53 protein-coding genes and 1 tRNA gene (2 of these 54 only partly in view) are annotated in these 55,512 nt (G+C 71.8%); 25 read left to right on the top strand and 29 right to left on the bottom strand.

Translation table 11 applies throughout. The annotated features are described in order from the left end of the window. The 5 genes from IG99_RS05780 to IG99_RS05760 all read right to left on the bottom strand — a co-directional run. Positions 1-129, bottom strand: the 5' portion of a protein-coding gene (locus IG99_RS05780) for an SMP-30/gluconolactonase/LRE family protein (protein ID WP_037670501.1). 846 nt of this gene lie to the left of the window's left edge; the window shows 129 of its 975 coding nt (coding positions 1-129); its start codon is at positions 127-129; its stop codon lies off the left edge, out of view. 169 nt (positions 130-298) lie between these two features. After that, entirely contained in the window at positions 299-1,528 is a 1,230-nt protein-coding gene (gene mshC, locus IG99_RS05775; RefSeq protein ID WP_037670499.1) for a cysteine--1-D-myo-inosityl 2-amino-2-deoxy-alpha-D-glucopyranoside ligase, read from the bottom strand. A gap of 109 nt (positions 1,529-1,637) precedes the next feature. After that, a complete protein-coding gene (locus IG99_RS05770; protein WP_051864950.1) occupies positions 1,638-2,468 on the bottom strand; it encodes an SCO1664 family protein in 831 nt (276 codons plus the stop codon). Then, positions 2,432-3,022, bottom strand: a complete 591-nt coding sequence (locus IG99_RS05765; protein ID WP_037670494.1) for a DUF3090 domain-containing protein — start codon at positions 3,020-3,022, stop codon at positions 2,432-2,434. The genes IG99_RS05770 and IG99_RS05765 overlap by 37 nt, the downstream gene beginning before the upstream one ends. Positions 3,023-3,134: 112 nt before the next feature. Next, positions 3,135-3,821: a histidine phosphatase family protein gene (locus IG99_RS05760; RefSeq protein WP_037670492.1), complete on the bottom strand. Its 687-nt coding sequence runs from the start codon at positions 3,819-3,821 to the stop codon at positions 3,135-3,137. A 62-nt stretch (positions 3,822-3,883) separates the two neighbouring features. On the opposite strand from IG99_RS05760, the gene corA reads away from it, so the two are divergent. After that, the gene (gene corA / locus IG99_RS05755) at positions 3,884-4,879 is read left to right on the top strand and encodes a magnesium/cobalt transporter CorA (protein ID WP_037670490.1); all 996 of its coding nucleotides are present in this window, start codon (positions 3,884-3,886) and stop codon (positions 4,877-4,879) included. Between the two features lie 2 nt (positions 4,880-4,881). Here the strand turns inward: corA and IG99_RS05750 are convergent, their stop codons facing one another. Both IG99_RS05750 and IG99_RS05745 read right to left on the bottom strand, forming a co-directional pair. Then, complete coding sequence (locus IG99_RS05750) at positions 4,882-5,670, bottom strand: hypothetical protein (protein ID WP_037670489.1); 789 nt, start codon at positions 5,668-5,670, stop codon at positions 4,882-4,884. Positions 5,671-5,885: 215 nt separating this feature from the next. Beyond that, entirely contained in the window at positions 5,886-6,941 is a 1,056-nt protein-coding gene (locus IG99_RS05745) for an LLM class F420-dependent oxidoreductase (RefSeq protein ID WP_037670487.1), read from the bottom strand. Positions 6,942-7,161: 220 nt separating this feature from the next. Between IG99_RS05745 and IG99_RS05740 the strand changes: the two genes are divergently transcribed. Together IG99_RS05740 and IG99_RS05735 are read left to right on the top strand one after the other, a co-directional pair. After that, positions 7,162-8,145: an aldo/keto reductase gene (locus IG99_RS05740; RefSeq protein WP_037670485.1), complete on the top strand. Its 984-nt coding sequence runs from the start codon at positions 7,162-7,164 to the stop codon at positions 8,143-8,145. Continuing rightward, positions 8,142-10,421, top strand: a complete 2,280-nt coding sequence (locus IG99_RS05735; protein ID WP_037670484.1) for a helix-hairpin-helix domain-containing protein — start codon at positions 8,142-8,144, stop codon at positions 10,419-10,421. Before IG99_RS05740 ends, IG99_RS05735 begins: the two co-directional genes overlap by 4 nt. 150 nt (positions 10,422-10,571) lie before the next feature. Here IG99_RS05735 and IG99_RS05730 read toward each other — a convergent pair whose 3' ends face one another. Next, positions 10,572-11,267, bottom strand: coding sequence for a hypothetical protein (locus IG99_RS05730; protein ID WP_037670482.1), 696 nt, complete (start codon positions 11,265-11,267; stop codon positions 10,572-10,574). A gap of 47 nt (positions 11,268-11,314) precedes the next feature. Between IG99_RS05730 and IG99_RS05725 the strand changes: the two genes are divergently transcribed. Then, on the top strand, positions 11,315-11,503 hold the full coding sequence (locus IG99_RS05725; protein ID WP_037670480.1) for a DUF5703 family protein: 189 nt from the start codon (positions 11,315-11,317) through the stop codon (positions 11,501-11,503). A gap of 83 nt (positions 11,504-11,586) precedes the next feature. Here IG99_RS05725 and IG99_RS51610 read toward each other — a convergent pair whose 3' ends face one another. The 3 genes from IG99_RS51610 to IG99_RS05710 all read right to left on the bottom strand — a co-directional run bounded on the left by IG99_RS51610 (position 11,587) and on the right by IG99_RS05710 (position 14,530). After that, a complete protein-coding gene (locus IG99_RS51610; protein ID WP_037670477.1) occupies positions 11,587-12,630 on the bottom strand; it encodes a chaplin in 1,044 nt (347 codons plus the stop codon). A 160-nt stretch (positions 12,631-12,790) separates the two neighbouring features. Next, complete coding sequence (chpH, locus tag IG99_RS05715) at positions 12,791-13,024, bottom strand: chaplin ChpH (RefSeq protein ID WP_037670475.1); 234 nt, start codon at positions 13,022-13,024, stop codon at positions 12,791-12,793. 180 nt (positions 13,025-13,204) lie between these two features. Continuing rightward, positions 13,205-14,530, bottom strand: a complete 1,326-nt coding sequence (locus tag IG99_RS05710) for a M20/M25/M40 family metallo-hydrolase (protein WP_037670473.1) — start codon at positions 14,528-14,530, stop codon at positions 13,205-13,207. Between the two features lie 228 nt (positions 14,531-14,758). Between IG99_RS05710 and IG99_RS05705 the strand changes: the two genes are divergently transcribed. From IG99_RS05705 to IG99_RS05690, 4 genes are all read left to right on the top strand, one after another. After that, positions 14,759-14,843, top strand: a tRNA-Leu gene (locus IG99_RS05705). 273 nt (positions 14,844-15,116) lie between these two features. Beyond that, positions 15,117-18,971, top strand: coding sequence for a Pls/PosA family non-ribosomal peptide synthetase (locus tag IG99_RS05700; RefSeq protein WP_037670472.1), 3,855 nt, complete (start codon positions 15,117-15,119; stop codon positions 18,969-18,971). Between the two features lie 74 nt (positions 18,972-19,045). Continuing rightward, positions 19,046-20,371, top strand: coding sequence for a M1 family metallopeptidase (locus IG99_RS05695; protein WP_037670471.1), 1,326 nt, complete (start codon positions 19,046-19,048; stop codon positions 20,369-20,371). Between the two features lie 99 nt (positions 20,372-20,470). After that, a complete protein-coding gene (locus IG99_RS05690) occupies positions 20,471-20,848 on the top strand; it encodes a YchJ family protein (RefSeq protein ID WP_037670469.1) in 378 nt (125 codons plus the stop codon). A 4-nt stretch (positions 20,849-20,852) separates the two neighbouring features. On the opposite strand, the gene IG99_RS05685 is transcribed toward IG99_RS05690, so the two are convergent. Then, positions 20,853-21,554: a FadR/GntR family transcriptional regulator gene (locus tag IG99_RS05685; protein ID WP_037670468.1), complete on the bottom strand. Its 702-nt coding sequence runs from the start codon at positions 21,552-21,554 to the stop codon at positions 20,853-20,855. A gap of 172 nt (positions 21,555-21,726) precedes the next feature. Here IG99_RS05685 and IG99_RS05680 point away from each other — a divergent pair, with 172 nt between their 5' ends. Then, a complete protein-coding gene (locus tag IG99_RS05680) occupies positions 21,727-22,245 on the top strand; it encodes a gluconokinase (RefSeq protein WP_037670467.1) in 519 nt (172 codons plus the stop codon). A gap of 62 nt (positions 22,246-22,307) precedes the next feature. Beyond that, positions 22,308-23,705, top strand: coding sequence for a GntT/GntP/DsdX family permease (locus IG99_RS05675; RefSeq protein ID WP_037670466.1), 1,398 nt, complete (start codon positions 22,308-22,310; stop codon positions 23,703-23,705). Between the two features lie 10 nt (positions 23,706-23,715). Here the strand turns inward: IG99_RS05675 and IG99_RS05670 are convergent, their stop codons facing one another. The 4 genes from IG99_RS05670 to IG99_RS05655 all read right to left on the bottom strand — a co-directional run bounded on the left by IG99_RS05670 (position 23,716) and on the right by IG99_RS05655 (position 27,724). Beyond that, positions 23,716-24,339 carry a cytochrome b/b6 domain-containing protein gene (locus IG99_RS05670; RefSeq protein ID WP_037670465.1) on the bottom strand — a complete coding sequence of 208 codons (624 nt, stop codon included), beginning with the start codon at positions 24,337-24,339 and terminating at the stop codon, positions 23,716-23,718. Further along, entirely contained in the window at positions 24,323-25,048 is a 726-nt protein-coding gene (locus IG99_RS05665; protein WP_037670463.1) for a molybdopterin-dependent oxidoreductase, read from the bottom strand. Before IG99_RS05665 ends, IG99_RS05670 begins: the two co-directional genes overlap by 17 nt. Before the next feature lie 141 nt (positions 25,049-25,189). After that, positions 25,190-26,728, bottom strand: a complete 1,539-nt coding sequence (locus IG99_RS05660; RefSeq protein WP_037670461.1) for an APC family permease — start codon at positions 26,726-26,728, stop codon at positions 25,190-25,192. Positions 26,729-26,773: 45 nt separating this feature from the next. Continuing rightward, positions 26,774-27,724 carry a hypothetical protein gene (locus tag IG99_RS05655; RefSeq protein WP_037670459.1) on the bottom strand — a complete coding sequence of 317 codons (951 nt, stop codon included), beginning with the start codon at positions 27,722-27,724 and terminating at the stop codon, positions 26,774-26,776. A gap of 448 nt (positions 27,725-28,172) precedes the next feature. On the opposite strand from IG99_RS05655, the gene IG99_RS05650 reads away from it, so the two are divergent. The 4 genes from IG99_RS05650 to IG99_RS05635 all read left to right on the top strand — a co-directional run bounded on the left by IG99_RS05650 (position 28,173) and on the right by IG99_RS05635 (position 30,771). Then, the gene (locus IG99_RS05650) at positions 28,173-29,066 is read left to right on the top strand and encodes a DMT family transporter (protein WP_037670457.1); all 894 of its coding nucleotides are present in this window, start codon (positions 28,173-28,175) and stop codon (positions 29,064-29,066) included. Positions 29,067-29,476: 410 nt separating this feature from the next. Then, positions 29,477-29,992, top strand: a complete 516-nt coding sequence (locus IG99_RS05645; RefSeq protein ID WP_037670455.1) for an NUDIX hydrolase — start codon at positions 29,477-29,479, stop codon at positions 29,990-29,992. A 39-nt stretch (positions 29,993-30,031) separates the two neighbouring features. Next, a complete protein-coding gene (locus tag IG99_RS05640) occupies positions 30,032-30,424 on the top strand; it encodes a YidH family protein (RefSeq protein ID WP_037670454.1) in 393 nt (130 codons plus the stop codon). Next, a complete protein-coding gene (locus IG99_RS05635; protein ID WP_051864949.1) occupies positions 30,421-30,771 on the top strand; it encodes a DUF202 domain-containing protein in 351 nt (116 codons plus the stop codon). The genes IG99_RS05640 and IG99_RS05635 overlap by 4 nt, the downstream gene beginning before the upstream one ends. Before the next feature lie 75 nt (positions 30,772-30,846). On the opposite strand, the gene IG99_RS05630 is transcribed toward IG99_RS05635, so the two are convergent. Further along, positions 30,847-31,800, bottom strand: a complete 954-nt coding sequence (locus tag IG99_RS05630; RefSeq protein WP_037670451.1) for an NADP-dependent oxidoreductase — start codon at positions 31,798-31,800, stop codon at positions 30,847-30,849. 189 nt (positions 31,801-31,989) lie between these two features. Here IG99_RS05630 and IG99_RS05625 point away from each other — a divergent pair, with 189 nt between their 5' ends. Both IG99_RS05625 and IG99_RS05620 read left to right on the top strand, forming a co-directional pair. Then, on the top strand, positions 31,990-33,012 hold the full coding sequence (locus IG99_RS05625) for a phosphotransferase family protein (protein ID WP_037670448.1): 1,023 nt from the start codon (positions 31,990-31,992) through the stop codon (positions 33,010-33,012). A gap of 6 nt (positions 33,013-33,018) precedes the next feature. After that, positions 33,019-34,233: an acyl-CoA dehydrogenase gene (locus IG99_RS05620; RefSeq protein WP_037670446.1), complete on the top strand. Its 1,215-nt coding sequence runs from the start codon at positions 33,019-33,021 to the stop codon at positions 34,231-34,233. A gap of 65 nt (positions 34,234-34,298) precedes the next feature. Here IG99_RS05620 and IG99_RS05615 read toward each other — a convergent pair whose 3' ends face one another. Genes IG99_RS05615 through IG99_RS05605 form a run of 3 tightly spaced genes read right to left on the bottom strand, consistent with a single transcriptional unit; the run spans position 34,299 to position 37,365 of the window. Further along, positions 34,299-34,892 carry a TetR/AcrR family transcriptional regulator gene (locus IG99_RS05615; RefSeq protein WP_037670962.1) on the bottom strand — a complete coding sequence of 198 codons (594 nt, stop codon included), beginning with the start codon at positions 34,890-34,892 and terminating at the stop codon, positions 34,299-34,301. Between the two features lie 26 nt (positions 34,893-34,918). Further along, positions 34,919-36,652, bottom strand: coding sequence for a class I adenylate-forming enzyme family protein (locus IG99_RS05610; protein WP_078947547.1), 1,734 nt, complete (start codon positions 36,650-36,652; stop codon positions 34,919-34,921). Further along, positions 36,601-37,365 (bottom strand): SDR family oxidoreductase, encoded by a 765-nt coding sequence (locus IG99_RS05605; RefSeq protein WP_037670443.1) that lies wholly within the window; start codon positions 37,363-37,365, stop codon positions 36,601-36,603. Before IG99_RS05605 ends, IG99_RS05610 begins: the two co-directional genes overlap by 52 nt. Positions 37,366-37,536: 171 nt before the next feature. Between IG99_RS05605 and IG99_RS05600 the strand changes: the two genes are divergently transcribed. Both IG99_RS05600 and IG99_RS05595 read left to right on the top strand, forming a co-directional pair. Next, entirely contained in the window at positions 37,537-38,772 is a 1,236-nt protein-coding gene (locus tag IG99_RS05600; RefSeq protein WP_037670442.1) for an exo-beta-N-acetylmuramidase NamZ family protein, read from the top strand. 84 nt (positions 38,773-38,856) lie between these two features. Continuing rightward, a complete protein-coding gene (locus IG99_RS05595) occupies positions 38,857-40,176 on the top strand; it encodes a hypothetical protein (RefSeq protein WP_037670441.1) in 1,320 nt (439 codons plus the stop codon). 46 nt (positions 40,177-40,222) lie between these two features. Here the strand turns inward: IG99_RS05595 and IG99_RS05590 are convergent, their stop codons facing one another. Beyond that, positions 40,223-43,024: a penicillin acylase family protein gene (locus IG99_RS05590; RefSeq protein WP_078947546.1), complete on the bottom strand. Its 2,802-nt coding sequence runs from the start codon at positions 43,022-43,024 to the stop codon at positions 40,223-40,225. A 293-nt stretch (positions 43,025-43,317) separates the two neighbouring features. Between IG99_RS05590 and IG99_RS05585 the strand changes: the two genes are divergently transcribed. Together IG99_RS05585 and IG99_RS05580 are read left to right on the top strand one after the other, a co-directional pair. Then, entirely contained in the window at positions 43,318-43,920 is a 603-nt protein-coding gene (locus IG99_RS05585) for a hypothetical protein (RefSeq protein WP_037670437.1), read from the top strand. Positions 43,921-43,985: 65 nt separating this feature from the next. After that, positions 43,986-44,714: a 3-keto-5-aminohexanoate cleavage protein gene (locus IG99_RS05580; RefSeq protein WP_037670435.1), complete on the top strand. Its 729-nt coding sequence runs from the start codon at positions 43,986-43,988 to the stop codon at positions 44,712-44,714. On the opposite strand, the gene IG99_RS05575 is transcribed toward IG99_RS05580, so the two are convergent. Next, entirely contained in the window at positions 44,660-45,394 is a 735-nt protein-coding gene (locus tag IG99_RS05575) for a hypothetical protein (RefSeq protein WP_037670433.1), read from the bottom strand. The two genes, IG99_RS05580 and IG99_RS05575, sit on opposite strands and share 55 nt — an antisense overlap. Before the next feature lie 146 nt (positions 45,395-45,540). Here IG99_RS05575 and IG99_RS05570 point away from each other — a divergent pair, with 146 nt between their 5' ends. Beyond that, complete coding sequence (locus IG99_RS05570; RefSeq protein ID WP_037670431.1) at positions 45,541-46,608, top strand: RNA ligase (ATP); 1,068 nt, start codon at positions 45,541-45,543, stop codon at positions 46,606-46,608. Between the two features lie 28 nt (positions 46,609-46,636). Here IG99_RS05570 and soxR read toward each other — a convergent pair whose 3' ends face one another. Beyond that, positions 46,637-47,170, bottom strand: coding sequence for a redox-sensitive transcriptional activator SoxR (gene soxR, locus IG99_RS05565; protein ID WP_037670430.1), 534 nt, complete (start codon positions 47,168-47,170; stop codon positions 46,637-46,639). 134 nt (positions 47,171-47,304) lie between these two features. Here soxR and IG99_RS05560 point away from each other — a divergent pair, with 134 nt between their 5' ends. Next, positions 47,305-47,766, top strand: a complete 462-nt coding sequence (locus tag IG99_RS05560; RefSeq protein WP_037670429.1) for a MaoC family dehydratase — start codon at positions 47,305-47,307, stop codon at positions 47,764-47,766. A gap of 13 nt (positions 47,767-47,779) precedes the next feature. Here the strand turns inward: IG99_RS05560 and IG99_RS05555 are convergent, their stop codons facing one another. The 3 genes from IG99_RS05555 to IG99_RS05545 form a co-directional block, all read right to left on the bottom strand. Beyond that, complete coding sequence (locus IG99_RS05555; protein ID WP_037670428.1) at positions 47,780-48,403, bottom strand: TetR/AcrR family transcriptional regulator; 624 nt, start codon at positions 48,401-48,403, stop codon at positions 47,780-47,782. Positions 48,404-48,463: 60 nt separating this feature from the next. Next, positions 48,464-48,691 (bottom strand): YiaA/YiaB family inner membrane protein, encoded by a 228-nt coding sequence (locus IG99_RS05550; protein WP_037670961.1) that lies wholly within the window; start codon positions 48,689-48,691, stop codon positions 48,464-48,466. A 70-nt stretch (positions 48,692-48,761) separates the two neighbouring features. Then, entirely contained in the window at positions 48,762-49,913 is a 1,152-nt protein-coding gene (locus tag IG99_RS05545; RefSeq protein ID WP_037670426.1) for an acyl-CoA dehydrogenase family protein, read from the bottom strand. Between the two features lie 89 nt (positions 49,914-50,002). On the opposite strand from IG99_RS05545, the gene IG99_RS05540 reads away from it, so the two are divergent. From IG99_RS05540 to IG99_RS05530, 3 genes are all read left to right on the top strand, one after another. Continuing rightward, entirely contained in the window at positions 50,003-50,662 is a 660-nt protein-coding gene (locus tag IG99_RS05540; protein WP_037670425.1) for a TetR/AcrR family transcriptional regulator, read from the top strand. A 68-nt stretch (positions 50,663-50,730) separates the two neighbouring features. Beyond that, positions 50,731-51,441 carry an ArsR/SmtB family transcription factor gene (locus IG99_RS05535; protein ID WP_037670423.1) on the top strand — a complete coding sequence of 237 codons (711 nt, stop codon included), beginning with the start codon at positions 50,731-50,733 and terminating at the stop codon, positions 51,439-51,441. 68 nt (positions 51,442-51,509) lie between these two features. Continuing rightward, positions 51,510-52,469, top strand: coding sequence for a DMT family transporter (locus tag IG99_RS05530; protein WP_037670421.1), 960 nt, complete (start codon positions 51,510-51,512; stop codon positions 52,467-52,469). On the opposite strand, the gene IG99_RS05525 is transcribed toward IG99_RS05530, so the two are convergent. From IG99_RS05525 to IG99_RS05515, 3 genes are all read right to left on the bottom strand, one after another. Continuing rightward, positions 52,461-53,783, bottom strand: coding sequence for an MFS transporter (locus tag IG99_RS05525; protein ID WP_037670419.1), 1,323 nt, complete (start codon positions 53,781-53,783; stop codon positions 52,461-52,463). The genes IG99_RS05530 and IG99_RS05525 overlap by 9 nt on opposite strands. 126 nt (positions 53,784-53,909) lie before the next feature. Then, the gene (locus IG99_RS05520; RefSeq protein ID WP_037670959.1) at positions 53,910-54,998 is read right to left on the bottom strand and encodes a Zn-dependent alcohol dehydrogenase; all 1,089 of its coding nucleotides are present in this window, start codon (positions 54,996-54,998) and stop codon (positions 53,910-53,912) included. A 10-nt stretch (positions 54,999-55,008) separates the two neighbouring features. Next, positions 55,009-55,512, bottom strand: partial view of an aldehyde dehydrogenase family protein gene (locus tag IG99_RS05515; RefSeq protein ID WP_037670418.1) — the 3' end only. It continues 885 nt past the right edge of the window; the window shows 504 of its 1,389 coding nt (coding positions 886-1,389); the start codon falls outside the window, past its right edge; its stop codon occupies positions 55,009-55,011.

Below are 55,512 nucleotides of genomic sequence, written 5' to 3'. Positions count from 1 at the left end.
CTTCTCGGCCGCGTGTGCGGTACCGCCGAGGAGGGCCGCTCCCGAGAGGGCGGCGGTCGCCGTCAGGAGTCTTCGGCGTGCGAGGGGGTGGGCGGAGGATGGTGCGAAGGAACGGTGCGCGGGTGTCACTGTGCGTCCTTCCGCGAGGGGTCGGCACGGGCCGACCGAGGCGTCGACTGACGCCCCACCCCATCACGGGGCCGCCCTCTCCACAGGATCACTTCCGGGCGGATCGCCCGCGTGACCGAGGGGCGGTCCCCGTAAAGGGAACCGCCCCTCGCGTGCGAGCCGGCCGTGCCTACAGGGCCACGCCCAGCAGGGCGTCCACCGCCCGCGAGACGACGCCGGGGGCGCCGGTGTCGTCGCCGCCCTGATCGTCCTGGAGGGCGACCCAGCGGTCCACGGCGGCCAGGGCGCCGGGAGCGTCGAGATCGTCGGCGAGGGCGCCGCGGATCTCCTCGACGAGGGCCTCGGCGGGCGGCCCGTCGGGCCGGGAGACGGCCGCCCGCCACCGTCCGAGCCGGGCCACCGCGTCCTGGAGCACCTGGTCGGTCCACTCCCAGTCGGAGCGGTAGTGGTGGGCGAGGAGGGCGAGCCGGACAGCGGCGGGGTCGACGCCCTCGCGCCGCAGCTGGGACACGAAGACGAGGTTGCCCTTGGACTTGGACATCTTCTCGCCGTCGAGGGCGACCATGCCGGCGTGGACGTACGCCTTGGCCATGGGGAACTCGCCGGTCAGGGCCTGCGCGTGGGAGGCGCCCATCTCGTGGTGCGGGAAGGCGAGGTCGGAGCCGCCGCCCTGGATGTCGAAGCCCATGCCGAGGTGGTCGAGGGCGATGGCGACGCACTCGATGTGCCAGCCGGGGCGGCCGCGGCCGAGCGAGCCGCCGTCCCAGCTGGGCTCGCCCTCACGGGCGGCCATCCAGAGCATGGGGTCGAGCGGGTTCTTCTTGCCGGGGCGGTCGGGGTCGCCGCCGCGTTCGGCGGACAGCAGCCGCATGGCGGCGGCGTCCAGGTTCGAGACCTTGCCGAAGTGCGGGTCGGACTCCACGGAGAAGTAGACATCGCCCTCGAGGTCGTAGGCGGCACCGGCGTCCCGCAGGCGCTCGACGAGCGGGACGATGCCCGGTATCGCCTCGACGGCGCCGATGTAGTGCTGCGGCGGGAGCATCCGCAGGGCGATCATGTCCTCGCGGAAGAGAGCCGTCTCCTTCTCGGCGAGGGCGACCCAGTCGACGCCGTCGCGCTGCGCCCGCTCCAGCAGCGGATCGTCGACGTCGGTGACGTTCTGGACGTAGTGGACCTGCCGCTTGGTGTCGAGCCACACGCGCTGCACCAGGTCGAACGCGTTGTACGTCGCCGCGTGTCCGATGTGGGTGGCGTCGTACGGGGTGATGCCGCAGACGTAGAGTCGGGCGACGGGACCGGGGTCGAGAGTCACCGAACCGCCGGTCGCGGTGTCGTGGATCCTCAGGTCGCGGCCCTGACCAGGCAGGGCGGGGACCTCGGAAGCGGGCCAGGCATGCATGCCTTGAGCCTAACCGGAGAGAACTTCCGCATACGAACCGGAGCAGGCCGTATGGCCAATTAGGCGCTCTTGCGCGAACGTCCGGAATGTGCGTCCCCCCGTGAGCCTGTCACACCGGCGGCCACGGGATCGCCGGCCACTCACCGCTCGGCTCCGGATGCCGGCCGGACTCCAGCAGGGCGTCGACCCGCGCGCGGGTGGCGTCGAGTTCCGCCGGGGTGATGAGGCCGGCCAGGCGGGTCGCCAGTGCCGCGCCGTCCTCCAGGGCCGTCTTCAGCCCCTTGAGGGTCTCCACCGCCTCCCCCGTCAGAGGCTCCCCCGCCCAGCCCCACAGCAGCGTCCGCAGCTTGTTCTCGGCGTTGAAGGTGACACCGTGATCGATGCCGTAGAGGTGGCCCTGCGGGGTGGGGAGCAGATGGCCGCCCTTGCGATCGGCGTTGTTGATCACCGCGTCGAGGACGGCGAGGCGGCGCAGCCGGTCGTCGTCGGCGTGCACGAGCAGGGCGGTTCCGCCCTCGCCGACCTCCGCGAAGCCGATCGCCTTCCAGCCGGGCTCGGGCTGCTCCGTGTCCACCAGGGCGAGCAGCTCGGCCTCGGTCGTCGCCTCGATCCACAGCTGGCACATGCCCTCGCCGTACGGGCCGTCGCGCAGCACGGTCGGCGGCACGAGTCCCCAGCCGGTAGCCTCGGAGACCTCGTACGCGGCGACCTCCCGCTGGGCGAGCGTCCCGTCGGGGAAGTCCCACAGCGGCCGCTCCCCGGCGACCGGCTTGTAGACGCAGGTCGCCTCCCGGCCCTCATGGCTCACCGTGCAGTACAGCGCGGCGTTGGAGGCGTCACGAATGCGGCCGCGCACGGTCAGCTCGCCCCGCGCGAGCAGCTCGGCGGGCCGGCCGTCCGCCGTCACGCTCCGCGGCGGTATCCGTTCTGGCGCGGACATACGTGTCCCTCCGGGTCGAGCGGCAGACTGCACAGCGGGCAGGGCGGCCGGCCGGCGTTGACGACGTCCAGGGCGCGCTTGGCGAAGGCCCGGGCCTGGGATCCGGTGAGCCGGACCCGCAGCATCGGAGGCCCGTTCTCCTCGTCCTGCAGGAGCCGCTCCTCGGCCTCGGCGAGGTCCTCCTCGGAGTCGGCGTCGAGTTCGACGAGGGCCTGGGCCTCGACGATCATGCGCTGTTCCTCGCCGTCCCAGGCGAGGGCCATGGTGCCGACCCGGAACTCCTCCTCGACAGGGGTGTCGAGCGGTTCCGTGTCGGCGACCTCGGTGGGTGCCACGGCGGGCACGGCGGCGCTGCCGCCACTGCGGCGTACGACCTCGTCCAGCAGCTCGTCCATGCGCTCGGCGAGCGCGGCGACCTGGGTCTTCTCCAGCGCCACGCTGGTCACCCGGGCGCCGGCGGTGGCCTGGAGGAAGAAGGTACGGCGCCCGGGCAGTCCGACCGTACCGGCCACGAAACGGTCCGGTGGGTCGTAGAGGAACACCTGACGGGACACGTCCTGTCTCCATGGGAATCGTTGGTCGGCATCGGCATCGGGAGCGACTGGCCGCGGGGCCGCGTTCGGGTGCGTCGCTGTCGCGACCGCTTCACCCTACTGCGGCCGACGATCACGGTGCGCCCGCACCGCCCCCTACTGGTGCGTCGCCGGAAGGGGGCTCCTCGCGCGGCACCAGGGAGGCGAAGTCTCCGGTGTCCCCGAGGCGCACCACGAAGGGCCTCAGCCGGGTGTAACGGATCGCCGTGATGGAACACGGTTCGACGGAGATCCGCTGGAAGAGGTCGAGATGAAGTCCAAGTGCGTCCGCCACGAGCGACTTGACGATGTCGCCGTGCGAACACATCAGGTACACGGCGTCGGGGCCGTGATCGCGCTCCACGCGCGCGTTCCACTCGCGTACCGCCTCGGCGGCCCGGGTCTGCATGGCCCGCATGGACTCGCCACCGGGGAAGGCGGCGGCGGACGGGTGCGCCTGGACGACCTCCATCAGCGGCTCGTCCATGAGCTCGGCGAGCTTGCGTCCGGACCAGTCGCCGTACTGGCACTCCCCGATCCGGTCGTCGGTGTGCGCGCGCAGTCCGGGCCGGGCGTCCAGGAGGGGCTGGATCGTCTCCTGGCACCGCTGCAGGGGACTGGCGACGACCTCGGCGAGCGGCAGTTCGGCGAGCCGCCCGGGCAGAGCGGCGGCCTGCGCCGCCCCGCGCTCGTCGAGGGCGATACCGGGCGTCCAGCCGGCGAGCACGCCCGAGGTGTTGGCGGTGGAACGTCCATGCCGGACGAGGATCAGCGTGGGCATGCGGACCAGCGTAGGCGCACGAGCGGGGACTGCGGCGGGCGGGCGGGGGAAGGATTCTGTCTGTGATCGTCGACTGCGCCATCTATCGCGACGGGCACCGTGCGCAGGGGCCCGAGGACTTCTCGGACGCCCTGGAGGACGCACGGGCCGGCGGCGGGTTCGTGTGGATCGGGCTGCACGAGCCCAGTGAGGAGGAGTTCGCACACGTCACTCGGGAGTTCGAGCTGCATCCGCTGGCGGTCGAGGACGCCCTGAAGGCCCATCAGCGGCCCAAGCTGGAGGTGTACGACGACTCGCTGTTCCTGGTGCTGAAGCCGGTCGTGTACGAGCCGGAGAGCGATGCCGTCTCCACCGGTGAGGTGATGGTGTTCCTCGGCGACGGTTTCGTGGTGACCGTCCGGCACGGCGAGGGGACGCCCCTGGCGGCGGTACGGCGTCGGCTGGAGCAGGAGCCCGAACTCCTGGCGAAGGGTCCGACGTCGGTGCTGTACGCGCTGAGCGACGCCTCCGTCGACCACTACCTGGAGGTGGCGGGCGAGTTGCAGACGGACTTGGAGGAGCTGGAGACAGAGGTGTTCTCGCCGGACAGTGGCGGCTCCCGGCACACCGCGTCCCGGATCTACACCTTCAAGCGGCAGGTCCTTGAGTTCCGCCGGGCGACGGGCCCGCTGGCGCTGCCCATGTCCCGGCTCGCCGGCACCGGTCCGTTCGGCGGGTCGGTGCCGTTCGTGGACGACAAGGCGCGGCCCTTCTTCCGGGACGTCAGCGACCACCTCACACGCGTGAACGAGTCGGTGGAGGGCCTGGACCGGCTGGTGTCGGACATCCTGTCGGCGCATCTGGCGCAGATGAGCGTGCGCCAGAACGACGACATGCGGAAGATCTCCTCGTGGGCGGCCATGGCGGCGATCCCCACCATGATCGCGGGGATCTACGGCATGAACTTCGAGCACATGCCGGAGCTGCGCTGGGTGTGGTCGTACCCGGTGGTGATCGCGGTGATGGGCGCCCTGGAAGTACTGCTGTACCGGATGTTCAAGCGGCGGGGCTGGCTGTGACGTCAGGCGAACTCGTGGGCGGGGGCCGCCGGGCCGCCGAGGGCGTCGCGGCGCTGGGGCATCTGCAGCGTGACCATGCGCCGCCAGCCCGCGAACCGCTCCCACGCGTACACGGCGTGGATGCCGGCCGCCAGGGCCGCCGACTTGGCCCCGGGCCAGCCGAGGATGCGGCCCATGTGGTCCATGACCGCGAGGCTGACGTCCCGGTAGACGCGGATCTCGGCGAGCGCGCACTCGCGCAGCGTCAGCTGGATGAACCTGCCGTGTCCGGCGGCCGCGAAGCGCAGCAGTTCCTCGTGGGCGTAGGCGAGGTGGTTGTCCTCGTCGTCGGAGATCATCCTGACGGCCCTGCCGACGACCGGGTGGTCCTCGAAGTACTTCCGCAGCATCATCATCTGTTCGGCGGCGCGCTGTTCGGTGACCCGGCTGTGGGACAGGTAGACGATGAGGTCCTGCAGGGTGAGCGGCCGGTCGGCCCTGAGCTTCTCGTGGGCGAGTCCGATGCCGTGCTTCTCCAGGAGCATCGTGTAGTCGGTCTCGTGCGGGACGGGCACGGGAGCGAGACCGCGCTTCCTCAGCAGAGCGTTGAAGATCCGCCCGTGCTTGTCCTCGTCGGCGCCATGGCGGGCGATCTTGGGGGCGAGCGCGCGTTCGCTCTCCGGGACGAGCGCGGCGATCCGGGCGTTCTCCCAGCCGCCCTGGCTCTCCCCACTGGCGGCGATGGAGCAGAAGAGCTGGAAGGACTCGTCGTCGTCGAGGATCTCCTGGAACAGACTCTTGGCCGAAAGCATGTGAGGCACCTCTCCGCAGGACTCCGCAGAACGAGTCAAATACCGCGTGGGGGACGCTGCAACAGCTGTGTCGGACGACTCGGCCAAAAGGAGGACCGCCGCGGTCACGCCAGGGCGTAACCGCGCGCCCCGCGGCGCGTTGCTCTCCGTGACGGCCGTGGCGGGGTGGACCCCGAGCCCCCACCACGGCCGCGGAAAACCTCTGTGGGCCTCGGTTACGCCAGGCCGGCCCGCTCCAGGGCCGCCGCTCCGGCGCGCAGCGAGGCGAGCCGCTCGTCGAGCGTGAAACCCGCCGGGGCGAGGCTGAGGGTGGTGACCCCGGCAGCGGCGTAGGCCTTCATCCGGTCGGCGATGCGGTCCACCGAGCCGAGCAGCGTGGTGCTGTCGATGAGGTCGTGCGGGATGGCGGCCGCGGCACCCTCCTTGTCACCGGAGAGGTACTTTTCCTGGATCTCGGCGGCCTCCCGCTCGTACCCCATGCGCTGGGCGAGCTTGTTGTAGAAGTTCTGCTTGCTGCTGCCCATGCCGCCGACGTAGAGCGCGGTGTAGGGCCGGAAGGTGTCGGCGAGCCGGGCGACGTCCTTGTCGTCGCCGACGGCGAGCGGCAGGGTCGGGCAGACGTCGAACCCGTCGAGGCTCTTGCCGGCCTTCTCGCGTCCGGCCCGCAGGTGCGTGATCGTGGTGTCCTCGAGGTGCTCGGCGGACGGGAAGATGAGCAGCGCGCCGTCGGCGATCTCACCGGTCTGCTCGAGGTTCTTCGGCCCGATGGCGGCGATGTACAGCGGGATGTGCTCGCGCTGCGGGTGCACGGTCAGCTTGATGGGCTTGCCGGGGCCGCCGGGCAGCGGCAGCGTCCAGTGCTCGCCCTCGTAGGACAGCCGCTCCCGCGTCATGGCCTTGCGCACGATCTCGACGTACTCGCGCGTGCGGGACAGCGGCTTGTCGAACTTGACGCCGTACCAGCCCTCGGAGACCTGCGGCCCCGAGACGCCGAGGCCGAGCCGGAAACGGCCGCCGGAGAGCGAGTCGAGGGTCGCCGCGGTCATCGCGGTCATCGCGGGCTGCCGGGCCGGGATCTGGAAGATGGCGGAGCCGACGTCGATCCGCTCGGTCTGCGCGGCGACCCAGCTGAGCACGGTGGCCGCGTCGGACCCGTAGGCCTCGGCGGCCCAGCACACGGCGTACCCGAGCCGGTCCGCCTCCTGGGCCACGGCGAGGTTGTCCGCGTCCATTCCGGCGCCCCAGTAGCCGAGATTGATCCCGAGCTGCATGGCCCATTCCCCTTTTACTGATCAGTAACGTCCCTGTCGCGGAGACCTTAGCGCGGGCGCGGGCAGAGGAGACGGGGATGTGGTGAGGGTCGCGTACCGGGGCGGCGACGGCGAGGTCCGCGCGTCGGCGGGAGGGCGCCCGAAATGCGGCGGGAGCACCGGGAAATCGGTTATCCACAGGCAGCCCACGTCCCAGTTCCGGCCAGTAATGTCGACCGACATGGAGCAGAGGCATCTCGGCCGTACCGGCCTGCGTGTGTCCCGCATCGGGCTCGGCACCCTGACGTGGGGCCGTGACACCGACGAGCACGACGCGGCGGACCTCTTGAAGACGTTCTGGGAAGCGGGCGGGACCCTCGTCGACACGGCGGACGCGTACGGCGACGGAGAGGCCGAGTATCTGCTCGGACGCCTCATAGACGGCCTCGTGCCCCGGCGCGACCTGGTGATCTCCACCAAGGCGGGCAGCGTGCCCGACCCGGAGCGGCGCGTCGACGGTTCACGCGGACATCTGCTCGCGGCGCTCGACGCCTCCCTCGGCCGCCTCGGCACGGACTACGTCGACCTGTGGCACCTGCACGTCTACGACCCCGAGACGCCGCTCGAGGAGAGCCTCCAGGCCCTCGACCTGGCGGTCTCCAGCGGCCGGGCGCGCTATGCGGCCGTCTCCAACGTCTCCGGCTGGCAGCTCGCCAAGGCGGCGACCTGGCAGCTCGCGGCACCGGGGGTACGGACGCGGCTGGCGGGGACGCAGATGGAGTACTCGCTGTTGCAGCGCGGGGTGGAGCGTGAGGTGCTGCCGGCCGCGCTGGACCTGGGCGTCGGGCTGCTGCCCTCCTCGCCGCTGGGCCGCGGGGTCCTCACCGGCAAGTACCGCACCGCCACGCCGCCGGACTCCCGCGGTGCGTCGGAGCACTTCGCGCCGTTCGTCGCGCCCTACCTCGACGACACCGCGAGCCGGATCGTGGACGCGGTGACGACGGCGGCGGACGGGCTCGCGGTGACGCCGCTCCACGTGGCGCTCGCCTGGATCCGCGACCGTCCCGGAGTGGCGGCGCCGGTCATCGGCGCGCGCAACGCGCAGCAGCTGACGGCGGCGTTGTCAGTGGAGGCCCTTAATCTTCCTGACGAGATCTGCCGGGCGCTCGACGACGTGTCGGCGCCCGTGCACCGCTATCCCGATCACGACTGGAGCACGCTGTGAGCACGGAGCCGGAGACCACGGAGAACACCGACCCGGGGCCCCCGGACACGGACGGCTCCGCCGACGCCGGCCCGCAGGAGAGCTCGGCGACGGGCGAGGACGCGGGCACGGGTGCCGGAGGCGGTCCGGCCGGGGGCGCCACTGAGGAGGCAGGCCAGGAGGCCGGGGATTCGGCCGGGGCCGACCGCTCGGAGCCGGGCGCCGCCGAGGGCACGAGCGCGGAGGGCGAAACCGGCGCTCAGCTGTCCGAGGGCGAGGCCGAGTTGGCTGCGCAGCGGGTGGAGCGGGAGCGGATCGCGCGGCGGAAGGCGGAGAAGAAGGAGTCGATCGACAGCGGCGGCAAGTTGAGCGGAAAGGCCGCCGACCTGCTCGCGGCGGTGCGGGCCGTGGAGAGCGGGACCAAGCCCGTGGCCCCCGTCTTCGCCGAGCCGGAGCCGGCCCCGCGCCGTCACGCCCCGGAGCCCGTACGGCGTCCGCAGCCCCTGCCCGTCCCGGCCGCCGAGGTGACGTCGGCTCCGGCCCCGGAGACAGTCGAGGCCGTCCGCAGCGTGCTGGTCGGCGGCGGTGCGCCGGAAGCGCTGGCCCCGCAGGTCACCGCGGTGCTCGGTGAGGGCGCGCAGGACGTCCTGCGCGCGGACCCGTGGCAGCTGCTGCGGGTCGGCGGGGTGCGGCCCGAGCAGGCCGACGGCTTCGCGCGGGCGCTGCTCGGCGCGGAGTGCGGCCCGGACGACGAACGGCGTGGCCGGGCCGTCATCGTCTGGCTCCTGGAGCAGGCGGCGCTGGCCGGACACACCGCCCTGGAGCTGCCGGCGCTCACCGCCGCCCTGGCCCAGCGGGGTGTACCCGACCCGGACGCGGCCGTGCAGGACGCGATCGCCGAGGGCGAGGCGCTGGTCTTCCAGGACGCGCTGGAGGAGCCGGGGGCACCCGCACCTGCCCGGCAGCAGGAGGGCGCGGAGGAGGACGACCAGGAGGAAGGCGCCCGGCCGGTGCGTGTCCTCGTCGGCCTGGAGCAGTACGCGCTCGCCGAGGAGAGCCTCGCCGACGGTCTGGCCCGCCTGGTCAACTCCCTGGCCACAGAGGCCTCGACGCCATGGGAGTCGGCCGTCGGGTCGGCCTCGGGCAGCGCGGCGGAGCTGATCCGCGCCGTCGCCGGGCACGGCCTCGTGCTGCACACCGGCGGCGAGGCGGCCCGCGCGGAGCCGGCGGCGCTGGTCGCCGCGGCGAGCGCCTTGGGCCTGCGTGCCGTGGCGGCCTGCCACACCCCGGACGGAAGCCGCCGGTTCGCGGACCTGCTCGGGACCGGCGACGACGGCCACCCCGCCGTCGTGACCGTCTCCGGGCTCCTCTCGGGCGCGGAAGGCCCCGGCCGGGACGCCGAGGGGGCGCTGGCTCTCGACCTCCTGGTGGTGCTGGACGCGCCGCAGCTGGACGTGGAGAGCGCAGCGATGGTCGTGGAGTCGCTGCCGGACGGGGCCCGTCTGCTGCTGAGCGGCGACCCGGCGGTGTTGTGGTCGGCCGGTCCGGGGCGGGTCTTCGCCGACCTGCTCGCCGCGCGGGTGTGCCCGCAGGTCGCCTCGCGCACTCCGGACCCGGGTCCGCTCGGCGAACTCGTCTCGGGGGTCGGCGTGGGTGAGCTGAACCAGGTCGACGCCCCCGGCAAGGAGATCGTGATCGTGCCGGTGCGGGACCCTGGCGAGGCCGTGCACCGCACGGTGCAGCTCGTCGCGGACTCGGTGCCCCGGGCGCTCGGCGTCCCGCCCGAGCAGACGGTGGTGATCACCCCGGGCCACGGCGGCGCGGCCGGGAGCCGCGCGCTGAACGCCGCCCTCAAGGAACGGCTCAATCCCGGCCCCGGCCGCTTCGGTGGCTTCGACCCCGGCGACCGGATCGCCTACTCCCCCGCGCCCGGACGGACGCTGCCGGGCCAGGTGGTGAAGGCCGACACCGACGGGCTGCACCTGTCCTGCGCGGGCGCCCCCGTGGTCGTACCGAGGGAACGGGTGGAGCACTCCGTGCGGCACGGGTGGGCGCTGACCGCGCACCAGGCGGTGGGCAACCGGTGGCCCGCGGCGGTCGTGGTCCTTCCCGGCGACGCGGCAGCGGCGCTCAACCGCCCCTGGGTGTACACGGCGTTCGCCCGGGCTGAGCGCCACCTGTCCGTCGTCCACGGTGTGGAACAGGCCCTCCCGAGGGCCGTGGCCGAGGTCCCGGCGAAGCCTCGCACGACCCGCCTGCCCGTCCTGCTGGGGACCCAGGTACCGGCGGCCGGCTGAGGCCGCGACCAGCCCACCTGGGAGGGCAACGGCGGCGGTACGGAGAGCAGGGCTCCCGTACCGCCGCCGTTGCCGTCGTACTGCCGTCGTCCTGCCGTCGCGGGTTTCCGATGTGCGCCCCGCGCCGGCGGTCAGCGCTAGCGGTCCGCGCTAGCGGTCCGCGTCCAGGGGTTCCAGGTCCTCGTCTTCGTCCAGCTCGGCGTCCAGGTCCGGATCGAGGTCATCCTCGACGTCGTCGTCGAGCTCGTCGTCGAAGACGGCGCTGACGTCGAAGCGGCAGACCACCTGCTGCGGGTCGACCTGGTCGAACGGCGCCTCCAGCCACTCACCGGGGTCGCTCGGCTCCTCCGCGGCCGTCACCCAGAGCGTCGAGTCGCCCTCCTCCAGGCCGAACTCCTTGTGCCGGGAGGCGATCTCGTCCGGCTCGAACTCACCGAACAGGATGCCCAGCGCGCCGTGCACCGTGCCGGCGGCCTCCGCGCCCCTGCCCTCGCCGTCCGCCGCCTCGATCCGCTGCGCCTGGGCCAGCAGCCGCTGCGGCTCCGCCACGGAGTAGTCGCGGCGGATCAGCACGCTCAGCGCGTTCGGTTCCTCGGGGCCCGTGTACGGCGGCAGCGAGTCCTCCGCACCGGGGATCTCGAACGGGGTGACCTCGTCGTAGCGGTCGTAGAGCAGTTCGTCGTACACCTCTGCGGCCGCGGCCAGCTGGTTGAACGCCTCGTAGACGGCCGGGTCGTCCTCCCCCGACCGGCTTTCGACCGCCGCCAGGTGACGGTCGAGCGCGGTCTTGACCCGCTCGGCGGCGGCGCGTACCTCGGCAGCGGTGGGCTGCGCAGCATCAGACATAGTGCAGACGCTATCCGTACCGGGCCCCAGCCCGCACAATAGATGCGATGCCGGAATACGAATTTGTCGACGTGTACGTACCGCGCGGGGTCTCCCGCAAGGAGACGGCACGCCTGCTGACCGACCACGCCGAGTACGGAAACTGGGAGTTGTACCGCCTGAGCCTGCTGCGTGACGGCAGCCGCAGGGTGCGGTTGCGCCGCAGGATCATCCGCCAGGTGCGCGCCACCTGGTGAGGTGGGATCGGCGGAAACGGAGCGGGCCCCGGGGTGCCGGGGCCCGCTCCGTTTGCGCACCGACGGGGTGCGCACCCACCGGGTCAGGCCGAGGCCCGGGCCTTGCGGTAGAGGACCGCGCCCGCGAGCAGCGCTCCCGCACCCGCCGGCAGGGCGATGCCGAGCGGCAGCTCGCTGCCGGTCTCCGCGAGCTGTGCGGCGCCGGCCGGTCCGTCGACGGAACGGGTGCCCGGGTGGTTGGCGTGCGAGGAGCCGCCCGGCCGCTCGCCGCCCGGGGCGGTCGGCGTACCCGGCGTGCCGGGCTGCCCGGGGTTGGCCGGCTGAGTCGGGTTGCCGGGCGGAGTGGTCTCGTGACCGCCGCTCGGCGGGGTGTGCCCGCCGCCGTTGGCACAGTCGTCGCCCACGGCCGTGTTGCCGAGCCCGATGACGCTGACGCCGTTGCCGCAGACGTTCGCCGGCACGTCGACCGGCGCTTCGACATGGTTGCCGGAGCCGACGCCGGGCGAACCACCGGTGTGCCCGCCCGCGTGCGAGCCTGAGCCACCGTGACCGCCCGAGCCACCGTGACCGCCCGAGCCACCTTGACCGCCCGAGCCACCGTGGCCGCCATGACCGCCGTGCCCGCCCGAGTCGCCGTACCCGCCGGATCCGCCACCGGTGTTGGCGCACTCGTTGCCCGTCGCCGGGTTCAGGAGCCCGACGGCGTTGACGCTGTTGCCGCAGACGTTCACCGGCGCGTCGACCGGTGCCTGGATGTGGTTGCCCGAGGCCACGCCGGGCGAGCCGCCCGTGTGTCCGCTCGCGTGCGAGCCGCCATGACCACCGTGACCACCGTGACCGCCGTACCCGCCGGAGTCCCCGTATCCGCGCGAAGCGCCGCCACCACCGGTGTTGGCGCACTTGTTGCCCACCGCCGGGTTGAGGAGACCGATGACGTCGACGGTATTGCCGCAGACGTTCACCGGCACGTGCACCGGCGCCTGCACCATGTTGCCGGACGCCACCCCCGGTGAGTTGGTGGCGGAGCCGCTCGCACCCGAGTCGGCGTGGGCGTAACCGCCGGCGGCGGCGAGGACGCCGGTCGCGGCCGCCACCGTCATGAGGCCTTTACGGGTGACCTGTCGCATTGCTCAATCCCTGCCTTCGACCTTGTCTCGAAATTCTTGCCACGAGTCCTTGTCGCGAGTTCTCCGTGCGGGAAATGATCGCGAAAAGACCGGTCGGCCCCGGAGCGCATGGCGCGCGCTCCGGGGCCGACCCAGTGGACGCCCCCCTAGAGGGTCGACGTCACTTGTTGATGCAGACGTTGCCGAAGGCGGGGTTCAGCAGACCGATCACGGAGATCGTGTTGCCGCACACGTTCACCGGGACGTGAACGGGCACCTGAACGACGTTGCCGGAAACGACACCCGGGGAGTGCACGGCGGCACCCTGGGCACCGGAGTCGGCGACGGCCAGGCCCGCGCCGGCGAGAACGAGGCCACCGGTGGCAGCCGCAGCGGCGACGACCTTCTTGATCATTATTCCTCCTTGTAGGCAAAAGCGATCCAGTTCGCTGATCGCATCACCTGTAACGAGGAGGGAGTAATCAGGCTACGAGCTTATGGTCGCATTCACCCTTCTCAGGAACTTCCGCACACGCGCCCGAATACAGAAGTCTCCCGCGTTCTCCCGCGGTCTCCCGCGTTCTCCCACGTGTTCTCAGGACGCGTCGATGAAGCGGTCGAGCACCCGCACGCCGAACTTCAGCCCGTCCACCGGCACCCGCTCGTCGACGCCGTGGAACATGCCGGCGAAGTCCAGCTCCGGCGGCAGCTTCAGCGGCGCGAAGCCGAAGCCCCGGATGCCGAGGTCGTCGAAGGACTTGGCGTCGGTGCCGCCGGAGAGCATGTAGGGAATCGCCTTCGCGGCCGGGTCCTCGGCGAGCAGCGCGGACTGCATGGCGTCCACGAGTGCCCCGTCGAAGGTGGTCTCGACGGCCTTGTCGGCGTGCACGTCCTCCCGTCGCACCTTGGGCCCGAGGATCCGGTCGAGGTCGGCGAGGAACTCCTCCTCGTGCCCGGGCAGGAACCGCCCGTCGACGTGCGCGGTGGCCTCGCCGGGGATGACGTTGACCTTGTAACCGGCGCCCAGCTGGGTGGGGTTGGCCGTGTTGCTCAGTGTCGCGCCGATGAGCTTGGCGATGCCGCCGAGCCTGGCGAGCGTGCCCTCCATGTTCTCGGGGTCGAGTTCGGTGCCGAGCGCGTCGCCGAGTTCGTCGAGGAAGGCCCGGGTGGTCTTGGTGACCCGCACCGGGAAGGTGTGGCGGCCGAGCCGTGCGACGGCCTCCGACAGCTCCGTGATCGCGTTGTCCCGGTGGATCATCGACCCGTGCCCCGCCGTGCCGGCCACGGTGAGCTTCATCCAGTGCATGCCCTTCTCGGCCGTCTGGATCAGGTAGAGCCGCCGCTGCTCGCTCACGGTGAACGAGAACCCACCCACCTCGCTGATCGCCTCGGTGACGCCGTCGAAGAGGTCCCGGTGGTGGTCGACGAGGTACCGGGCGCCGAACTTGCCGCCCGCCTCCTCGTCCGCGAGGAAGGCGAGGACGATGTCGCGCGGGGGCCGGCGCCCGCTGCGCAGCCGGTCGCGGACGACCGCCAGGGTCATCGCGTCCATGTCCTTCATGTCGACGGCCCCCCGGCCCCAGACGCACCCGTCGGCGACCTCGCCCGAGAAGGGGTGGTGGGTCCAGTCGGCCGCGTTGGCCGGTACGACGTCGGTGTGGCCGTGGATGAGCAGCGCGGGCCTGGAGGGGTCCTCGCCCTGGATGCGGGCCACGGTGGAGGCGCGGCCCGGGTGCGACTCGAAGATCTGCGGTTCGAGCCCGACCTCGGCGAGCTTCTCGGCGACGTACTCGGCCGCCTTGCGCTCGCCCGGGCCCGAGTGGTCGCCGTAGTTGCTGGTGTCGATCTGGATCAGCTCGCGGCAGAGGTCCACGACCTCGTCCTCGCCGGTGACGCTCCTGGCCGTGTCCGTCTCGCTCACGCTGCTTCCTCCCACTGTCACTGCTGGTCGGTCCCCCTCATCCTCCCTCTCCTCCCGCCCCGGCCCAAGGCCGGTCCCGGCCCGTCACACGCCGTTCACGCGAGAAGCGGGGGCCGGACGGCCATCCGGGGCGGGACCGGGCTCGGCCCCGGGGGTGATCAGGACGCCATCGAAAGCCTGGTAATGTTTCCTCTGTCGCGGCGGGGAGACCCGCGCGACAGACACCTTGTCCGGGTGGCGGAATGGCAGACGCGCTAGCTTGAGGTGCTAGTGCCCTTTATCGGGCGTGGGGGTTCAAGTCCCCCCTCGGACACACGAGATGAGTGAGGGTCGCGACCACGGGTCGCGGCCCTCACTCGTTTATGTGGGCGATCTCTCGTCGGCACGAAGATCACGCAGGTCAGCGCCGTCCACTCGCTCCACCCCACACCCCCGAACGGCCGTGCCGAGTGGCCGACAGAAGGGGGCGAGCCTAGCGTCGTACTAAAATTTCCGGCTTGTTACGAGGCTGGACCGGACAACCCCAGGCAGACCTGCGGACCCGCCGGCGCCCCGGAGGCTTCCGGGATCGAGACGCGAGGACCCGATGGCAGCCATACACGAGGGCAGTGCTCTCGGCCTGCTCGACGAAGAGATCCGCGAACGGTTCGGTGACCGGGCACGTTTCTCCGGGGGTCCGGCGGCCTCTCCCCGCACGCTGGTCGACGTGTTCGACGCGTCCGTGCGGTCCTACCCGGACGAACTCGCGCTGGACGACGGCACGTCCCGGCTGACGTACCGCGGGCTCGCCGTCGAGGTGGAGCGGCTGCGGCGCCGGCTGGCCGCGGCCGGGGCCGGTCTGGGCGACCGGGTGGGTGTCCGGGTCCCGTCCGGGACGAACGACCTGTACGTGGCGATTCTCGCCGTGCTCGCCGCCGGCGCCGCCTATGTGCCTGTGGACGCCGAGGACCCGGACGAGCGGGCCGAGTTGGTCTTCGGGGAGGCGGACGTGCGGGCCGTCGTCGGCGAGGGGCACGGGATCGCCGCGCACGGCGTCTCAGAGGTGCCCGCCCGGCGGCCCGGCACCGAGCACGACGCGTGGGTGATCTTCACCTCCGGTTCCACCGGGAAGCCCAAGGGTGTCGCCGTGAGCCACCGCAGTGCGGCCGCGTTCGTGGACGCCGAGTCGGCGCTGTTCCTCACCGAGGACCCGATCGGGCCCGGTGACCGGGTCATGGCGGGGCTGTCGGTGGCGTTCGACGCGTCCTGCGAGGAGATGTGGCTGGCGTGGCGGTACGGGGCCTGTCTGGTGCCGGTGCCGCGCGCGCAGGTCAGGAGCGGTGCCGATCTCGGGCCGTGGCTGGTGGAGCAGGAGATCACCGTCGTCTCGACCGTGCCGACACTGGCCGCGCTGTGGGAGCCGGAGGCCCTCAACGACGTACGGCTGCTGATCTTCGGCGGTGAGGCGTGCCCGCCGGAGCTGGCGCAGCGGCTGGTGACGGAGGGGCGGGAGGTCTGGAACACCTACGGACCGACCGAGGCGACCGTGGTGGCGTGTGCGGCGCTGATGACCGGTGCGGAACCGATCCGGATCGGGCTGCCGTTGGACGGCTGGGAGCTGGCCGTGGTCGACGAGGCCGGGGATCCGGTACCGATGGGCGGCAGCGGGCAGTTGGTGATCGGCGGGGTCGGGCTCGCCCGGTACCTGGACGCCGAGAAGGACGCGGAGAAGTACGCGCCGCTGCAGTCGCTGGGCTGGGAGCGCGCGTACCGCAGCGGCGACCTCGTACGCGCCGACGCCGAGGGGCTGGTCTTCCTCGGGCGGGCCGACGAGCAGATCAAGCTGGGCGGGCGCCGCATCGAGCTCGGCGAGGTGGACTCGGCCCTTCAGGCACTGCCCGGCGTCGCGGGCGCGGCCGCCGCCGTACGCACCGCGCGCAGCGGCAACCAGCTCCTCGTCGGCTATGTCGTCACACAGGACGGCTGGGACCACGCGGCGGCCGTGCAGCGGTTGCGCGCCGAGCTGCCCGCCGCCCTGGTCCCGCTGCTCGCGCCGGTGGCCGACCTGCCGACCCGGACCAGCGGCAAGGTGGACCGCAACGCCCTGCCGTGGCCGCTGGAGGGCCTGGAGACCGGCGGGCCGGCCGAGCGGCTCTACGGCACCGAGGCCTGGCTGGCCGAGCAGTGGACGGAAGTGCTCGGCATCCCCGTCACCAGTGCCCAGGACGACTTCTTCGCGATCGGCGGCAGCAGTCTGGCCGCCGCCCAGCTCACCACTCGGCTGCGCACCCGCTACCCGAGCGCCGCCGTCCTCGACATCTACCAGCGGCCGACCCTGCGCAAGCTGGCCCGTCGGCTGCAGGCGTCGGCGCAGGACGACGGCGGCGCGCGGGTGGTCGCCCCGGTGCCGCTGCGCGCCCAGGCGGTGCAACTGCTGCTGCTCGTCCCGCTGTTCACGGTGCTCGGGCTGCGCTGGACGGTGGCGCTGGCCGCGCTCGGCAACCTGCTGCCCGCCTACTCCTGGCTGCCGACCGCGCCGTGGTGGCTCGTCGCCGTGGGGGCCGTCCTCTTCTTCAGCCCGCCGGGACGGCTCGCGCTCGCCGCGGGCGGGGCCCGGTTGCTGCTGAAGGGGGTGCGGCCGGGTACGTACGCCCGGGGCGGTGGTGTCCATCTGCGGCTGTGGACGGCCGAGCGGCTCGCCGAGTTCACCGGGGCGACCTCGCTGACGGGGTCCTGGCTGGAGCGGTACGCGCGGGCGCTGGGTGCCAAGGTCGGCCCTGACGTGGATCTGCACTCGTTGCCGCCGGTCACCGGGATGCTCAAGCTGGGCCGGGGAGCGGCGGTCGAGTCCGAGGTGGATCTGTCGGGGCACTGGCTGGACGGCGACCGGCTGGAGATCGGGCCGGTCAAGGTGGGCGCGCACGCCGTCGTGGGCACCCGCAGCATGCTCTTCCCGGGCGCCCGGGTCGGCAAGCGGGCCGAGGTGGCGCCGGGTTCGGCGGTCACCGGACAGATCCCCACCGGTCAGCGGTGGGCGGGCGCGCCCGCGGTCAAGCTGGGCAGGGCCAAGCGCAACTGGCCGAAGGAGCGGCCGGCGCGGGGCGGGTACTGGCGGGCGATGTACGGCCTGACCGGGTTCGGGCTGACGCTGCTGCCGGTGGTGGCGGGCGCCGCGGCCGTCGCCGTCGCCCTGCTGTTCGTCACCCCGGAGGCGCCGCTGCGGGGCGCCGCGCTCGCGCTGGTGCCGGCGACGCTCGCCTACGGGCTGGTGTACGCCGGGCTGCTGCTGGTCGCCGTGCGGCTGCTGAGCCTGGGGCTGCGAGAGGGGACGTATCCGACGCACGGCAGGACCGGATGGCAGGCGTGGACGGTCACGCAGCTGATGGACCGCTCGCGGGAGACGCTGTTCCCGCTGTACGCGGGGCTGGTCACGCCGGTGTGGCTGCGGCTGCTCGGGATGCGGATCGGCAAGGGCGCGGAGGTGTCGACGGTGCTCGCTCTGCCGAGCCTGACCACGGTGGGCGAGGGGGCCTTCCTCGCCGACGACACGCTGACCGCGCCGTACGAGCTCGGTGGAGGCTGGGTGCGGATCGGGCGGGCGGAGATCGGGCGGCGGGCGTTCCTCGGCAACTCGGGGATGACCGCTCCGGGGCGGTCAGTGCCGGACGGCGGTCTTGTCGGGGTGCTGTCGGCGACGCCGAAGAAGGCGAAGAAGGGCAGCTCCTACCTCGGGCTGCCGCCGGTCAGGCTGCCCCGGCACGCCGCCGACGGCGACGGCAGCCTGACCTACGACCCGCCGGCGCGGCTGCTGTGGGCGCGTGGGCTGGTGGAGCTGTGCCGGCTGGTGCCGGTGTTCTGTTCGGCGGCGCTGGCGGTGCTGACCGTGGCGGCGCTGTGCGCGCTGGGGGGCTGGGCGCCGCTGCTGTCGGGGCTGGTGCTGCTGGCGGCGGGCGGTGCGGCCGCACTGGTGTCGATCGTCGCGAAGTGGCTGCTCGTGGGGCGGCACCGCGCGGGTGAGCATCCGCTGTGGAGCTCCTTCGTGTGGCGCAACGAGCTGGCGGACACCTTCGTCGAGGTGGTGGCGGTGCCATGGCTGGCCGGGGCGGTGCCGGGGACGCCGGTGATGACGGCGTGCCTGCGCGGGCTGGGGGCGCGGATCGGCCGGGGGGTCTGGGTGGAGAGCTACTGGCTGCCCGAGACGGATCTGGTGACCCTGGAGGACGCCGCCACGGTGAACCGGGGGTGTGTGCTGCAGACACACCTCTTCCACGACCGGATCTTGCGTACGGGTACGGTGGTCCTCCGTGAGGGCGCGACGCTGGGCCCTGGCGGCATCGTGCTGCCCGACAGCACGGTGGGGGCCCGTACGACACTGGGTCCCGCGTCGCTCGTCATGGCCGCGGAGTCCGTCCCCGACGACACCCGCTGGCTCGGCAACCCGATCGAGGCATGGCGTCCCTGAGCGCGGGCCACTCGGAACCGGCGGGCGGTGCACCGGTGGGCGGTGGCGAGACGGCGCAGGGAGCAGACGCGGCAGTGGCAGTTCAGCAGTCAGTGGGTCCGGACCCGTACTTCCCGGCGAACGGCGATGGCCGCTACCGGGTGCACCGCTACGAGCTCGCGCTGGACTACCGGCCGGCACCCAACCGGCTGTCGGGCACGGCCCGGATCAACGCCATCGCGGGGCGCTCGCCGCTCGCCGAGTTCCAGCTGAACCTGGCCGACTTCCGGGTCGGCCGGGTCCGTGTGGACGGCAGGCAGGCGCACTACACCCACCGGGGCGGCAAGCTGCGGGTGCGTCCGGCCAAGCCGGTCCGGGCGGGAGCCGCCTTCACGGTGGAGGTGCACTGGTCGGGCAACCCCAAGCCGGTCAACAGCCCGTGGGGAGGTCTCGGCTGGGAGGAGCTGGGCGACGGGGCGCTGGTGGCGAGCCAGCCCGTCGGGGCGCCGTCCTGGTACCCGTGCAACGACCGGCCCGCCGACAAGGCGTCCTACCTGCTGTCGGTCACCACGCCGTCCGCGTACACGGTGGTGGCGGGCGGGCGGCTGCTGACCCGGACGACGAAGGCCTCCACGACCACCTGGGTGTTCGAGCAGTCGGCGCCGACGTCCAGCTATCTGGTCGGGCTGGCGATCGGGAAGTACCAGACGGTGCTGCTCGGGGACCCGGGGCTCGGCGGAGTGCCGCAGCACGGGCACATCCCGGCGCACCTGCTGCCGGAGTTCTCGCGGGACTTCGCACGGCAGCCCGTGATGATGGAGCTGTTCCAGGAGCTGTTCGGGCCGTATCCGTTCGGTGAGTACGCGGTGGTGGTCACCGAGGAGGAGCTCGACGTACCCGTCGAGGCACAGGGGTTGTCGCTGTTCGGGTCCAACCACGTGGACGGGGCGCGGGGTTCGGAGCGGCTGGTCGCGCACGAGCTGGCGCACCAGTGGTTCGGCAACAGCGTCTCCATCGCCGACTGGCGGCACATCTGGCTCAACGAGGGGTTCGCCAAGTACGCGGAGTGGCTGTGGTCGGAGCGCTCGGGCGGCCGCAGTGCGCAGCAACTCGCCGCCGCCGCACACCGGTTGCTGTCGTCGCTGCCGCAGGACCTGCGACTGGCCGATCCGGGGCGGAAGTCGATGTTCGACGACCGGCTCTACGAGCGGGGCGGGCTGACCATGCACGCGGTGCGGTGCGCGATGGGCGACGACGCGTTCTTCCGTATGCTGCGCGGCTGGGCCGCGCTGCACCGGGGCGGCTCCGTGACCACGACGACGTTCACCGCGCATGTGGCCCGGTTCGCTCCTGAGCCGTTGGACGAGCTGTTCGCGGCCTGGGTGCACGGAACGGCGCTGCCGCCGCTGCCCTCGGCGTAGGTGCGGGTGCAGTAGGTGCGGATGCAGTAGGTGCGGATGCAGTAGGTGCGGATGCGGTAGATGCGGATGGGGTAGGTGCGGGTGCAGCAGAATGGGGGCATGTCCCGACGTACTCCCTGCCCTTGCGGTCTCGCCGAGGCCTACGACGCGTGCTGCGGCCGATTCCACCGGGGTGAGGCCGCGGCCCCGACCGCCGAGGCTCTGATGCGGTCGCGCTACAGCGCGTTCTCCCGCCGGGACGAGGCGTACCTGCTGCGGACCTGGCATCCGCTCACGCGCCCGGCCCGGGTCGACTTCGACCCGGGGATGCGCTGGACGGGTCTGGAGATCCTCGACAAGGCGGACGGTACGGCCTTCCACACCGCCGGGACGGTGACCTTCCGTGCCTCGTTCCGGGGCGGGGCGCTGCACGAGCGCAGCCGGTTCGAGCGGGTCGACGGGGCGTGGGTCTACGTCGACGGGGAGTTCCTGGACTGAAGTCTCAGGGGGCGAGGATGTCCAGCTCCTTGAGCGCCCCCACCGTGATCTGACGGGTGAGCTCTTCCGCGCGTGTCGCGTCGCCCGCCCGGACCGCCTCGGCGACCTGGACGTGCAGGGTGACGGCGGCCGGGAGGGGGTCGTCGAACATGACCTCGTGATGGGTGCGGCCGGTGAGGACCTCGGCGACGACGTCCCCGAGGCGGGCGAACATCTCGTTGCCGGAGGCGGTGAGGATCACCCGGTGGAAGGCGACGTCGTGGACGAGGTACCCCTCGAGGCGGTGGCCGCGTGAGTTGGCCACCATGCCGAGCGCGCACTCGGTGAGTTCGGCGCACTGCTCCGGTGTGGCGTTCTTGGCGGCGAGGCCCGCAGCCACCGGCTCGATCGCCGAGCGCAGCACGGTGAGCGAGCGCAGTTGGTGCGGGCGGTCGGCGCCGGCCAGCCGCCAGCGGATGACCTGGGGGTCGTAGACGTTCCACTCGGCCTTGGGCCGCACCGTGACGCCGACGCGGCGGCGGGACTCGACCAGGTGCATGGTCTCAAGGACGCGCACCGCCTCGCGCATGACGGAGCGTGAGACGTCGAAGTGTTCGGCCAGTTCGTCGGTGCGCAGCACGCTGCCCGGCGGGTAGTCGCCCCCGGTGATCGCGGGGCCGAGGGTGTCCAGTACATGGCCGTGCAGCCCCCGGCCCGGTGTGCTCATGCACTCAGCGTACGTGGCACGTCACCAACCAAAAAGTCAGACTTATTCGTCACAGCCTCTTGAATTCGTCGTACCTAATGCGTTTCAGTGTGGCGACGCCGGAGAGATCGGCGTCCGGGCGTCGGCGCCCCTGCGTCGAGGTCGTCAGGTCGAGGCAGACAGCGAGGCATTGATGCGTACCCCGCACGTCGTCGTGGTGATGGGCGTCGCCGGCACGGGCAAGACCACCATCGGTCCGTTGCTCGCCGCCCGGCTGGGCGTTCCGTACGCCGAGGGCGACGACTTCCACCCCGAGGCCAACATCGCGAAGATGTCGGCCGGCACCCCGCTCGACGACGACGACAGGTGGCCGTGGCTGGACGCCATCGGCGCCTGGGCGCACGCGCGGGCCGGGCTGGGCGGGGTGGTCAGCTGCTCTGCCCTGAAGCGGTCGTACCGGGACCGGCTCAGGGCGGCGGCTCCCGGCCTGCTGTTCGTGCATCTCTCGGGCGACCGGGAGCTGATCGCGGACCGCATGGGGCACCGGGAGGGCCACTTCATGCCCACGGCGCTGCTGGACTCCCAGTTCGCCACGCTCCAGCCGCTGGAGCCGGACGAGGCCGGCGTCGCCGTGAGCGTCGCCGGCAGCCCCGAGGAGATCACCGACCGGGCCGTGCGGGCACTCGACGACATCTCCGGCGCCCCGCTGTAACCCCTCCGTACGTAACCCCTCCGTACGTAACTCCCCCTCCCCATAACTGTATTGGAACCCCCGTGACCAGACTCAGTGTCGAGATGCTGGCAGCGGACACCGTCGAGCCCATCACCTCGGCCGGCCACGCCCAGCTGGGCATCGCCGTGCTGTCGGGCATCGCCGTCATCGTCCTGCTCATCACCCAATTCAAGCTCCACGCCTTCCTGGCGCTGACCATCGGCTCGCTCGCGCTCGGCGCGTTCGCCGGGGCACCGCTCGACAAGGCCATCGCCAGCTTCACCACGGGCCTGGGCTCCACGGTCGCCGGTGTCGGTGTCCTGATCGCCCTCGGCGCCATCCTGGGCAAGCTGCTCGCGGACTCCGGTGGCGCCGACCAGATCGTCGACACGATCCTCGCGAAGGCGGGCGGGCGATCGATGCCGTGGGCGATGGTGCTGATCGCCTCGGTGATCGGGCTGCCGCTGTTCTTCGAGGTCGGCGTCGTCCTGCTGATACCGGTCGTGCTGATGGTCGCCAAGCGGGGCAACTACTCGCTGATGCGGATCGGCATCCCCGCGCTCGCCGGTCTGTCCGTGATGCACGGGCTCGTTCCGCCGCACCCCGGCCCGCTGGTCGCGATCGACGCGGTCGGCGCCAACCTCGGTGTGACGCTGGCGCTCGGTGTGCTGGTCGCCATTCCGACGGTGGTCATAGCCGGTCCGGTGTTCTCCCGGTTCGCGGCCCGCTGGGTGGACGTCCCGGCCCCGGACCGCATGGTCCCCCAGCGCCCCTCGGAGGACCTGGAGAAGCGTCCCGGCTTCGGCGCCACGCTCGCCACCATCCTCCTGCCGGTCGTGCTGATGCTGTCGAAGGCACTGGTCGACATCGTCGTGGACGATCCCGCGAACACCGTGCAGCGCGTTTTCGACGTCGCCGGCTCCCCGCTGATCGCCCTGCTGGCCGCCGTGCTCGTCGGCATCTTCACGCTGGGCCGGCCCGCGGGCTTCAGCAAGGAGAACATCTCCCGGCTCGTGGAGAAGGGCCTCGCACCGATCGCGGGCATCCTGCTGATCGTCGGCGCGGGCGGCGGCTTCAAGCAGACCCTCATCGACTGCGGTGTGGGCCAGATGGTCCTGGACATCTCCAAGGACTGGTCGATCCCGGCTCTGCTGCTGGCGTGGCTGATAGCCGTGGCGATACGGCTGGCGACCGGTTCGGCGACGGTGGCGACGATCTCGGCGGCCGGTCTGGTCGCCCCGCTGGCCGCCGACATGTCGACGACCCACTCGGCTCTGCTCGTCCTGGCCATCGGCGCGGGCTCGCTCTTCTTCAGCCATGTCAACGACGCCGGGTTCTGGCTGGTGAAGGAGTACTTCGGCCTGAGCGTCGGTCAGAACATCAAGACCTGGTCGGTCATGGAGACGATCATCTCCGTGGTCGCGGGCGGCCTGGTGCTGCTGCTGTCGCTGATCCTCTAGCGGTCGAGGTTCAGCGACGCCACAGCGGATGCTCCCGGTCCGCCCACTCCTCGCTCACCGACCCCGTGCGCATGCCCCGGCGTGCCTCGGGGTCGGCCAGTGCCATGCCGATGTGGCCGGCGAGGACGATGCCGATGGTCAGCGCCAGCCAGTCGTGGACGAAGGTCGCGCTGGTGCGCCACATCAGCGGGGTGAGGTGGGTGAACCACATGATCAGGCCGGTGCCGAGCATCACGAGCGTGGCGCCGGTGATCCAGGCGGCGTAGATCTTCTGACCCGCGTTGAACTTGCCCGCCGGACGCGACTGGTGGCGCCGGTCGCGGCGCAGGGCGGCGCGCAGCCAGACACGGTCGTGCGGCCCGAAGCGGTTCAGCAGGCGCAGGTCGGCGCGCAGTGCGCGGGAGGCGAGGCCCGCCAGGAGGGGCACGGGCAGGGCGAGTCCGGCCCACTCGTGGACGCGGACGACCAGCTCGCGGCGGCCGACCAGCTGGGCGAGCTCGGGGATGTAGAGGAAGGCCGCGGTCAGCACGCACACGCCCATCAGCAAGGCCGTGGTGCGGTGCACCCACCGCGGGGCCGGGTTGAAGCGGTGCACGCGGGTGGCGGCGGGCGGGGCGTCAGCTCGTAGGCTCATCGTCACGTCCGTTCGAACGGCCCACCCAGGCGTCGACGTCGTAGCCGCGGTTCTCCCAGTAGCCGGGGCGCACGTCCTCGGTGACGGTGATGCCGGAGAGCCACTTGGCGGACTTGTAGAAGTACATGGGTGCCACGTAGAGGCGGACGGGGCCGCCGTGGTCGTGGCCGAGGTCCTTGTCCTGCATGCGCAGGGCGACCAACACGTCGGCGCGGCGGGCCTGGGCGAGGGTGAGGCTCTCGCTGTAGGTGCCGTCGAAGCAGGTGAAGCGGACGGCGCCGGCCTTCGCCCGTACGCCGGCCGCGTCCAGCAGGACGGACAGCCGTACGCCTTCGAAGGGCGTCCCGGGGACCCGCCAGCCGGTGACGCACTGGACGTCCTTGACCATCCGGGTCTGCGGCAGCGCCCTGAGGTCGGCGAGGCCGTACGTCCTGGGGTGGTCGACCAGGCCGTCGACCTTCAGGCGGTAGCTCGTGGGGGTCTTGTGCGGGACCGAGGCGGCGACGGAGTAGTAGCGGAAGCCGCCGCCGTTGGGGAGCAGTCCGGTGAGGCCGGTGGGGTCCTTGTCGGCTGCGCTGCCGAGGAAGGCCTCCAGGCCGCGCTGGAGCGTGGGGGCGGTGGCCACGCCGAGGACACCCAGGCCGAGGGTGCCGAGGAAGATGCGGCGGCCGACCGGCTTGCCCCGCTCCTCGGGTTGTTCGGAGTTCACGTACTCATTCGAACACCCGCGAGCCCGGTGGGACCAGGGATCGCGGGTGCTCGTCAGGGTTCCGTAAGCAGTTCTTACGCCATCTCGTACGCCGTCTCGTACGCCGTCTCGTACGCCGTCTCCTACGGCATCGAGGGCGCCCTACGGCACCGCCGCCGCCTTCTCCAGCTGGAACGCCTCGTTGCCGAGGCCGATCCGGGCGTGTGCCTCGGGTGCGCGGGAGCGCAGCACGAGGCCCTGGACGAGTCCGGCGACCAGGGCGACGGCGATGATGCCGGGCAGGACCCAGGGCACCTCTGAGCCGGGGGCCGCGCCGACCAGGACATCGAAATCCTTGACCGTGTAGACGGCGATCACGAGCAGGGCGACGGCCGCCAGCGCGGAGGTCACCATGCGCCAGGCCTGCGCGGCGGCGGCACCGCGCCGGGCGAAGAAGACGATCACCGAGACCGAGGCGGCCGCCATCAGCAGGATCACGCCCAGCGCACCCACGTTGCCGCACCAGGTGAACAGCTGGAGCACCGGCGCGGTGGGGTCGCCGGTCGGCTTGTCGTCAGAGATGGCGAACGCGCCGATGACCACGACGGAGACGGCCGTCTGGAGCAGTGATCCGGTGCCGGGCGCACCGCTCGTGCCCGTGGTCTGTCCGAACGCGCGCGGCAGCAGCCCCTCGCGGCCCATGGCGAAGGCGTATCGGGCGACGACGTTGTGGAAGCTGAGCAGGGCCGCGAACATGCCGGTGACGAAGAGGACGTGCAGGACGTCGGTGAAGGTGGCGCCGAGGCGGGACTCCGTCAGGGAGAACAGCAGGTTCGCGCTCTCCTTCTGCGAGGCCCCGACGATCTGCGAGGGGCCCGCGGCGACGGTGAGCGCCCAGCTGCTGACCGCGAAGAAGACGGCGACGCCCGCGACGGCGAGGAACATCACGCGCGGGACGAGGACGTGCGGCCGGCTGGTCTCCTCCGCGTACACCGGGGCCTGCTCGAAACCGGTGAAGGCCGCGATGCAGAAGCACAGGGCGGTGCCGACACCGGCGCCGGTGAGCGTGTCCGGGTTGAAGGCGTGCAGGGACAGGCCCTCCCTCGCCGGGTCGGCCACGGCTGCCAGGTCGAAGATGACCACCAGCGCCACCTCGATGACCAGCAGGACACCGAGCACGCGCGCGTTGACGTCGATCTTCAGCCGGCCGAGCGTGCCGACGACGAGGGCCGCGACGAGGGCCGGGATCCACCAGGCGATCTGGATGTCGGCGTAGGTGGCGAACAACCCGGAGGCCTCGAAGCCGAAGATGCCGTAGATGCCGACCTGCAGGGCGCTGTAGGCAACCAGCGCGAGCAGGGCGGCGCCCGCGCCCGCGGTACCGCCGAGCCCGCGGGAGACGTAGGCGTAGAAGGCGCCTGCGTTGTGGACGTGCCGGCTCATCTCGGCGTATCCGACGCTGAACAGGACGAGGACGACGCCGAGGACGACGAAGAGGAGGGGCTGGCCGACGATGCCCATCACCGCGAATGCGGTGGGCATGACACCAGCGACGACCATGATGGGGCCGGTCGCCGCGAGGACGGAGAGCAGCAGGCCCCCCGTGCCGAGGCGGTCGGCGCGCAGCGCGCGTTCCTGCCCCTTGAAGGTGCTGATGCCGCTCTCGGCGGATCTGCTCGTGCTCGAACTGCCCGTGGTCATCGAGGGCCGTTCCTTTCCGGTGTGGCTTTTCGGGGGCTGGTGGTGTTACGCCGCGCCGAGCGCGGCGGCGCGCGCGGCGCGGAAGGCGGTGTACGGGTCGCGGTCGGGGTACGACCAGGGGGCCGGGGTGGCGTGCTCGCCGATGCGGTGGAAGAGGGCGGCGGCCTCGGCGCCACGGCCCTCACAGACCTTCGCGTGGGCGAGGAAGTTGAGGTCGACCAGGCGGCGCGGATGGCCGTCGTGCTCCCACTCCAGCCACCAGTCGAAGGCGGCCTTCATCACCAGGCGGGCCCGGCGTCCGCTCCAGTGCTCGGAGCGGGCCGGCTCGGCGGGCTCGAACCCGGCGGCGGCGAGGACGCGGTAGCGCTCGGCGTGGGCGACAACCGGCAGCATCGCCAGCGGCGAGTCGGCGGGCGCCTGCTCGGCGGCCCAGCCGGCGAAGTCGTAGACCTCGTGCAGGGGGTCCGGGCCGGTGTCGGCGCGGCGCTCGGCGAGCCGGGCGACGACCAGGTGGTGGGCGTGGTGGTGGTCGGCGTAGCGATGGCGCACCTCGTCGAAGAGCCGCACGACGTCCTCCTCGCCGCCCAGGGTGCGCTCCAGCAGGAGCAGACCGAGCCAGGGGGTGGGGTCGGCGGGCGCGAGCGCGGCGGCGGTGCGGCAGGCCTCGCGGGCCCGGTCCGGCTTCTCCTTGCCGCGCAGGGCACGGTGGACCAGGGCCAGGGCGAGCAGGACTGCGGCGTCGGCAGAGTCGGGTTCGGCGAGCAGCCAGTCGCGGGTCCAGGCGGCGCTGTACGGCTCCTCGGCGAGGACGACGACACGGTGCCCGCGGCGGTCCCAGTCGTCGCCGGTGTGGGCGAGCAGCGCGCGGGCGGCCTGCCAGCGGCCTTGGGTGAGTGCGGTACGAGCGTCGCGGAGTTCGGCGTCGTCGAGTGCCGCGTCGAAGGCCTGGGCCGCGCGCTTGCGGCCGCGGCCGAGGGGAAGCGGGGGTGGGGGCACCGCTGACTTCCTCACGTTCTCGCGCGATGCGTACGATATCGACCCGCCATCGGCTGATCACGCACAGCAAACCCCCAGCCAGAGGTTTCGTCAAGAAAATCCGGTGCTTGGCATATGCCAACCGGCCACCCGAACAAGGGGTCTGCGGCCGACCGGCGTGACGGGCCACCTGGTGGGCGTGGTAAGGCGGCCCGGAATGTGGCCTGCGCCATGGCGAGGCCCCGTCCGGCATCGCACCATGGCTGGAACGGTCGCGCCGCAGCCCCCGGTCCCCCACCGATCCGCCGGGCACCGCGACCGAGTCGGTCGCCTGGCTACGGGCCCTCCTGGGACGCACCGTGGTGCGTCCCAGGACATCAAAAAGCATCGAAACTTCCGAAAACGGTAGAGTCGGCCCCTGCACACATACGCACCCCGTGGCCGGCGGAAGATCAACGAGGTACGCAGCGTGTCGGTTCTGGTTCTGGTTCTCGCCGTGAGTGCCGCGGTCTGTCTGGGCTTCGGCTTCGTGTTGCAGCAGAACGCGGCACAGACGGCCCCCCTCGGCGACTTCCTCTCCTTCCGTCTGCTGCTGGACCTGATGCGGATGCCCCGGTGGCTCGGCGGCATCGCGCTGATGGTGGCCGGTATGGCGCTGGGCGCGGCCGCGCTCGGACAGGGCGAGGTCTCCCTGGTGGAACCACTGCTCGCCACCAACCTGCTCTTCGCCCTCGCGCTCTCACGACGGCAGACCAGGCAGCCGCTGGGCCGGCAGGGCTGGGCGGGGCTGGCGCTGCTCGCGGGCGGGGTGAGCGTGTTCATCGTGGCCGGACAACCGCGCGGCGGCAGCGCGATCGACGATCCGCTGCGGCACTGGCTGATCATCGGCGTGATGGTGGGCCTCGCCCTGCTGCTCACGGCCTCCGCCAAGCGCTCACGGCTGAGCTCCGCGCCGGTGCTGCTGGCCCTCGCGGCCGGCGTGCTCTACGGCCTCCAGGACGCGCTGACCAGGGTCAGCGGCGAGCGGCTGTCCGCAGGGGGCTTCACCGAGCTGCTGACCGGCTGGCAGCCGTACGCCGTGCTGGCGCTGGGCGTGACCGGGCTTGTCCTCGTGCAGAGCGCCTTCGAGACCGGGACGCTGCGGATGTCGCTGCCCGCCCTCACCGCGGCCCAGCCCCTGGCGGGCATCGCCTGCGGGGTCGGCTTCCTCGGCGACCGCCTCGACACCGACCCCGGCGCCCTCGCCTGGGAGGCGGCCGGTCTCGCCGCCGTGGTCGTCGGCATCATCCTCCTCGGCTGCCATCCGGCCATGCCCACCGGCACGGCCAAGCCGGAACGCGTCCGCGACCTCCAGCCGAGCTGAGCGCTGCGCGGCGGGCGGGGGCACCCGGGCCGGCGCGTAAAAGGGACCGCCCCGAGAGAGCTCGGCCCCTCAAAGCAGCGCCTGTGCGGCAACGCGCCCCAAAAGGGCGCGGGGAACTGCGCGACAAGCCACAACGCGCCTCCACCTGCCCCAGCACCCCCGCCCACGGCGGGCGTGGGGCTCACCCGGGCCGGCACGTAAAAGGGGGCCGCCTCGAGGAGAGCTCGGCCCGTCAAAGCAGCGCCTGTGGGGCAACGTGCCCCAAAGGGGCGCGGGGAACTGCGCGACAAGCCACAAGGCGCCTGCACTTGCCCCGGCACCCCCGCACCCCCACACCCCGCATACGCCCCGCCCCCGCAAAGCGCCCCATCCCCGCCGCACCCCCGGAGGGCCCTGCTTGGATGGGGTGCATGAGTTCTGCGGACGAGATCCTCGACATCGTTGACGAGAACGACCGGGTCGTCGGCCAGTCGCCGCGAGGGGAGGCGTACGCGCGGGGGCTGCGGCATCGGTGCGTGTTCATTCAGGCCCGGGACGCGGAGGGACGGATCTTCGTGCACCGGCGGACCCCGACCAAGCTGGTCTTCCCCTCCCTCTACGACATGTTCGTCGGCGGAGTCGTCGGCGCCGGTGAGGCCTACGACGACGCGGCCCTGCGCGAGGCCGAGGAGGAGCTGGGAGTGAGCGGCCTGCCGCGACCCGACTTCCTGTTCAAGTTCCTGTACGACAACGGCGTCGGCCAGTCCTGGTGGTCCGCCGTCTACGAAGTCCGCTGCGACCTGCCCGTCCGCCCCCAGGTCGAGGAGGTCGCCTGGCACGACTTCCTTCCGGAGGACGAGATGACCCGCCGTCTGAGCGAGTGGACCTGGGTACCGGACGGACTGGCCGCCTACGAGCGGCTCGGGGCGTTCCGGGCCACGGGCTGAGCGGCTGCGGCGCAACGCGCCCCCGGTAAGGTCCTTCGCGTGATCGAGTTCGTACACAACGTCCGGCTGTGGTTCGCCCCGCAGCGCGTCCGCGAGGAGGGCCACACCCCCGACTACCGGTTCTCGCTGGCCAACGAGCGCACCTTCCTGGCCTGGCTGCGCACCGCCCTCGCCCTGATCGGCGGTGGTTTCGCGGTGGACCAGTTCCTGCCCGACCTGCGCTGGGGCTGGCGCGTCGGCCTCGCGCTCGCCCTCCTCGCGGCGGGCGTGCTGTGCTCGTTGCGCGCCGTGAACCACTGGATGCGCTGTGAGCGGGCGATGCGACGGGGTGAGGACCTGCCGGTGTCACGGTTCCCGGCCCTGCTCGGCCTCGTCGTCGCGGTGGTGGCGGTCGCCATGGTCGTCGTCGTGCTCGTCGGGTGGGACGCATGAGCGCCGGGCCCGACCGCCACGAGCCCCACCCACCGGTGAACGACGAGCGCGATCCGGGGCTGCAGCCGGAGCGCACCCGGCTCGCGTGGCGGCGTACGACCCTGTCGAGCACCGTTGTCGCCGTCCTCGCCGTGAAGACCGCGCTGCACGGCGGGGCGACGGCGGCCGGGGTCGCCGTGTGCGCCCTGTGCGCCGTCCTCTGGCTGGGCTTCCTGCTCGTCGCCCACCACCGCATCCGCACCCTCGCCACGACGGCCCGCCCACCGGCCCTGGCCCCGGGCGGGGCCGGCGCGGCGGTCCTGTGCACGGTGGCGATGGCGGTCTGCGCGGCGGCGCTGGTCTTCTGACCGAGACCCCGCAGCAGGCCCGGCAGCCTTACAGCCCCTGCCCCTGCCCCTGCCCCTGCCCCTGCCCCTGTGCCCCTACTCCTCCCCCTTACCCGTGGCGTCCCACTCCACCGTCACCACGATCTTCCCCCGCGTCCGTCCCTCCTCGCTGAGCCGGTGGGCCTCCGCCGTCCGCTCCAGTGGGAACGTCTTCGAGACGTGCACGGAGACCACGCCCCGTTCGGCGAGGTCCACCAGCCGTTTCAGATCCTCCGCGTCGGGCCGCACCCAGCAGTAACGGCCGCCGTAGCCGAGGACGTTCGGGTCGGCGATCGACGCGAGGCGGCCCTCTGCGGCCAGGAGGTTCACCGAGTCGCGCAGGGCATCGCCGCCGACGGCGTCGAAGGCGACGTCCACTCCCTCAGGGGCCAGCCCCCGCACCCGGTCGGTGAGGCCGGCGCCGTAGGTCACGGGTTCGCCGCCCAGGGAGCGTACGAAGTCGTGGTTGCCCTCGCTCGCGGTACCGATCACCCGCGCGCCCAGGTGGCGTGCGATCTGCACGGCGATCGAGCCGACTCCGCCGGCCGCGGCGTGGATCAGGACCGTCTCGCCCCGCTTCACCTCAAGTGTTTTGATCAGCACCTGGTAGGCGGTGAGTCCGACGAGCGGTAGTCCCGCGGCCTCCTCGTAGGTGAGGTTGCGCGGCTTGCGGGCGAGGGTGCGTACGGGCGCGGCGACGTACTCGGCGAAGGTGCCGCGAGAGAGGAAGTCCTCACGGACGTAGCCGATCACCTCGTCACCGACCGCGAACTCCGTGACGGAGACACCCGGCCGCACGACGACCCCCGAGACGTCCCATCCGGGCACCACCGGGAAGACGGCCTGGAGCATGCCGTCCAAATGGCCCTCACGGCACTTCCAGTCGACGGGGTTGACCGCCGCGGCCCGTACCTTCACGAGCACGGCGTCGGGGCCGATCGGGGGGTCCACGACCTCGCCGTACTCCAGCACCTCGGGTCCGCCGTAGCGGCTGTAGCTGATCGCCTTCATGGCATCGACCCTCCGGGGTCCCCGAGCGGCTCGCAAGCCGAAAGCCCTTGCACGCCCCGCCGTACCGGGTGGGGCACCTTCGGCCTAGGGTGGCTCAGGTCACGTTCGTCGCGCATACTGGACGACATACCGACCGGTCGGCATCATAAGTGAGGTCCCGTTCCGTTCACTCGCCCGTAGGAGCGACACATGAGCCCCGACCACCCGCCCGGACTCGATCTCGACCGGCTGCGCGGCCTGCTCGACCGGGAGCGGCCCGGACTGGCACAGGGTCCTCTCACCGGTCGGCTGATCGAGGGCGGACGGTCGAACCTGACGTACGAGGTCTCGGACGGCACGTCGAAGTGGGTCGTACGACGGCCCCCGCTCGGCCACGTCCTGGCCACCGCGCACGACATGAGGCGCGAGCACCGGGTGATCAGCGCCCTGCACCCGACGAACGTGCCGGTGCCGCGCCCGGTGCTGCTGTGCGAGGACGACGAGGTGCTCGGGGCGCCCTTCTACGTCATGGAGTTCGTGCCGGGCACGCCGTACCGCACGGCGGATCAGCTCGCCCCGCTCGGCGCCGAGCGGACGCGCGAGGCGGTGCTGTCGCTCGTCGACACCCTCGTCGAGCTGCACGCCGTGGACCCCGCCGAGGTGGGCCTCGCGGACTTCGGCCGCCCCGAGGGCTTCCTCGACCGGCAGCTGCGCCGCTGGGGCAAGCAGCTGGACGCCTCCCGCAGCCGCGAACTGGCCGGTGTGGACGAGCTGCACGCGGCACTGGGCCGGCAACTGCCCCACTCCCCGGCCCCGGCCGTCGTGCACGGCGACTACCGTCTCGACAACGTACTGATCGGCGACGGTGACCGGATCACGGCGATCCTCGACTGGGAGATGTCGACGCTCGGCGACCCGCTGACCGACCTGGGCCTGCTGGTGATGTACAGCATCCCGCTCGGCACCCCCCACTCGCCCGTCTCCACCACGGCCGAGGCCCCCGGCCACCCGGCCCCCGCGGAACTCGTCGAGCGGTACGCCGCACGCTCGGGGCGGGACGTCTCCGCGGTCTCCTGGTACACGGCCTTCGCCTGGTTCAAGCTCGCCGTGATCCTCGAGGGCATCCACTACCGCTACACCCTGGGCCAGACCGTCGGGCGCGGCTTCGACCGCATCGGCGAGCTGGTTCCGGTCTTCATCGAGCACGGCCTGAACACTCTCCAGGAAGGCTGACCGGCCATGGACTTCGCGTTCGACGCGCGCACCGAGGAACTGCGCGCCAAGCTGCTCGCCTTCATGGACGAGTACGTGTACCCCGCTGAGCAGGTCGCGCACGAACAGCGCGCGCTGCTGGCCTCCCCCTGGGACACCCCGGCCGTGGTCGAGGACCTCAAGGCCGAGGCGCGCCGCCAGGGTCTGTGGAACCTCTTCCTGCCCGACGCGGAGTACGGCGCCGGGCTGACCAACCTCCAGTACGCGCCGCTCGCCGAGATCACCGGCCGCTCCCCGCAGCTCGCGCCCACCGTGACCAACTGCGCGGCCCCCGACACCGGCAATATGGAGGTGCTCTCCCAGTTCGGCGACGAGCAGCAGAAGAAGCAGTGGCTGGAGCCGCTGCTCGCCGGTGAGATCCGCTCGGCGTTCGCGATGACCGAGCCGGAGGTGGCCTCCTCGGACGCCACCAACATCACCACCCACATCGAGCGCGACGGCGACGAGTACGTCATCACCGGGCGCAAGTGGTACATCTCCGGGGCGATGAACCCGGACTGCAAGATCTTTATCGTGATGGGCAAGACCGACCCCGACGGGGACGACATCCGCCGCCAGCAGTCCATGGTCCTGGTCCCGCGCGACACCCCGGGCGTCACCGTGAAGCGGGCCATGCAGGTCTTCGGCTACGAGGACCACTACCACGGCGGCCACGCCGAGGTGATCTTCGACAACGCGCGCGTTCCGGTGTCCAACCTGATCGGCGAGGAGGGCGGCGGCTTCGCCATCGCGCAGGCGCGGCTCGGTCCCGGGCGTATCCACCACTGCATGCGGCTGATCGGCATGGCGGAGCGCGCGATCGAGCTGATGTGCAGGAGGGCCGTCTCCCGTACGGCCTTCGGCAAGGCGCTGGCCCAGCAGGGTGTGGTCCACAACTGGATCGCGGACGCGCGTGTGACGGTCGAGCAGCTGCGGCTGCTGGTGCTGAAGACGGCCTGGCTGATGGACACGGTCGGCAACAGGGGCGCGCACGCGGAGATCCAGTCCATCAAGATCGCCACACCCCGCGCGGTCGTCGACATCATCGACCGGGCGATCCAGCTGCACGGCGCGGGCGGCGTGAGCCAGGACTTCCCGCTGGCCGAGCTGTACGCGGGCGCCCGGACGCTGATGATCGCCGACGGCCCGGACGAGGTCCACCAGCGCTCGCTGGCACGCCGGGAGCTGAAGAAGTACCTGTGAGGTGATGGGTAAGGGGCGGTCGCCGTGGCGACCGCCCCTTACCCATGGGCTGGGAGAGACCGGGCTCAGGGACGCAGGGCCCGCAGCAGGAGGTCCGCCAGATGGTCGGCGACCTCCTGCGGGGTCATCGGCCCGTCGGGGCGGTACCAGGTCGACAGGTGGTGGACCGAACCGAAGTGGTAGTCGACCACCAGGTCCGCCGGTGTCGCCCTGGAGAACACCCCGGCCTCCTGACCCTCCTCGACGAGCGCGCGGAAGCGCTCGTGGTAGCGCCGGCGCTCGGCGCGCACCTGCTTGTTCTTCTCCGGGCTCAGGTGGTGCATCGACCGGAAGAAGATCATCGCGTCGTCGAGGTTGTCGATCGTCGTGACGACGACGTCGGCGGCCGCGCCCCGCAGCCGCTTCTCGATCGGCTCGTCGGCGTTCGCGAAGGCGTCGAGTCTCTCCTGCTGGACGCGCAGCACACGCGCGTACACCTCGTGCAGGAGGTCGTCCTTGGAGCCGAAGTAGTGGTACAGCGCCCCCTTGGTGACGCCGGCCGCCTCGACGATCTCCTGCACCGAGGTGCGGTCGTATCCCCGCTCGGCGAAGAGCCGGGTGGCGGCGGCGAGAAGCCGCTGCGGAACGGGAGTTCCCTCTCCGTCCGTCGTCCTGGGCACTGCCGCCACCTGCCTTTCCGTGATGCCTACGAAGCGTCGTGCGTGCGGGAACGCAGTTCCCGACGGAGGATCTTCCCACTCGCCGTCTTGGGCAAGTCGGGCAGGATCTCCACCTGCCGCGGATACTTGTAGGCCGCCAGTCTGTCCTTGCAGTAGGCCGCGAGCGTATCCGCATCCGTGTCGGCACCCGGACGCAGGCTGATGTACGCCTTGACGGTCTCGCCGCGGTACCCGTCGGGCACGCCCACGACGGCCGCCTCGCGCACCGCCGGGTGGGTGTACAGGACGTCCTCGACCTCGCGCGGCCAGACCTTGAAGCCGGACGCGTTGATCATGTCCTTCTTGCGGTCGACGACGTACAGCCAGCCCTCCGGGTCCATGAACCCGATGTCGCCGGTGCGCAGCTCGCCGCCGGGGAAGGTCTCCGCGGTCGCCTCGGGTCGCCGCCAGTACCCGGGCACGACCTGCGGCCCGCTGACGACGATCTCGCCCTGCTGACCGAAGGGCACCTCCTCGCCCCGGTCGTCGACGATGCGCACGACCGCCTGGGCGCAGGGCACGCCCACCGCGAGGGTCCCGGAGGCCGGGTCGACGGGCGCCTCCAGCTGGGGCGGGACGGACGCGCAGGGCGCGGTGCACTCGGTGAGCCCGTAGCCGTTGCGGATGTACGGCCCGAAGCCGGCCCGGAACTTCTCCACCAGCGCGGGCGGCAGCGGGGCGCCGCCGGAGGAGATGGTCACGAAGGACGAGAAGTGGTCCCGGGTGACGTCCGGGTGAGCGGCCAGCGCCATGAACGCGGTGGCGGGCCCCACGGTGTAGTGCGGCCGGTGCTCGGCGAACGCGTCGAGGACGACCCCGCCATCGAAGCGGTACGTCAGCACGAGTGTGCCCGCGCTGTCGAGGCAGGCGCCGAGCTGGCAGACCATGCCGGTGATGTGGAACAGCGGCGCCAGCGCGTAGTACACGGGCGGGTCGGGCAGGCCCAGGCCGGTGCGCTGCCGCTCGGCGTTGTACATGATGTTGCCGTGCGTGTTGGTGGCCCCCTTGGGGGTGCCGCTCGTGCCCGAGGTGTAGCTGATCAGCGCGATGTCCGAGGCGGCCGGGTCACGCCCCTCCGGCGCCTTGTGCCCCGCGCGGGCGACGGCCGTCAGGTCGTCGGCGTCCCCGGCCTCCGGCACCCGCTCGAAGCCGAGCACGCGCGCGTCGTTGCGCGTCTGGAAATCCAACTCGCATGCCGTGAGCACGATCCGCACCGGTGAGTCCGCGGCCGTGTCCCGAAGGTACGACTCCCACGCCCGGTCGGAACACACCAGCGCGGCCACCTCGCCGTCCCGCAGGACGTGGGTGACCTCGCCCGCCTTGTACATCGGGTTGACGGGCACGACGGTCGCGCCGGCCTTCCAGGCACCGAGCAGGGCGAGCACGAACTGCGGTGAGTTCTGCAGCAGTACGGCCACCCGGTCACCGCGCTCCAGACCACGCCCGGCGAGGTGCCCGGCCACGGAATCGCTGAGCTCGTCGACCTCGCGGTAGGTGAGCCGGCCGTCGAAGTAGGTGAGGCAGGTGCGGTCGGGGGCCTCGGCGGCGGACCGGCGCAGGGCGTGGACCAGGGAGTCGGCCGGGTCGACGGGGGCGCGCTGGGCCTCGTTGAGGAGCCCGAGCCAGGGCCTGGCCGCGTAGCGCGACGAGGTCGAGGGGGTCGAAGAGGTCACTGTCCGGCCTCCCACTTCTGCTGGATGTGGTTCATGTTGCTCAGCCATCGGTCGGGGGTGGCGGCACGGGCCTGGTAGTACCCGGCGACCTCGGGGTGCGGCAGGATCAGGAAACGGTCCTCCTCGATGCCCCGGAACAGGGCGTCCGCGACGTCCTCCGGCTCGATCGCGGTCGGCTGGAGCACCAGGTCGCCCGCGCTGCCGGTGGCGGCGAGCATGTCGGTGCGGACGCCCTGCGGACAGATCGCGTGCACCTTGACCCCCCGATGGCGGTACGTCAGGGACAGCCACTCGGCGAAGGCGTACGCGCCGTGCTTGGTGACGCTGTAGGGCGCCGCCCCGATCATGGTCAGCAGCCCCGCCGCGGAGACGGTGGACACGAAACGCCCGCCGCCGCGCTCCAGCCAGTCCGGCAGCAGTGCCTCGGCCGCCCGGACGTGCGCCATGACGTTGACGTCCCAGGCAAGCGCCCAGACGCTCTCCCCGGCCGCCTCCGACCCACCCGAGGCGACTCCGGCGTTGGCGCAGTACACGTCGACGGTCCCGCCGAGGGCGTCACGGGCGGCCTCCACGATCCCTGAGGCGTCCCCGGGCACGGCGATCCCCCCGATCTCGTCGGCGACGGCCCCGGCCCTCTCCGCATCAAGATCGTTGACGACGACCCGGGCCCCTTCAGCGGCGAAGCGCCGGGCGAGGGCCGCCCCGATGCCCCCTCCCGCCCCCGTGACAACCACTCCAGCACCCTGCAAGGCTTCCACCATCAGTCCCCTTCAACGCGGGCTCGACTCTGACCCGAGCACGGCCAGACTAACCGGTCGGTATGTCGCGGGAAAGGGGTAACCACAGCCAACCAGGGGCGTGGGGAACCGCGCGACAAGCCACGAACGACCGGCACCCTCCCCACGACCCGCGGAAGCCCCTACCGTCACTTCATGAAGCTCTCCAGACGAAGCCTGCTCGCCACCACGGCCGTCGTAGCAGCCTCAACACCGCAGGCCCGGGCGGAGCCATCACGCGCCCGCCGCCTGAGAACCGGCTTCGAGAACCTCGCCGCGAACGGCTACGCCGAACTGCGCGACGATCGCGTAGGAATCCTCACCAACCCCACCGGCATCACCCGCCAGGCCCACCACATCGTCGACGTCATGCACGCCGACCCCCGTGTGAACGTCCGCGCCGTCTTCGGCCCCGAACACGGCTTCCGCGGGACCGCCCAGGCCGGCGGCTCGGAAGGCCGCTACGACGACCCGGCCACCGGCCTGCCCGTCTACGACACGTACCAGAAGAGCGGACAACCCCTCGCCGACATCTTCGCCACCTCCGGCGTCGACACCGTCCTCTTCGACATCCAGGACGTCGGTGCCCGCTTCTACACGTATATCTGGACCCTCTACGACTGCATGGAGGCGGCCCGGCTCGCACGCAAGCGCTTCGTCGTCCTCGACCGCCCGAACCCGGTGACCGGACGAGCGGCCCTGGGCCCCGTGCTGCACAAGGACTTCGCGTCCTTCGTCGGCAGACAACCCGTCTCGCAGGCGCACGGCATGACCGTCGCCGAACTCGCCCGGCTCTTCAACGCGGAGTTCCTGACGAAACCGGTAGCCCTGGACACGGTGACGATGACCGGCTGGCGCCGCTCCGACTGGTACGACGCCTCGGGCCTGCCCTGGGTCCCGCCGAGCCCGAACATGCCGACCCCGGAGACGGCCCTGGTGTACTCCGGAACGTGTCTCTTCGAGGGGACGAACCTGTCGGAAGGCCGAGGCACCACCCGCCCGTTCGAACTCATCGGCGCGGAGGGCATCGACGGACGCTGGGCGGCCGCTGCGAACGAGGCCGGCCTGAAAGGCGTCCGCTTCCGTGAGGCCTACTTCGCCCCCACCTTCTCCAAGTTCCAGGGCAAGACCGTCGGCGGCGTGCAGATCCACGTCCAGGACCGGAAGGCGTACGACCCCGTCCGCACCGGCATCGTGCTGCTGGTGACCGCCAAGCGGGTGTGGAGCGGCTTCGCCTGGCGGCCCGACCACTGGATCGACAAGCTCACCGGCTCCTCCTGGGTGCGCACCGCGATCGACGCGGGCGCGGGCGTCGAGGAGGTGGTCGCGGGCTGGCGCGAGGAGCTCGCGACATTCCGGCGGTTGCGCCAGGAGTACCTCTTGTACGGATGAGCCGTGACGTATGGCCAATTCCACCCGTTGGCAGGACGATGCGCCCACATCGCGCACGGCGACGGGGGACGGAAGGGGCCTGTCATGGCGGATCCGGCGATGAGTGTGAGTCCCTACTGGGAGCTGACCTTCGACGCGGACGGGGATGTACAGGGCCGGCAGCGGGACCGGCTGCTGGCGGAAGTGGCGGATCGCGGTGTGCGCGACCTGGTCGTCTTCTCGCACGGCTGGAACAACGACCGCTCGATCGCGACCCGCCTCTACAACGGCTTCTTCGCGCCGTTCCCGCAGCTGGCCCCCGATGCCGAGATCGGCTATGCCGGTGTGGTGTGGCCGTCGATGCGATTCTCCGACGAGCCCATCCCGGACTTCCCGCGCACCGCGACGGCCGTCGCCGCGGCGCGCCCCGGGCTCGACGAGGACACCCGGCACGCACTGCTGGAGGCGTTCCCGGGCCGGGCCACGGTGGTGGAGCAGATCGCGCGGATGCTGGAGCAGCAGCCGCGTGAGGAGACGGAGCTGGAGGAGTTCGGGCGGCTGGTCCAGTCGCTGGTCGACGTCGTTCCGGCGGGACCGCAGGCCCTGTTCGCGGCGGACACACTGGCCGAGGGGGTGCCACAGGCCGAGCCCGAGATGTTCCGCGGGAGCGCCGCGACGGCCTGCGAGGAGTTCGCGACCGCTCTGACGCACGTGAACGGCCGGTCCGACGCCGAGGGGTTCGCGCTGCCCAACCCGTGGGACGGTGCGCACGAGTTGCTCCGGCAGGGGACGTACTACGCGATGAAGCGGCGTGCCGGGACGGTCGGTGAGCGCGGGCTGGGCCGGGTGGTGGGGCAGCTCGCCGAGGCCGCGCCGCAGGTGCGGGTGCATCTGGTGGGGCACAGTTTCGGCGGGCGGCTGGTGTCGTTCGCGCTGCGCGGGCTGCCCGAGGGTGTGCGCTCGGTGAAGTCCGTGACGCTGCTCCAGGGTGCCTTCTCGCACTACGCGTTCGCGGCGCGGCTGCCGCACGACCCGCGCGCGGGCGGTGTCCTTCAGGGTCAGTACAACCGCGTCGACGGTCCCGTGGTGTGCTGTCACTCCTCGCACGACTCGGCGCTGGGCACCCTGTATCCGCTGGCCTCGCGAGTGGCGGGTGACGCCGCGGGCCTGGTCGAGGAGTTCGGGCTCGGGGCGCTGATCGGCGCGAAGTGGGGGGCGATGGGGTTCGACGGTGTGCAGGCGGTGCCGGGCACACCGGGGATGAAGCTGGCCGACGCGCTGCGCGGGCCGCTGCCCGCCTCCGGTTGTGTGAACGTCGACGCGGCCGCGGTGGTCCGGCGCGGCGGGCCGCCGGCCGGGGCGCACAGCGACATCGTGCACGAGGAGCTGGCCCAGTTGGTGCTGGCGGCGGGCCGCATCCGCTGACGCGGCCCGCCGCCGTAAGGGGTTCGCCGGCTCACCGGCTACCGGCTCACCGGTGTGAGGTGAACTCCACGACCTGCTGGAAGGTCGGCCGGTTCTGCCAGCTGATCTTGCCGTGCTTGATGCCGCCCAGGGTGCGCTGGACGATCGAGTCGGCGCACCACTGGTCGCCCGCCGAGCACTGGTCGTCACCGGGGTAGACCTGGGCCGCGGTCTTGCCGGCCGCCTCCTTCAGGGTGCTGATGAGAGTGTCCCGGCAGGCAGTGAGGGTGCCGCCGCCGCAGTACTTGCGGCCCAGCGGTCCCTGTACCGACTCACCGAGCACCGCCCGGATGTCCTTGTCGACGTAGCTCCACCAGCCGTACTGGAAGGAGCTTCCGGCGTGCGAGCCGGTCGGGCCGTGTCCGGCCGAGGGGGCCTCGTCGACGGGGAGGTTGTTGGTGAAGGCGGTGTACAGGCCGGTGCCGAGACCCGGTTCGAACTCGGCCTTCACCAGCAGCGGCCACCAGGCGTCCAGGATCCTGATCGCGTCGGCGTCGGCGTACTTCTTCGAACCGGCGGTGGTCTCCGTGCGCTTGCCGCCGGCCGTCAGCCAGGTCTGGAGCTTGCTGACGGCGGCAGCGGCCGTGGAGTCGGTCACCGTGGAGCTGTTGACGACCTTCAACAGGTCGGGAAGCACGTCCTCGGCCCGCAGGTCGGCGGTGGCCGCGTCCGCCATCGCCTTCGTCAGCGACGCGCGGGTCACGCCGCCGGCCGCGACCAGCTTCTTCACCCGGTCCTCGAGCAGGTTGCCCCGGTGCACCGAGCCGTCGCCCCAGGGCGCGGCCGTGTAGTCCTTGGCCTGCTTGTTGTTCCAGGAGATGTAGTAGTCCTGGTCGATGGAGTTGGGGTGGGCCGTCGCGGGCGTGTAGTCGGAGGTGTTGGTCGTCGGGTTCCAGCCCCGCCACTCGTACGCCGACTGCGCCCACACCGGGAACTCGGCGTCGACGCCGCTCGCGCGCACCGGGTTGTCGCCGCTGTTGTAGTACGCGGTGTGCTGGGAGTCGGCGTAGAACCAGTTGAAGGTGTAGTTGATGTGCTGCACCGCGCTTTGGAAGGTCTGCGGGCTCTTGACGTAGTCGGGGTCGTTGAGCATCTGGAAACCGATGATGGAGTCGGCCTCATGCAGGTAGGAGGAGCGCAGGGTGGTGTAGGCGACCTTCTTGCCGCCGACGGTCGCCCGGTACTCGACGGGGCCGTACTTGGTCCGCCACACGCGCATCGTGTACGAGCCCGCTGCCGTGCCGTCGGCCGTGGTCGGCGTCCAGGCGTTCTTGCGTTCGACCTTGTCCATGGCCGTGCAGGTGCCGTGGTACAGGTAGTGGTAGTCGTCCTGGCACAGTTCGACGGCGAAGGTGTCGATGATGTCCTGGCCGGAGGTGGTGGCGCTCCAGGAGTAGTCCTGGCCGCGACCGAGTTCGACGTACATGCTCAGGCCCGCGAAGGAGGCGCCGCGGGCGCTGATGCCCGGGCCCTGGAGCTCCTGGAGCAGGAGCAGCTGCGGGGCGAAGTAGCCGGTCTGCGGGCCGAAGACGGCGACCGGGTGGCCGCTGGCGGTGTGCTTGCCGCTCACCACGAGGGCGTTGGACATCCCGCGCTTGGCGGAGGTCAGGGCGGTCTTCGCGGCCGACGTGGAGGCGGTGGCGGCGCTGCTGGTGGCCGCGCTGCCCGTACGGTCGTAGACGAGCGGTTCCTCCACGACCGAGCCGGCGTCGGGCAGGGCCAGGCCCTGCGGGTTGTCCGGCTTGGTGGCGTAGGGGAAGCTCTCGCCGTTGTGGAGCGTGAGGACGGCCTCGGGGTCGTTGCGCTCGCGGAAGGACTCCCAGACCTTGGTGCCCTCGGCGACGCCGTACTTCTCCTGGGCGGCCAGCAGTGAGATCGCGTTGTTGACCTCGCCGCCGCCTCCGGAGCCGAAGAGCGCGCCGATGACGGAGCCGAGCGCGACCAGGTCGGTGATCTTGAAGTGGTCGATGGTGCCGGCGTTGGTGACGGAGTCCTTGTGCCCGGTCAGGACGTACTCACCCGGGAAGTAGCGGCCGCTGTCGGAGGCGTCGATGTAGGCGTTGATGCCGTCGAGGTAGGCCCTGGCGTCGTCGAGGGCCTGCTGGCCGCGCGCGCCGTTCGTGGCGATGGCGTTGTCGATCTGGGCCTGGAGGTCGGCCTCGGTGTACGGGGCGTTGCGCCAGAACTGCTGCTCCAGGCCCTGGTTGGAGGCCGCGCCGCCGGCGAAGGAGGTCAACTGGCCGCGGCCGACGTGGCGGAAGACGTCCATCAGCCAGAGGCGGTCCTGGGCCGCGGCGTAACCGGCGCCGAACTCCGTGCCGTACCGGGTGGTGCCGGTGATGTGCGGCACGCCCGTCTTCTTGTCCCGGACGATCGTCACGTCGGCGCGGCCGGCGGGCTTGAGAGTGGAGGCGACCTGGTCGGTGGGGACCCCGAACGAGGCGTCGTTGAAGAACGTGTTGATCGTGGCGTTGGTCAGGGTGGGGTACCCCTTGGCCAGGTTTGCGTAGGGGCCGAGTTGGTCCTCTGCGTGGTCCGGCTGGGTGCCGAAGGCCTGATTCAGCAGAACCTGGGCAAGTGTGGCATTGCCGTTCTGACCAGGCGGGAGGATGTCGGAACACTGGCCGCCGCAGTAGTCGTTGGCGGCAGCCGTGGCCTCGGCCGTGGCCTCGGCCGCCACCGCCGCCTGGGAAAGCGGGGACAAAAGCCCGGCTATCAGGACGCATACGGATGCGTTCTTCAGGAACCCGGGGAATCGACTGGGAGTTCTCAGTCTGTCGAGGACGTTGCGTGGGGTTCGCCGCGGCATGGCAGCTCCTTGCGATGGGGGTGAGCCGGAGGTTACCGCCGGTATCCCCGAGATTGAAGATGAGCAAGCGTCACTTTTTGCAAAGTCGGCGCGGTCGTCAGGAGTCGGCATGGGCGTCACGTCGGACACACGGGTCACTGAGGGGGAGCCGCGCGCAAGCCCGGACGGCTTATGGAGGCCATCCGAAATCGGATGGAGCCGAATCACGTGTCGACACGTCTATTCGGCGACGTCCGTACGGAGACGCCGAAGTGACCGAAGTACAGGTGCAGGTGTGACGGAGGTGCAGGGCGATGGCCGGTTTCCGGAGTCTGGCGAGACAGGTGCGCGACCCGCGGTGTGATCTGGCACTGCGGCGCTACTCACTGCGCAAGTGCCTGGAGCGGTTCGCTCCTTACGGGCACCGGGCGACCTGGGACCACTTGTGCTCCCGGGCGGGGTTCGGGCCGGAGGACCGCTCCCCCGATCCAGCGCGGCTCGTGGCCGCACTGGACGAGCTGGAGGAGGCGCGGGCCGTCTGGCTCGCCTATGAGGTCGACTTCGCGGAGCGCCGCAGGAAGGAGAAGCACGACGGGTTGCGCCGGCCGGGCAGTGTGGACGACTGGCACCGGCTGACCTGGGGCGGTTTCGGGGTCGCGTGGTGCGACGACCCGCGGGTGCACCCCCGTGACCCGCTGGCCGAGGTACTGCGCCGGATCATCGCCGCGCTGGAGCGAGAACCGGGTACCGGTTGCCCGGTGTGCGACGGGGAGCGCCTGGTCTGGAAGTACGACCTGGATCACGAGCCGTCGTCCGGTCCCGTCTGCGCGTTCTGCGGAATCCTGGTGCCGCGCCCGGTCCTGACGCCGGAGGCCCTGCAGTACGCCAGGCGGGGACGGCTTCTGGTGTCGGCCTAGTTCGACGGGGGTGCGCCGGGGATGCCGCACCCCCCATTGTCAGTGGTGAGCGGCAGACTTGGGGCATGGTGCAGGTCTGTCTCAACGGAACACGCGGGGCCGCCGACGGTGTGGCGGTGCCCCGGTCGCCGGACGCGCTGGCCGAGTCGGCGGCCGAGGCCGTCGCCGCCGGGGCCACGGACGTTCATGTCCACCCCAAGACCCCCTGCGGACAGGACACGTTGTCACCGCGCGTGGTGGCGGCGACGCTGGAGGCGATACGGGCCCGGGTGGCGGTGCCGGTCGGCGTGACCACGGGCGTCTGGGCCGAGCCGGATCCGGCGGCACGCCTGGAACGCGTGCGCGACTGGACGGTGCTGCCCGACCACGCCTCGGTCAACTGGCACGAGCCGGGCGCGGAGGAGCTCGCCGCCGCGCTGATCGACCTCGGCGTGGGCGTGGAGGCCGGCATCTGGACGGGCACGGACGGCGCGGAACGCTTCGCGCGCTCGCCCCTGGGTCCGGCGGTGCTGCGCGTGCTCGCCGAGGTGACCGACACCGACCCCGCCACCGCGACGGAGTCGGCACACGCCCTGCTGACCGCTCTGGGCCCCGCCCACGGCCGCCCGGTCCTGCTGCACGGTGAGGACGGCGGCGCATGGCCCGTCCTGCGCCTGGCGGGACGGCTGGGGCTGGCGACGCGTATCGGTCTGGAGGACACGCTGGTCCTTCCCGGAGGGGGACGGGCGGAGTCGAACGCTCAGCTGGTGGCCGCGGCCGTGTCCCAGTGCGGGTGCGCCCAGCGCTCGTCGTAGGGCAGGGCGAGGAGTTCGCAGCGGATGGCCAGGTCGGGCTGGTCCAGCGCGCGCAGCCGGGCGGCGCCGGGGCCGGACAGCCAGGTCCGCAGGTCCATGACGCCGGTGACCTTACTGTCGTCGTACCACCAGGAGAACGGGGAGGCGTCGCCGAGCAGGTCGTAGAGCCAGACGTCGACGCAGTGGACGAGGTGCGCGTCGGCGGCGGGTCCATCGACCCACCCCTCGAGGAACGGGGTCACGGTCCCGGCGATCGTGACGCAGGTGTCGAAGATGTCGTCCACGCCGTACGGCGGCTCCGGCGTCGCGAGGACGTCCTGCCACCAGGCGCGCAGGAACGCGTCGATCGCGGCGGCCTGCTCGGGGGGCCAGAAGCGCCACTCCACGCGGCTCAGTCCGTGGGCACCGTACTGGAGCCCCGTCAGGGCCCCGTCGGCCATCGCCCGTGCCGCCTGCGGCAGGAGGCGGCGCATGGCGGCGGCGTGGTCGTCGAAGTGGTCGGAAACCTCGTAGACGTACATCTGGACGACGTCCAGGGGGATGCGGGTGGAGGGAGTGCGCAGGTACGCGGTCTCCTCGGGCAGGTGGCACATACCGCAGCCGGTCTCGTGCGGGCTGGCGAAGCCGTCGAAGACGGTGTCGATGGTGGCGAGGGCCGCGTCAAGGGCGGGCGAATGCATGGGAGTTCGGTCCCGTCAGGACTCCGTGCGCGGCGATGGGCCGGCCGAAGAGCGCGACGTTACCAGGCGCTAATCCGTTCGATCCAGCCTTTTCCCACCTGGAGAGTTGGGCGCGATGAAACCCGTGTGAGATACCTGGAGGCGCCGTGTCGACGCTGCGTGTCACTGCCGAAGTACTGACCGTCCACGAGCACCCGAACGCCGATGCGCTCGAACTGGCCCAGGTGGGTCTCTACCGAGCGGTCGTCGCCAAGGGCGCCTACCGCACCGGTGAGACCGCCGTCTACATCCCCGAGCAGGCGGTGCTGCCGTCCGAGCTGATCGAGGAGCTGGGGCTGACCGGGCGGCTGGCGGGCGGCAACGCGGACCGGGTCAAGGCGGTGCGGCTGCGCGGGGAGCTGTCGCAGGGGATCGTGTGCCGGCCCAAGGCGCTCGCGGAGTTCGACCTGGACCGGGCGGCACGGGAGGGCACCGACTTCGCGGCGCTGCTCGGGATCACCAAGTGGGTGCCGCCGGTGCCGCCCATGATGAACGGTGACGTGGAGTCCGCGCCGGAGCTGCTGCCGTGGGTCGACATTGAGAACATCCAGCGGTTTCCGGGGATCTTCAGCACGGGCGAGGATGTGGTCCTGACGGAGAAGCTGCACGGTTCGGCGTGCCTGCTGACGTATGTCGCGGAGACGGGTCGCGTGTACGTCTCGTCCAAGGGCTTCGGGGCGAAGTCGCTGGCGCTGCGGGAGGATCCGCGCAATCTGTACTGGCGGGCGGTACGGGGTCACGGTGTCGCCGAGGCCGCGGCGCGGATCGCGCAGCGGCTGGGGGCGCGTCGGGTGGGCGTCTTCGGGGAGGTGTTCGGGGCGGGCGTCCAGGACCTGACGTACGGCGCGGACGGGCGACGGGACACCCTCGGGTACGCCGTGTTCGACGTGTCCGCGGAGATCGACGGGCAGGTGCGGTGGCTGGACGCGGCGGAACTGCTGGACGGGGAGCTGCCGGTGGTGCCGCGGCTGTACGAGGGGCCGTACGACATCGAGCGGGTGCTGGAGGTCGCCGACGGGCGCGAGACCGTGTCCGGTAGGGGGCTGCATCTGCGGGAGGGCGTGGTGATACGCCCGCGCAGTGAGCGGTACAGCGCGGTGACCGGGGGACGGGCGATCGCGAAGGCGGTGAGTCCGGCCTATCTGACGCGGAAGGGCGGGACGGAGTTCGAGTGAGCGCAGGCGTGGTCCGGCGCTGACAGGTTCAGCGGCGGCCGGCGGCCGGAGCCGCCTGCTCCTGGGCTTCCGGCCGCCGTCCGGAGGCGGTGCCCGGCCTCCGGCCTCCCCTCTCCACCAGCAGCCGCGAGCCCGCCTGGCGTTCGCCGAAGGCGTCGTCGGGGTTGGAGAGGACGCAGGTGTCGAGGGAGAGGCAGCCGCAGCCGATGCAGTCGGTGAGGTGGTCGCGGAGGCGGTTCAGCTGCTTGATGCGTTCGTCGAGTTCGGCGCGCCAGGCCTCGGAGAGGCCGGCCCAGTCCTCACGGGTGGGGGTGCGTTCCTCGGGGAGCTCGGCGAGGGCGTCGCGGATCGTGGCCAGCGGGATGCCGACGCGCTGCGCGGCGCGGACGAAGGCGACCCGGCGCAGGGTGTCACGATGGTAGCGGCGCTGGTTGCCCGAGGTGCGCCGGCTGCTGATCAGGCCCTTGGACTCGTAGAAGTGCAGGGCCGAGACGGCGGCGCCGCTGCGCGCGGAGAGCTGGCCGACGGTGAGCTCGTGGATCTTCTCTGGAATCTGGGGCACCCCTCGAACCCTACCCATGGGCCACCGGCCCCCGCCGCGCCTTTCGGCCGTTGACACGAGGTCTTGCTGCGACCATGCTAAGCAGTCGCTTAGCATGCAGGAAGAACCGAGTTCGTGACGCGAGAGGCCCAGACATGGCAGAGCCGAGGATCTTCACGTCCGCCGACGACCTGAAGGCGGCGGTGGGCGAGCAGCTGGGGTACACCGACTGGCTGGAGGTCGACCAGAAGCGTGTCGACCTGTTCGCCGAGGCCACCGGCGACCACCAGTGGATCCACGTGGACCCGGAGAAGGCGGCCGCGGGACCGTTCGGCACGACGATCGCGCACGGGTACCTGACGCTGTCGCTGCTGCCCCTGTTCGGGCCCCAGCTGATCCACGTCGAGGGCGTGAAGATGGGCGTCAACTACGGGACCAACAAGGTGCGCTTCCCCGCCCCCGTCCCCGTCGGCTCCCGGGTGCGCGCCACCGCCACGATCACCGGCGTCGAGGACGTGACCGGCGGCGTCCAGGTGAGCGTCGCGTTCACCGTGGAGCGCGAGGGCGGCGACAAGCCGGTGTGCGTCGCCGAGTCGGTGGCCCGCTACTACCTCTGAGCCACCGCCCCCGCTATTTCGCCCCCACCATCCGCAGCACGAGGTCGGCGTACAGGTCGCCGACCTCCTCGGGGGTGCGCGGGCCGTCGACGTTGAACCAGCGGGCCACGTCGATGCAGAGGGAGAGCACCGCGAGGGTGGTGCCGTGGACGTCCAGGACGTCGAACTCGCCCGTCTCCACGCCCTCCTCGACGATTCGGCGCACCTCCCCGTCGACCTGCCGGCGCAGGGCGAGGATCTCCGCACGGGCGTCCGGGCCGAGCGACTCCAGTTCGTACTGGACGACCCGCGCGGTGGTGCGCCCACCCGCGTGCCACCGCACGAAGGAGCTGACCGCGTCGGCGAGCCGCTCGGTCGCGCTGCCCTCGCCGCGGGCCGCCGTCCGCAGGATCTCCAGGGCCTTCTCATGGCCGATCCTGCTGATGCGGTGGAGCAGCTCTTCCTTGGTCTTGTAGTGGATGTAGAGCGCGGCCGGGCTCATCCCGGCGCGGCCCGCGATGTCACGGGTCGTCGTGGCGTGGTAGCCGCGCTCGGCGAAGGCCTCCACCGCGGCGACGAGCAGCCGTCGGGCCGCATCGGGCGTCACCTCGCCCCACGGCTGCGGCTCGCCGCCGGCCGTCTCCTCCGCCGTACTCATCGCTCGTTCGCCCCTCTCGGTGACAGGAGCACCACCATACCGCCGAAGGTGAGCGGTTGCTTAGCGCGCCCGCTCAGCGGGCTCCTGCCGGTCCCGGATCACCTTGGCCAGGGTGAAGGCGGACGTCACGAGGTACAGGACGGCGATGGCGAGGAAGGCCCGCACCCAGGCGTCGGCCTTGAGCTGGTAGATCCCCACGGCGGTCGCCGCCATGGCGACGGCGAAGGAGGCGACGGCCTGGCCGTAGAAGGCGGCCGTGTTCTGCTGCTTGCCCGGTGTCTCACTCATGGGACGAGTCTCGGCGGACGTGGCCGAGACCACATCCGCCGAGGTACTCAGGGACGCGCGGGCGACGTACTCAGAACGCCGAGACGCCCGTCAGGGCCCGCCCGATCACCAGCTTCTGGATCTGGCTCGTGCCCTCGTAGAGGGTCATCACGCGGGCGTCCCGCAGCAGCTTGCCCGCCGGGTACTCGTCGATGTAGCCGTAGCCGCCGAAGACCTGGAGGGCGTTGTTGGCGGCGCGCACGGCGGCCTCCGAGGCGAAGAGCTTGGCCTTGGAGGACTCGGTGGCGAAGGGCAGCCCGCGGTCGATCAGGTCGGCGACCCGCCAGGTCAGCAACCGGGCCGCGTCGACGTCCACGGCGATGTCGCTGATCAGCTCCTGGACGAGCTGGTGGTGGGCGATGGTCCGGCCGAACTGCTCGCGTTCGGTCGCGTACCGGACCGCCGCGTCCAGTGCCGCCTGCGCTATGCCGACGCAGCCCGCCGCCACCGACATCCGCCCCTTGGCGAGCGCCGACATCGCGACGGAGAAGCCCTTGCCCTCCTCCCCCAGCATCGCGGAGGCCGGGACGCGCACGTCCTGGAGGACCAGTTCGGCGGTGGCCTGGCCGCGCAGGCCGAGCTTGCCGTGGATGGTGCGGCGGGTCAGGCCGGGGGTGTCGGTGGGGACCAGGAAGGCGGAGACGCCCTTGTGGCCCGGCGCGTCCGTGGAGCGGGCGAAGAGCAGCACGACGTCGGCCCAGGTGCCGTTGGTGATGAACATCTTCGTGCCGTTGATGACGTAGTCCTCGCCGTCCCGGACCGCGCGCGTGGTCAGGTTGCCCGCGTCGGAGCCGGTCCCGGGCTCGGTGAGGCCGAAGCAGCCGACATACGCGCCGGAGGTGAGGCCCGGCAGCCAGCGGCGCTTCTGCTCCTCGCTGCCCCGGGCGGCGATGGTCTTGGCGACCAGGCCGAGCGAGACGGAGACGATGCCGCGCACGGAGGAGTCCCCACGGCCGAGTTCCTCCGTGACCAGGCAGTAGGCGAGATGGTCACCGCCCGAGCCGCCGTACTCCTCGTCGATCGTCAGGCCGAGGAAGCCGACCTCGCCGAGCTTCTTCACGATCCCCCGGTCGACCTCCTCGGCGCGATCCCAGGCGACGACGTTGGGGGCGATCTCGCGCTCCACGAAGTCCCGTGCGAGTCGCCGTACGGCGGTCTGCTCCTCGCTGAGCTCCAGATTCATGCCGGGTCACCCCACTGATAAGGATCTTGAAGGCTGAACAATTAAATTAGCACTGCTAGTTTCACGGCCGCAGCCCTACTATGTGCGCCATGGCCCGACCGCGCAAGCCCCTCCTCAGCACCGACCGGATCGTCGAGACGGCACGCGCGCTCGTGGACACGGAAGGACTCGCGGCCGTCTCCACGCGCCGGCTCGCCGCCGAGCTGGGGGTCAGCGGGCCCTCGCTCTACAACCACTTCCGCACGAAGGACGAGATCCTGGAGGCGGTCGCGGACTCGGTGAGCGCCCAGGTCGACCTGTCGATGTTCGAGGACGGCCGGGACTGGCGGACCGCGTTGCACGACTGGGCCGTCTCCTACCGGGCCGCCCTGCGCGACCACCCGAACATCGTCCCGGTCCTGGCCCGCGGCCCCGGCCGCCGCCCGGCCGCCCTGCGGCTCGCCGACGCGGTCTACGGCGCGATGGTCGAGGCGGGCTGGCCGCCCGCGCAGGCGACCTCCATCGGCGCGCTGATGCGGTACTTCATCATGGGCTCGGCGCTCGGCTCGTTCGCTGGCGGCTTCGTCGACGACCAGAGCGCGTACGATCCCTCCGACTATCCCCACCTCGGACAGGCCCACCTCCTCGCCGAGCAGCAGGAGAAGATCGACGAGCGGGCATTCGAGACGGGGCTGACGGCGCTGCTGGACGGGCTGGTGCGGCAGTACGAGCAGGTCGGGCGGCCGGGACAGGGCGCGACGGGCGCTTGACCCGTGCGGATGCTCGGCGCGGTGATGGTTCGGCGGCCGCCGAAGTGTTCGTGGCGCACGATGGACGCATGACCGGCAAGGATCCCCAGGCACCGCAGCTGGCCCGGCTCGCCGGGCTGATCGCCGACGAGACACGGGCCGCGTGTCTGCTGGCGCTGCTCGACGGGCGGGCGTGGACCGCCGGTGAGCTGGCGCGGCACGCGGGAGTCGCCGCGTCGACGCTGAGCGAGCACCTGGGCAAGCTGGTCGCGGGCGGACTGCTGGCCGAGGAGCGGCAGGGCCGGCACCGGTATGTACGACTCGCCGACGCGCGGGTGGCACAACTGGTGGAGGACCTCGCGGCCCAGCTCGGCCCCGACACGGGCCGGCGGCCGCGCACCCTGCGCGAGTCGAGCGCCGGCTCGGCGATGGCCCGGGGCCGCACCTGCTACGACCATCTCGCCGGACGCCTCGGCATCGCGATCACCGAAGCACTGACAGTACGTGAGCTGCTCACCCAGGACACCGGGTTCGCGCTGACCGACGCGGGCCTCGGCTGGTTCGACTCCGCCGGCATCGCCCTGGACCGTACGAGCCGCCGCCCGCTCGCCCGGGCCTGCCTCGACTGGACCGAGCGCCGCCCCCATCTCGCCGGTGTGGCCGGCGCGGCCCTGTGCCGACACGCCCTGGACGCGGGCTGGTGCGTGCGCATCGGCTCCGAGCGGGCGGTGAAGGTGACGTCGGCCGGCGAGCGGGCGCTGTCGGAGCTGCTGGGCATCGGGGCGGCGGCGCTCGGCTGACGCCGCTGTCAGACCCCCGGCCAAAATACGTGTGCCTTCCACCGACGTCCCCCCCTAGCCTCGGGAGCATGATGAGCACGTCCCCACCCAGCCCCAGCCACCCCGCTCGCCGTACGGAGGTGCTCGCCGCCGGCGCGGCCGCCGTCACCGTGGTGTTGTGGGCCTCCGCCTTCGTAGCGATCCGAAGTGCGGGCACCGCGTACTCACCGGGTGCGCTGGCGCTCGGGCGGTTGCTCGCCGGGGCGCTGACGCTGGGGGTCATCTGGGCCGTACGGCGGGAGGGCTGGCCCCCTCGATCGGCGTGGCGCGGCATCGGGACATCGGGGGTGCTCTGGTTCGGCTTCTACATGGTGGTCCTGAACTGGGGCGAGCAGCAGGTGGACGCGGGGACCGCGGCCCTCGTCGTGAACATCGGGCCGATCCTGATCGCCCTGCTCGGCGCGCGCTTCCTCGGTGACGCGATGCCGCCGCGACTGCTGGCGGGGATGGCGGTGTCGTTCGCCGGTGCGGTGACGGTGGGGCTGTCGATGTCGGGCGACGGTGGTTCCTCGGTGCTCGGGGTGGTGCTGTGTCTGCTGGCGGCGGTCGCGTACGCCGCCGGAGTCGTGGCGCAGAAGCCCGCGCTGGGGCGGGCGAGCGCGCTGCAGGTGACGACGTTCGGGTGCCTGGTGGGTGCGGTGCTCTGTCTGCCGTTCGCCGGGCAGCTGGTGAGCGAGGCGGCGAAGGCACCGGTGTCGGCCACGCTGAACATGGTCTACCTGGGCGTCTTCCCGACCGCGCTCGCGTTCACGACGTGGGCGTACGCCCTCGCCCGTACGACCGCCAGCCGTATGGGCGCGACGACGTACGCGGTGCCCGCGCTGGTCGTACTGATGTCCTGGCTGGCCCTGGGCGAGGTGCCGGGGCCGCTCACGCTGACGGGCGGGGCGCTGTGCCTGGCCGGGGTCGCGGTGTCGCGGTCGCGTGCGCGGTCCGCTCGGGTCGTGGCGGCGGCGCCACAGCCCGAGCAGACCCGGGAATCAGCGTGAGCGCGCCCTGTCCGCAAGGACCTTGATGGAGACGAGCGCGATCACCGAGAGGCCGACGATGTAGGCGGCGACCGACATCGAGGTGCCCGTCGCCTCCAGGAGCAGGACCATGACGAACGGCGCGAGTCCGCCACCGCCCACGGCGGCTATCTGGTAGCCGAGGGAGGCACCCGTGTAGCGCATCTCGGGTGTGAACAGCTCGGCGAACAGGGCGGCCTGCGGGCCGTACATGATGCTCAGGAAGCAGCTGGCGACGAACGTGCCGACCGCCAGCCACAGCAGTGAACCGGTGTCGATCAGCAGGAAAAGCGGTACGGCCCACAACGCGATGCCGACCGCGCCGACGGCGTAGATCCTGATGCGCCCGACGCGGTCGGACAACGCGGCGGAGGCCGGGATCAGCACCAGTTGGGTGAGGCTGACGCAGAGCGAGACGGTGAGGACGGCGCCGCGGTTCATGTCGAGTTCGCGGGTGGTGTAGTCGAGGACGCCGGTGATGAGGATGTAGAAGGTCGCGGTGTTCACGGCGAAGGAGCCGCCGGCCAGCAGGACGGTGCCGAGGTGGTCGCGCAGGATCGTGCGCAGCGGCGAGCTCCCCTCCGACTTCTCCTTCTCGGCCAGCGCCCGCTCCGCCTCCCGGAAGGCGGGCGTCTCCTCGACGCGGGTGTGGATGTACCAGGCGAGCGCGAGGACGAACAGGCCGACGAGGAAGGGCATCCGCCAGCCCCAGGCGGCGAAGGCGCTGTCGGTGGTGAAGGCGCCGGCCAGCAGGAAGACGGAGTTGGCGGTCACCACGCCGATGGGGACGCCGAGTTGGACGACGCTGCCGTAGACGCCGCGCTTGCCCTCCGGGGCGTACTCGGTGGCCAGGAGCATCGCGCCGCCCCACTGGGCGCCGACCGCGAGTCCCTGGACGACGCGCAGGGTGACCAGCAGGATCGGGGCGGCGACGCCGATCGTGTCGTACGTCGGCAGCAGGCCGATGCCCGTCGTCGCCAGGCCCATCAGCGTGAGCGCGAGGACCAGCATCGGCTTGCGGCCGCGCTTGTCACCGAGGTGGCCGGCGACGATGCCGCCGAGCGGGCGGGCCAGGAAGCCCACGGCGAAGGTGGCGAAGGAGGCCAGGACTCCGGCGGTGGAGCTGCCCGCGGGGAAGTAGAGATCGCCCAGGACGAGGGCGGCGGCGATGCCGAAGACGAAGTAGTCGTACCACTCGACGGCCGAGGCGAGGGCCGCGGCGGTGGCCACGCGGCGGCGATTGGGGGTCGACGCGGCGGTCGCGGTGGCGGGTTGAGCGGTGGGGAAGGTGTCCATGCAGTGCACACTCCGATGGGTGCGGTGGGGACGTTCCCGGGAACATACTGACCGGACGGTATGGGGTCAACGGTCGTGCGCGAAGGTTGCCCGGAGCACCCGTGGGGCACTCCGGGCAACTCGGGATCAGAACACCACCAGCGCCCTGCCGCCCCTGCCCGCGAGCATGTTGGCGAACGCCGCAGGAATCCCTTCCAGTCCGATGCGTTCCGTCACCAGCGCGCCCAGGTCGAGACGGCCCGCCCGGACGTGCTCGGCCAGCACCGGCAGGTCCTGCGCCGGGTCGGAGTTGCCGTAGACGCAGCCCGAGAGGGTCCTGCCCCAGTGGAAGAGCTCCAAGGCGTTGAAGGTGACCTGCTGGTCCTTGCCGCCGATGCCGACGACCGTGGTGCGCCCGCCGCGCCGGGTGGAGTCCCAGGCCGCGCGGATGGTGCTCGCACGGCCCACGCACTCGACGGCCACGTCGACGCCCTGTTTGTCGGTCAGACCCCTGATCTCGCGGGCCGTGGTGTCGGAGGCCACCACGTAGTCGGTGGCTCCGGCGGCCCGCGCCAACTCCTCCTTCTCGGGGGAGACGTCGACCGCGACGATCTGCGCCGCCCCCGCGATACGGGCCGCCTGGAGCGCGGCGAGGCCCACGCCCCCGACGCCGTGCACGGCCACCGTCTCCCCCGGCCGGACCCGCGCCGAGTGGTGGACGGCTCCGTAGCCGGTGAGGACCGCGCAGCCCAGCAGGGCCGCGTCCGTGAGCGGGACGCCCTCGGGGAGGGGGAGCACGCAGCTCGCCGGCACGACCGTCTCCTCGGCGAACGCGGCGACGTTGAGGCCGGGGTGCAGGTCGGTGCCGTCGACGCTGCGGGCGTGGACGTCGGCGGCGCCGTTGAGGGCGTTGGCGCACAGCCAGACCTCGCCGAGCGAGCAGGCGTGACAGCTTCCGCAGGACGGGGCCCAGTTGAGGACGACGCCGTCGCCGGGCGCGAGGTGGGCGACCCCTTCCCCGACGGCCACGACCGTGCCGGCGCCCTCGTGGCCGAGGACGGCGGGGACGGGCACCCGCATGGTGCCGTTGGACAAGGACAGGTCGGAGTGACAGACCCCGGCGGCGGCGAGCCGGACCCGGACCTGCCCGGGGCCGGGGTCGGGCAGCTCGATGCCGGTGATCTCCAACGGGGAGCCGACAGCGGGAAGGACGGCGGCACGGACGGTCGTGGACAAGGTCGGCACCTCAGAACTGGAGGGACTTGGTCTGCAGGTACTCGGACAGGCCGTGCGCGCCGAGTTCGCGGCCGACGCCCGACTGCTTGTAACCGCCGAACGGGGCGAGCGGGTTGAAGCGGCCGCCGTTGATGTCGACCTGGCCGGTGTCCATACGGCGGGCGAAGGCCACGGCCTCCGCCTCGTCCCCGGCCCAGACGGCGCCGGCGAGGCCGTACAGGGTGCCGTTGGCGATCCGCAGCGCCTCCTCCTCGTCGTCGTAGCGGAGGATCGACAGGACCGGGCCGAAGATCTCCTCCTGCGCGATCGTCATGTCGGAGGTGACGTCGGCGAAGACCGTGGGGCTGACGAAGTAGCCCTGCTCGCGCGGGGATTCCGTGCCGCCGGCCACCAGACGGGCACCCTCGGCCAGGCCCTTGTCGATGTAACTCAGCACGCGCGCCCGCTGCTTGGCGTTGACGACCGGGCCGATACGGTCGCCGTACTTGGCGGCGGCCTCGCGGGCCAGCCCGAC

Source organism: Streptomyces griseus subsp. griseus (assembly GCF_000720255.1).
In the GTDB taxonomy this organism is placed as follows: Bacteria; Actinomycetota; Actinomycetes; order Streptomycetales; family Streptomycetaceae; genus Streptomyces; species Streptomyces griseus_I.
Note: the sequence above shows the minus strand (reverse complement) of the source record. Positions and strands in the feature narration are given on the sequence as shown.

What these genes read in the sequence shown, in the direction of transcription:
- IG99_RS05595 (WP_037670441.1), top strand. Translation starts at nt 38,857, where the DNA reads ATGGCGGATCCGGCGATGAGTGTGAGTCCCTACTGGGAGCTGACCTTC.
- chpH (WP_037670475.1), bottom strand. Translation starts at nt 13,024, where the DNA reads ATGATCAAGAAGGTCGTCGCCGCTGCGGCTGCCACCGGTGGCCTCGTT.
- IG99_RS05620 (WP_037670446.1), top strand. Translation starts at nt 33,019, where the DNA reads ATGGACTTCGCGTTCGACGCGCGCACCGAGGAACTGCGCGCCAAGCTG.
- IG99_RS05630 (WP_037670451.1), bottom strand. Translation starts at nt 31,800, where the DNA reads ATGAAGGCGATCAGCTACAGCCGCTACGGCGGACCCGAGGTGCTGGAG.
- IG99_RS05610 (WP_078947547.1), bottom strand. Translation starts at nt 36,652, where the DNA reads ATGGCTGAGCAACATGAACCACATCCAGCAGAAGTGGGAGGCCGGACA.
- IG99_RS05575 (WP_037670433.1), bottom strand. Translation starts at nt 45,394, where the DNA reads ATGCATTCGCCCGCCCTTGACGCGGCCCTCGCCACCATCGACACCGTC.
- IG99_RS05690 (WP_037670469.1), top strand. Translation starts at nt 20,471, where the DNA reads ATGTCCCGACGTACTCCCTGCCCTTGCGGTCTCGCCGAGGCCTACGAC.
- IG99_RS05750 (WP_037670489.1), bottom strand. Translation starts at nt 5,670, where the DNA reads ATGCTTTCGGCCAAGAGTCTGTTCCAGGAGATCCTCGACGACGACGAG.
- IG99_RS05605 (WP_037670443.1), bottom strand. Translation starts at nt 37,365, where the DNA reads ATGGTGGAAGCCTTGCAGGGTGCTGGAGTGGTTGTCACGGGGGCGGGA.
- IG99_RS05540 (WP_037670425.1), top strand. Translation starts at nt 50,003, where the DNA reads ATGGCCCGACCGCGCAAGCCCCTCCTCAGCACCGACCGGATCGTCGAG.
- IG99_RS05730 (WP_037670482.1), bottom strand. Translation starts at nt 11,267, where the DNA reads ATGTCTGATGCTGCGCAGCCCACCGCTGCCGAGGTACGCGCCGCCGCC.
- IG99_RS05530 (WP_037670421.1), top strand. Translation starts at nt 51,510, where the DNA reads ATGATGAGCACGTCCCCACCCAGCCCCAGCCACCCCGCTCGCCGTACG.
- IG99_RS05645 (WP_037670455.1), top strand. Translation starts at nt 29,477, where the DNA reads ATGAGTTCTGCGGACGAGATCCTCGACATCGTTGACGAGAACGACCGG.
- IG99_RS05635 (WP_051864949.1), top strand. Translation starts at nt 30,421, where the DNA reads ATGAGCGCCGGGCCCGACCGCCACGAGCCCCACCCACCGGTGAACGAC.
- IG99_RS05555 (WP_037670428.1), bottom strand. Translation starts at nt 48,403, where the DNA reads ATGAGTACGGCGGAGGAGACGGCCGGCGGCGAGCCGCAGCCGTGGGGC.
- IG99_RS05625 (WP_037670448.1), top strand. Translation starts at nt 31,990, where the DNA reads ATGAGCCCCGACCACCCGCCCGGACTCGATCTCGACCGGCTGCGCGGC.
- IG99_RS05525 (WP_037670419.1), bottom strand. Translation starts at nt 53,783, where the DNA reads ATGGACACCTTCCCCACCGCTCAACCCGCCACCGCGACCGCCGCGTCG.
- IG99_RS05760 (WP_037670492.1), bottom strand. Translation starts at nt 3,821, where the DNA reads ATGCCCACGCTGATCCTCGTCCGGCATGGACGTTCCACCGCCAACACC.
- mshC (WP_037670499.1), bottom strand. Translation starts at nt 1,528, where the DNA reads ATGCATGCCTGGCCCGCTTCCGAGGTCCCCGCCCTGCCTGGTCAGGGC.
- IG99_RS05535 (WP_037670423.1), top strand. Translation starts at nt 50,731, where the DNA reads ATGACCGGCAAGGATCCCCAGGCACCGCAGCTGGCCCGGCTCGCCGGG.
- IG99_RS05770 (WP_051864950.1), bottom strand. Translation starts at nt 2,468, where the DNA reads ATGTCCGCGCCAGAACGGATACCGCCGCGGAGCGTGACGGCGGACGGC.
- IG99_RS05670 (WP_037670465.1), bottom strand. Translation starts at nt 24,339, where the DNA reads ATGAGCCTACGAGCTGACGCCCCGCCCGCCGCCACCCGCGTGCACCGC.
- IG99_RS05585 (WP_037670437.1), top strand. Translation starts at nt 43,318, where the DNA reads ATGGCCGGTTTCCGGAGTCTGGCGAGACAGGTGCGCGACCCGCGGTGT.
- IG99_RS05680 (WP_037670467.1), top strand. Translation starts at nt 21,727, where the DNA reads ATGCGTACCCCGCACGTCGTCGTGGTGATGGGCGTCGCCGGCACGGGC.
- IG99_RS05660 (WP_037670461.1), bottom strand. Translation starts at nt 26,728, where the DNA reads ATGACCACGGGCAGTTCGAGCACGAGCAGATCCGCCGAGAGCGGCATC.
- IG99_RS05545 (WP_037670426.1), bottom strand. Translation starts at nt 49,913, where the DNA reads ATGAATCTGGAGCTCAGCGAGGAGCAGACCGCCGTACGGCGACTCGCA.
- IG99_RS05745 (WP_037670487.1), bottom strand. Translation starts at nt 6,941, where the DNA reads ATGCAGCTCGGGATCAATCTCGGCTACTGGGGCGCCGGAATGGACGCG.
- IG99_RS05560 (WP_037670429.1), top strand. Translation starts at nt 47,305, where the DNA reads ATGGCAGAGCCGAGGATCTTCACGTCCGCCGACGACCTGAAGGCGGCG.
- IG99_RS05740 (WP_037670485.1), top strand. Translation starts at nt 7,162, where the DNA reads ATGGAGCAGAGGCATCTCGGCCGTACCGGCCTGCGTGTGTCCCGCATC.
- IG99_RS05580 (WP_037670435.1), top strand. Translation starts at nt 43,986, where the DNA reads ATGGTGCAGGTCTGTCTCAACGGAACACGCGGGGCCGCCGACGGTGTG.
- IG99_RS51610 (WP_037670477.1), bottom strand. Translation starts at nt 12,630, where the DNA reads ATGCGACAGGTCACCCGTAAAGGCCTCATGACGGTGGCGGCCGCGACC.
- IG99_RS05600 (WP_037670442.1), top strand. Translation starts at nt 37,537, where the DNA reads ATGAAGCTCTCCAGACGAAGCCTGCTCGCCACCACGGCCGTCGTAGCA.
- IG99_RS05550 (WP_037670961.1), bottom strand. Translation starts at nt 48,691, where the DNA reads ATGAGTGAGACACCGGGCAAGCAGCAGAACACGGCCGCCTTCTACGGC.
- IG99_RS05685 (WP_037670468.1), bottom strand. Translation starts at nt 21,554, where the DNA reads ATGAGCACACCGGGCCGGGGGCTGCACGGCCATGTACTGGACACCCTC.
- IG99_RS05725 (WP_037670480.1), top strand. Translation starts at nt 11,315, where the DNA reads ATGCCGGAATACGAATTTGTCGACGTGTACGTACCGCGCGGGGTCTCC.
- IG99_RS05590 (WP_078947546.1), bottom strand. Translation starts at nt 43,024, where the DNA reads ATGCCGCGGCGAACCCCACGCAACGTCCTCGACAGACTGAGAACTCCC.
- IG99_RS05700 (WP_037670472.1), top strand. Translation starts at nt 15,117, where the DNA reads ATGGCAGCCATACACGAGGGCAGTGCTCTCGGCCTGCTCGACGAAGAG.